A 57671-nucleotide genomic window follows, 5' to 3' on the forward strand; every position below is an offset into this window, starting at 1 on the left:
AAGAGGCTTATCTGAACTATTCCATGTACGTCATTATGGACCGAGCCCTGCCACACATTGGTGATGGACTTAAACCGGTACAGCGTCGAATTATCTATGCGATGAGTGAGTTAGGTTTATCGGCTCAATCTAAGCATAAAAAGTCGGCCCGTACGGTTGGTGACGTATTAGGTAAATACCATCCTCACGGCGATAGTGCCTGTTATGAGGCTATGGTATTGATGGCGCAGCCATTTTCATATCGCTACCCGTTAGTCGATGGCCAAGGTAACTGGGGTGCCCCCGATGATCCTAAGTCATTTGCGGCTATGCGTTATACCGAAGCACGTCTCTCTAAATTCTCTGAAGTGTTACTCAGTGAACTGGGACAAGGTACGGTTGAATGGGGTGCTAACTTCGATGGCACTTTGAAGGAACCTAAAGTACTGCCTGCACGTTTACCGCATATCTTACTCAATGGTATTACTGGTATTGCCGTAGGTATGGCGACGGATATTCCGCCGCATAACGTGAGAGAATTAGTCTCCGCCTGCGTAGCATTGCTCGATGATCCTAAGCTTGAACTCGAGCAATTGATGGCCTTTGTACCAGGCCCTGATTATCCAACTGAAGCCGAGATTATTACCCCGTCTGCCGATATTGCAAAAATTTATGAGTCGGGCCGTGGGTCATTAAGAGCACGTGCGGTTTACACTGTCGATGGCGGTGAAATCATTATAACGGCGCTGCCGCATCAAGCCAGTAGCGGTAAAATCTTAGAGCAAATCGCCGGTCAAATGCAGGCGAAGAAATTGCCTATGGTGGCCGATTTACGCGATGAGTCGGATCATGAAAACCCAGTGCGTCTTGTGGTGGTGCCGCGCTCCAATCGCGTCGATTGCGATCAACTGATGGCGCATTTGTTTGCCACCACAGATTTAGAAAAGAGCTTTAGAGTTAACTTAAATGTGCTAGGTCTCGATGGGCGTCCGCGAGTTAAAGGGTTGAAAACCTTATTAACTGAGTGGTTAGAGTTCCGCGTTGATACGGTTAAACGTCGTTTAGAATATCGTTTAGACAAGGTGGTATCGCGGTTACATATACTCGAAGCCCTAATGATCGCTTTCCTCAACATTGATGAAGTGATCGAGATTATTCGTTTTCACGATGATCCTAAAGCCGAGTTGATGGCCCGTTTTTCACTCAGTGATAAACAAGCCGAATCGATCCTCGAGTTAAAGTTACGGCATTTAGCTAAGTTAGAAGAATTTAAGATCACGGCCGAACAAAATGAGCTTGAAGCCGAACGCGAAAAACTGGAGCAGTTATTGGGCTCAGAGCGTCGCTTGAAGACGTTGATCAAGAAAGAATTAATTCAAGATGCGGAAACCTATGGCGATAATCGTCGCTCGCCAATCGTATTGCGTAATGAGTCCAAAGCATTAACTGAACAAGAGTTAACGCCGACAGAAGCCGTGACTGTTGTCTTATCTGAAAAAGGTTGGGTGCGTTGTGCTAAGGGCCACGATATCGATCCTTTGTCGCTCTCCTATAAGTCTGGCGACCAATATCTATGTAGCGCGATGGGACGTAGCAATCAGGCTGCAGTGTTTATTGATTCGTCTGGGCGGGCTTTTGCGACTGATAGCCATACTCTGCCATCGGCTCGCAGCCAAGGTGAGCCTATTACTACTCGCTTCAATATGGCACCTGGCGAAACCATGCAGCATGTGTTGATGGGTGAGGAAGACCAATGTTACTTGTTAGCAACGGATGCGGGTTACGGTTTTATTTGTTCATACAACGATATGGTGTCGCGCAATAAAGCGGGTAAAGCCTTGCTGAGTCTACCAACAAACGCTAAATCATTAACGCCTAAGTTGATCGACCGCACTAAAGAAATGTCACTGCTAGCGATCACAAACGAAGGGCGGATGTTACTGTTTTCGCTAGAAGCGTTACCGCAATTATCCAAGGGTAAAGGTAATAAAATTATTGGCATACCAACCGAAAGGGCCAAGAGTCGCGATGAACTTATGACACATTTACAATTAGTGCCGAGTGATACGCCGGTTACCTTGTGGGCAGGTAAGCGCAAACTCACACTGAAGCCAAGCGATCTTGAGCATTATCGAGGTGAACGTGGTCGTCGTGGTGCAAAATTGCCTAGAGGATTACAACGTGTCGATAGCGTTGAATTAGGTGACGGTGGTGATGCTTTAGCGAGCATCTAATGCTTTGTAATGGCTTCAATGCTATAAAGAATTAAATGGGTTAACTAAAACCACCTCAGTTTGGCTTAGGTGGTTTTTTATTTTTGGCGCTTTTGGATTAGATTTGAGACATAAAAAAACCTACTGTATTACTACAGTAGGTTTCTATTATCTCTTAGGTAAGAGATTAGAAGTCGTAACGTACGCCTACAGAGAATACGTTGTCATCTTGTAGATCAACTTTGTTACCTGCAACAATATGGTCACCGCGGTACATAGCGTATTGGCCGTATACCATAGTTGATTTAGCTAAACGATAGTCAGCACCCACGTTGAAGTTTTGTACGTTGATGTCAGTACCTGTAGCAATAATAGCTTTACCATTAGCATCTTTGCCTATGGTGTTTACGTTTTTGTAGTAATTACCAAAGCCAGCTTCGTCAACACCATACTCTGCTTTAAGGTTCACACCATTCAAGTCATAAGAAACGTTAACAAAGTAAGTATTACCTTCGATGTCATTGTTCACAACATCTTCAGAGTTTTGGAATAAACCGCCGACTTTGAATTGACCGAATTTTGCTTGGCCCACTAAACGGTATGCATCAACACCCGCGATGCCTTTGTTATAGGCTACAGCAGCATAGTAATTCTGTTCTTTAAACTTGCTGTCACCTAGAGTTGCGCTTAATGCATATAGGCTTTCAGAAGTCTTAGCTGTAGTGTCGTTATCATCAAATTGATAGTTAGCGTTTAATGTTACTAAGCCTGCGATTTTTGGAGAGTAGTACCAAACACCATCAGCGCTTCGTGTTTGAGCACTAATTAAACGGTCGATATCGGCGTTAGTGTTACCGAAAATATCCACAGCGCCTTCGGCTTGTTTAAATACGGTATCATTACGGCCGACTAACACAGTACCTGCGTTAGTTTTTAAACCTAAGAAAGTGTTACGTGCTTTGAAAACATCACCAGTAGTAGATGTATTTTCAACTTGGAATTCCATTTGATAGATAGCTTCAAAGCCATCAGCGATTTTTTCTGAACCTTTAACACCTAATAGAGAGAAGTTGTTTTCTAAATAAGTACCTGCGTTATTTTCATCGGCATAGTTTGCATTTAAGCCGTTAGTACCTGATTGTAGAGTGGCACCTGTGTCAGTATGGGTTAGAGCAAGCTCTAAACGACCATAGAAGCTTGGGCCTTCGGCTAGCGCACCGAATGAAGCCAATGCCAATACTGATGCAACTGATGCAGAGATGAATGTCTTTTTCATGTTTTGTGCTCCCTCGAACCTAAGTTCTTATCCATTTTTCATGGTTTTTGTGTGGTTTAACGCATTTGCTACCTGAGTCGGTAACAAAGTTGCCGCCGATTTTTACAGTTTTACGACTCGCAGGCTGTGGCGCAGATCATGTTTTTGGCTCTCCTTGCCTATATTCGGGCCATTTCTGGGATCTTTCCTTATATCTTGACTGCAAATTTACCTGAAAGGGGTAAAACTCTATTTTTCACTTACTACTTAAGTGGTAGGTAAGGCGGATTGCCTTAGATAGTGCGTCGGCGAGGGTAACTGTAGCATATACTAATGCTGTAGCAAGTCTGTCATATTGGTTATAGATTTGTGTTTGGGGGCGATATCTAAGCAGAAAAAGCGGCCGAAGCCGCTTTTTTATCAATAAATAACCTTGGGGTTAGTTGATTAATCTATTTAAAAATCAACGCGTAAACCGACAGTAAAGATGTTGTCATTCAGGTCTTGCTTTACATCGGCCAACATAAGATCGCCATCGAAGCGTGTGTAGTGACCATAGACCATAGTCTTAGTGCTCAGGCGGTAATCAGCTCCCGCACTGAACTGTTGCAGGTCAACATCACGGACCAGTTCTAGGCCACTGTTGTCTTGGTCACCAACATAACGGCTCACGTACTTGCCTAGACCTGAGTCATCTTTGCCGTACATCATCTTTAGTTTTAAGTCGCCAATTAAGTAGGCTGCGTTGACAAAATAGGTATCGCCTGAGAGATTGGCAAACTTATCATCCACATGCTCACTGTGTTGATATAAGGCACCTAAGATTACGTCACCGAATTTAGCTTGGGCCACACCACGATAGGCTTCAATGTTATCAATACCATCACTATAGGCGGCAGCGACATAGTAGTTTTGTGCTTTAAAGGCTTTATCCCCTAAGGTGGCGCTCAGAGCATACATTTGATCTTTGCTATACACGTCGTTGCCATTGCTATCCACTTGGTCATAGTTATCACTCATCAGATAAGTGGCATTAAGCGTCACGAGATCGGCAATTTTAGGTGAATAGTAAGAAATGCCATCGGCGGAGCGTGTTTGGCCTGCAACCAGTAAGTCGATATCAGCATTGGTATTACCGAAAAGATCGAAGCTACCTTCAGCTGCTTTAAATACGGTATCGTTACGACCCACTAAGGCCGTACCTGCGGCACTTCTGATACCTAGGAATGTATTACGGGCATTGAAGGTTTTATTTGAGTTATCAAAGTTTTCGACACCAAATTCCATTTGATAAATGATGTCAAAGTAAGGGCTTACAGCTTCAGAACCTTTTACGCCTAACCAAGAGAAGTTGTTTTCAAGAACAGTGCCCTCCTTTTGGTTTTGAGTTGCATAACCTGTGTCTGAATTGGTAATGGCAAGATCAGCATGACCATAGAATTCAGGGCCATCGGCGAGTGCTGTGAATGAATAGAGTGTGAGGCTAGAAATAATAGCCGTCGTCAGTAGATTCTTTTTCATCTTCATTTTCCTGTGCTTATCGCTGTTATATGCATTGATAACTTCAGTATCTATGCATGCTGTTGAGCTTTTATGCGGCAAAGTCTGCACAGACTTGAAATGATAAAGTGTGATCTTGATCAAGTTTCATATAAAGGATGGCTTATTCAACATATTGTTTTACAAGTGAAATACATGTTTTTATTAAGTCGATTACCAAATGACTCGGTGGTAAATGATGGGCCTTTGCTTTTATTACACTCATTTAGTATTCGTATCCCTTTGCATCTAGTGTTTGGTGGCTGAGGATCTGATTTCGGTTTATGTCGATATCGTTTAGAATCCACGGCACATTTCTGGTGTTGCTTTTAAGCTGTCCCAGCTGGTATCTACTGGATGCTAGTGCAAGCGCTCCTGCTGTTATTGGGTAATATAAGGTAAGTATTTATGACTGAGGCCTATCAAAATCGATTTGGCGGAATTGGCCGTTTGTATGGACAAAAGGCGTTGGCTAAATTTGCCACATCCCATGTGATGGTAATTGGTATTGGTGGCGTCGGTACTTGGGCGGCTGAAGCCTTAGCGCGGAGCGGCATAGGGCAGATAAGCTTGATAGATTTAGATGATATCTGTGTCACTAATACTAACCGACAAATACATGCTCTTAGCTCCACCATCGGCGGTTCTAAAGTTGCTGTGATGGCGCAACGGATACGTGAAATTAATCCTGATTGCCAAGTGAATGAAATTGAAGATTTTATTACATTGGATAATCTAGGCGAGTATTTACTTGGAGCTAAAGAGGGCGGCAATATTGATTATGTTATTGATTGTATTGATGCCGTTAAGCAGAAGGCTGCGCTAATTGCTTGGTGTAAACGTCAAAAAATTAAGATAGTGACAGTGGGTGGTGCGGGTGGACAGACAGATCCGACGCAAATTCAGTTAACTGATCTCGCTAAAACCTACCAAGATCCTTTGCTAGCCAAAGTGCGTAATATTTTGCGCCGCGAGTATAACTTCTCTAAAAACGTGCAACGCCGGTTTGCTATCGATGCTGTTTTTTCCAGTGAGCAGTTAGTGTATCCCCAAGCCGATGGCTCAGTGTGCGGTACTAAAGCGGCGGCTGATGGCAGCATGAGGATGGATTGTGCTTCTGGTTTTGGGGCTGTGACTATGGTCACTGGGACATTTGGTTTTGTGGCGGCAAGTCGCGTATTAGCGCGATTGGCACAGCAGGCTCAAGAGGCGGTTTAAACTCTTAACCTAGATTCAGCCAAGATATCACCGCTTTCAAGGGCGGTGATACCCCTTCAATATTATGTAATTTCATTAGGTTATAGTTAGATATAAAAATCTTGTTGATTATTGACTGGTTCACATTGAGTGTATGGAAATTTAATATCAAATTGTGGGCCGCCTAGTTTTGAGTCTGCGCGATAACTCATAGTGCCTTTCAACAGTGTTGCGGCATTAAAGGCCGCTGATAATCCTAAGCCAGTACCACCTTTATTACGATTTGTAGTAAAGAAGGGTTCGAACATGTGCTCAGCAACATCTGCTGGAATGGCTAAGCCATTATTTTGAATGCTGATTTGAATTGATTCTTCATCCAAAGTCGCATTAATGTGGATAAGATTGTCTTCATGTCCTTGGAATGCATGGGTAAAGGCGTTCGAGAGAATATTACTAACAATTTGATTTAACAAACTGATATTGGTTTTGATATTGAGTGTAGGCTCCACGTTGATCTCCGTTGAGGCGTTAACATTGGGATGCATAATTAATGTCGACTCTAGGATTTCATGTAGCTGCTGGTTTAGATTACAGCATTGGTGTTCTTCATGACTGCGATCGATGGCGATCGTTTTAAATTTTTGAATTAAGCTACTGGCTTTAGTGATATTACGGACAATGAGTTCACAGCTTTCTTGGTACTCATTAAGTATTTCATTTATCTCATCTAATGTAGCTTGATCGCTGTGGATCAGGTCGATCAGTTCTTCAATATGGCTGAGCTGCGCACTCGCCGCCGTCAAACAAATGCCAATTGGGGTGTTTATCTCATGGGCAACCCCTGACACGAGTCCACCTAAGGCCGCCATTTTTTCTTGCTCAACTAAAACCTGTTGTGCTCGTTTTAGTGCGCTAAGGGATTGTTCTAACTCTAGTGTTCTTTCTTTAACTTGTCTTGCTAGCTCTTCTTTATAGCTACGTTCGAGCTTGAGTAGCCGCTCTCTATCTTCTAAGGCTATTTGCAGTTCCGTCTTAGAATTCTTTAAGGCGCTAAATGAGCTTCTAAGTTGTACTTGCATGCTATTGATGGAATCGGCGACTTGTTTGAATTCATCAATTTTTTCATGACGGTCAAATTGTAGTGGCTCATATTCATGGTCTATGTCGATATTTTTGCAGTATTGGCTGAGTTTATCTAAGTGTTTAGTAATGTTGAACCACACTAAAAATAGAATAAAGCCAGCCACTAAGAAGGTTTTAATGCCATTAGAAAGCAGAATGATAATGGCCTTATCATACAAGCGTTGATAGATAGCATCGACATCGACTTGTATTTCGAGTGTGCCGACATTGATGTTTTCAGTCGGTGATTTATAGACTAAAGGAAAGGTTTTATCTAAGGAGTGTTCTTGTTTCTGCTCGCCTGCATTCCATGCTTGGCCGCTGTCATCTTTAATCGAAATATAGTTAATATCGGGCAGCTGAATTAGCCCATTGAGCTGAGTGTTAATGAGCCGCTCGTCAATAACCCAAATACTGGCGGCGAGCACATCTAAGTTCACCTTTTCCATGTTGGAAAATACTCTATCGATACGTACTACATCATTGCGATAATCACTGATCAACTGATATGCAGTGGTGATTAAGGTGATAACAGAACTAAAAAGTACAATAGACAGGGTAAGGTGCCTGCCTATGGGGCTTTTGATAAGTTGGCTAAAGAATGTCAGCATCTTAAATTTTCTTTATGCAATAGCGGCTTGAGATGCTTATAAGCATAGACCTACAGATCCAGAAAGTGCATTTTCTCGCAGATAAAATCAACGAAATATGTCTTCATTTGTGGCATTGAATTTGCTTGTTAGCCGATAAGTTCAATTTTTTGTCACTGGGATAGCACTATGTTTAAACTCAAGCTGGATTCAGTTAAGTTTTTTAGCCCGAAGAAAATGATGTTTAGAGTCATGTTGTGGCTTATGGTGAGTTGTTCTGTCTTACTTCTTATTCCCCCTAATGTGCTGGCAGTGCTGGCGCTCGATAAATTTGTGCCAGAACATGCACAGTTTGTTGGATTAGGTCTAATCGTTTCTATCGCTTACTTTTTGAGTCAATTAATTAACTTAGGCTTAGATGAGTCTATCCGTCATTTAAGTGATAAGCGCGTTATTGAGACGATTGAAGCTAAAGTGAATCTACTTGATCCCGCTGAGCGAGCTTTAGTGAGGGAATTCTTTCTTCAAGGCGCCACGATTTTGACTCTGCCGCAAAATGAACCCGCTGTAAAAAGTTTAGTGAATGCCTGTATCTTAGAGAAGCTCGGTAACGAGCGCCATTATGCAATTCAGGGACCGACCGCTGACTATAAGATTGCCATGAAAGCGCGTATGTACCTTAACCGTGATGTGCTGCGTTTGCCAGCAGGTGAGCCGAGCCAAGAAGAAATGCAGTCGTTGATTAAGGCGCGCCCGCAATTTTTGAATGGATTAGTACAAAACAGAAAACACGCAGCATAGGCGTGTTCAGCCTCACTCGGATGAGTGCTAGCTATGTTTTAGTTAGCATTTTTAACATGCGAGACAACAAAAAATGGGGGTGATAAAACCCCCTAGATTTTGCATTTATACAAGAAACATGAAGAACAACTGGAGCAAAAACTATGGTTTCGGTGCCGACTTCACAATGAACATCCAAGTGATATAAGACACTATCCCTATTGTGCTAAAGATAACGATCATTGAAAGTAAGCCTATGGGGTTACCAAACATCAGATCTAACCAAAATGCCATGACTGAAATCCTCTTTCCTGTGAAGTCCTCGCTAAATTAGCGGTATTCGATAGCTAAAATACTGATCTCGATCAATAAAAAATCGACATAGGAATACAAAGTCATAACCCTTAGTTAACTCTGTGATCTTGGTCAAATTTAAGGGTATGCTTAACAGCGGCGAGTTCAAATAATTTAGTTTTGTTTCTTCTTCCGTTAGCGTCTAGGATTAACCTATTCAACTCGATCGATATTCAGTTAACGCGCTATTCCATTTATTCGTTCTTGTTTTTATATGAAGGCGCGATATCAGTTTTTTAAAGGAGTAAAAAATGGATTCTAAAAAAAGTCACAAGGATTCAATGGGATATAATTCTATCTTTGCGCCACTATTGTTGCTGATTTATCCCCTCTATTGTTTGGTGATCACAGGGCACTTTGTTGCCATTTTGTGTTTAAGCGCGCTCGCCGCCATTTTAATGTTCAACATCAATAAATTAATCCGTAATTTGAGACAACTTGAGCGTGCAGCACACCACTTAGGCGAGGGAGATTTGAGTTATCAATTGGAAGAGAAAGATGCGGGTGTGTTCATTAAGGTAGTACATAACATTAATCGCATGGGTGAGGATGTCAGCCGTACGATTTTGTCTTTATCTGATACCTGTGAAGGGATGAAAAAAGTCGCCTCGGATATCAAGGTTATCAGTGAACAGGCAAAGCAAGGCGTGTTAGAGCAAGAGCATCAAACTGAACTGGCAGCCAGTGCGATGACGCAGATGGTTTCAAGCGTACAAGCTGTATCGCAAAATGCGGTGAGTGCTGCGCAGGCAGCTGATATTGCCCAAAGTTCTGCTAAGCGCGGTGATCAAATCATGAATGGCATAGTCACTAAAATTGGCGCTATGTCGCAACAGATCCATGATACTCGAACCGTGATCGAGCACTTGGCCGCCGACAGCAACAATATCAGTAGTATTATTGAAACCATTTCGCAGGTGGCCGAACAAACCAATTTACTCGCTTTAAATGCTGCCATTGAAAGTGCGAGAGCGGGTGAACATGGTCGCGGTTTTGCTGTAGTCGCCGATGAAGTACGTAATCTTGCTAAACGAACATCCGAAGCCACGGTTGAGATCCAGCAGCAAATCGCCGCATTACAAAAAGGCGCACAACATGGTGTTGAAGTCATGTTGAAAAACGTGGCGATTGCCGACGAAACGGCTGATATGGTTGATCAAGCTCACAGTGCACTCGGGCAGATTGTCGCTCAGGTGGAGACCATTACCGATATGTCCCATCAAATCGCCACGGCATCGGGACAGCAACATACAGTAGCAGAGGAAATTAATAAAAATATCAGTGTGATGGCTGAGCTAGCCCTGAGTAATGCCTCCCACACCAACAACACTAACTTATCGAGTTTGAAAGTGTATAACATGTCGCAGGAAATAGGCTCCTTGCTGCATAGATTCCATGTGAATGCGGCATTTTTTAATTCGAGTCAGGCGCAAAATAAACTCTTTGTAAAATGGGGGCCTGAGTTAGACATAGGAATGCCTGAGATCAATCGTCAACATCAACGCTTAGTCTCATTGATCAATGAATTACACCGCACATTAAATGAAGAGTATGGACTTGAAGCCATCAAACGTATCGTACAAGGGTTAGTGGATTACACCGCCAATCACTTTGCCTATGAAGAGGAACTCTTTGCGCGTTTTGGTTACCCTCAAACTGACAGCCACAAGGAAAAACACGGCAAGTTAGTTGGGCAAGTACTTGATTTTCAAAAGCGGGTTGTTAGAGGTGAAGATGTTGCCGACGAATTAATGGCTTTCTTGAAAGCTTGGTTGGTAAACCATATTCAAAAAAGTGATAAAGAATATACCGCTTTTTTATTATCCCATGGCGCAGAATAACCCCAAGAGCATGATTTTTGAGCGGTTAAATGCAATTTGTATTAAAGTCGCGGCAAAAGACTTGCCATTGTCATAAGCAAAGGTATAATTCCCAGCACTTAGAGACAGACAGTTGTTTTGATTGTTTCTAAGTGCATATTTGATATGCCAGTGTGGTGAAATCGGTAGACACAGGGGATTCAAAAGTCACAGTGTTTACAGCTTAATTTTCACTAAGCTGATGATGTAAAAAGTTAATTTGTAAAAATTAACGTGCAAAATCCTTGCAAAGATTTGCAAAGTTTTTGAGATTGAAGATAATGCCAGTGTGGTGAAATTGGTAGACACACGGGATTCAAAATCCCGCGCCCTTAAAAGCGTGCCGGTTCGACTCCGGCCACTGGTACCACTTCAAAGCCGACCTTAGCGTCGGTTTTTTTGTATCTAAAATTCAGTCATGTTAGATACTTACCAACTCGCTACTTTGCTAGAGTTCATCATTCACCTTCCAGCAAAGCACCACACTGGGCATGCTTGCCTAGGTCAAATCTTTGATGGTGGTTGTTTTTCCATTTTCCATCACCGACTTAATCCCGTTATCTCTTGCAGCTGTGCTCGAATACATTTGGCTGGTGCCTATGATTTGATGGTTGGCTGCTTTGAGGTTGAAATACGGCTTCTCGTTTTTAGCCACTTCTTTGGCATATCGGGCTTCGATTGGGGAGTTGGTTTGCACGGATTCAATACCGTTCAACGCACCACTCTTACCTGTGTAAAGCTCGCTGGAGAGAATGACTTCTCCATTTCCCGCCTTTAATACAAACTTAAATTGCTCATTACTGCTTTTACTTAATTCATACCATCCTGACATGGGGTTGCTCCTTATTCTTTAAGACCGTGCATAGCGCAAGCAAGGAAGACATTTCCTGCTTGAGCATCAGTGTAGTCGACTTTAGCGTGTTTAATAGATGACTTTTGCGGCGGTTTTGAGTGTTTTGAGTGTTTTGAGGGTTAATCTGGCGACACAATGACATTAAAAACGTCTAACTCTTGCCAGTAGCACAGGAAGTTTTGCTCCCATATCGGGTAAAACTCTACTGCCGCTTCAATGACGAGTAGGCCACTGATGCTCTGAAATACGCCGCTGCTAAAGTCAAAGTCCAGTTCTTTAACCAACTCCCATTGCCCCATTTGGCCGACATAGCAAAAGTCGGTGATGTAGCATAACTGCCATTGTTCGGCGTGTTTCTCTAGCCTTATCTCCACAGGATGAAAGCCACCCCGTTGTGGGCTGTAATCTGGATCACGAAAGTTAATCGTCACGGCATTGTCGGCTTGGTTACTGATAAATGGGGTTAATGCCAATAGCAGTCTGTCAGAGACAGGCAAGGCCAACTCTTGATTAATGGTATTCATTGTGTGTCCTTAGTTGGTGTTAGAACAAATCGCTGTGGGTTTCGCGAAGGCTGGTAAAGCGGTTAAGGCCAATAATCACATGGTCGAGGACATTGATATCCAGCACTTTGGCGCACTCAATGACTTTACGGGTGAATTGAATATCGCTAGTGCTTGGTGTTGGATCGCCTGAAGGGTGGTTATGAACAAGGATAACGCTGGGCATATTGAGAATAACGGCCGTGCGTAACACTTCGACGGGTCGCATACTGATGCCATTCACTGAACCTGTCGCCACGACTTCCACGCAATTAATGGTGTGCTGGGTTGTCAGGTTTGCCACGATAAACATTTCTTTGGTTTCATGCTTAAGGTAGTCAAATACCTGCGCGGTATCTTCAGGCCGTGTGATGGCTTGCTCGGCCAAGGCGCACTGGGTTTCTTTGAACTGATATTTGACATTGATTTCTCGGATAATCGCCATGGTCTATCCCTATTGGTGCTAAAGACTTCAGGAGAGAAGAGACTTCCTTCTGCTCCTGATAGTGTGTGCATTACTTGGTGGTTTTGGCTGAGGTATCGCTTTTAGCCTCACTCTTTGGTTCTTTACTGGCCTCAGCACTAGCCTTAGCCTTCTTGGTCGGGAACTTGGCGGCCTTGAGGATGAACTCATCTAGCTCACCTTTCTCTACGGCATCGATAATCAGCTTGATGGTGTCAGGTAGCAGGGCTTTATCACCGACATCAATGGCGGGTTTATCCTTTACCAGCTCGATAGGCTTAATCCCGATACGGACTTCGAAGTAATAGTGACCTTCACTGTCGTAGTACCATGGGCGCACTGTGATACGGCGGCGCACCTTCTTACGCTCTCCTGTCTCTGGGTCTTTCACACTTTTCTCGCGGTAGGCTTCAAACTCGCTGCCTTGGATAAAGCATTCGGCCATGTCCAATTGCTGCTTCAGCTTGTCAACCAAGCGGGTTCTTTTGCCGATGATAGGCGGCTTAACGGCGATTTCAGGGCGAGCGATAACCTTGAGCGAACTCAATAATGTTGTCATGGGGTGTTCCTTTTCGTGGTTTAGTGGGTTGTATTGCTGGGGTTAGTTGATAAAGCCAATGCGGCGCGTGGCTTGTTTACGGTTGTTTTCTTGGGTTAACAGAGCAATCGCGGTGGCTCTGTGGTTGTGGTTAGGTTGAAATAACATACGCCTTGCTACGATAGCGAAGTCGCCGGGCGTTAATTGTTGTAGTGCGTGAAGTTGGTCAACCTCTATTACTGTGAGTTTGTTAATCCCTAGCACCTGTCGATACAAGGTCTGGCGCTGGCTTTCAGTCAGATAGTCACAGGTCAGTTTAAAGTCAAAGCGGCGCATCACTGCGCTATCGATTGCGCTGAGTGCATTAGTTGCTGCAAACACGGGCATTGTGTTGCATTCAAGCTGTGACAGCAGTTCGTTGATGAGCTGCACTTCATACTGCGCTTGAGCGCTCTCACGCTGACTGAGCAAGCTATCGACTTCATCAAAGAGCATCAGCTTCTTTGTTCTGTGCGCTTCTCTAAACAGCGCTGCAATGTTCTGCTCGCTCTCACCGACATACTTGCTCAGTACATCAGAGCACTTGATGTGCATGATATCCATGCCGTGGGTTTCAGCTAAGTGATGTACCCAGCCTGTTTTACCTGTACCTGGGGGGCCATTGAGTAGCACCCTAACAGGGAGGCTGTTGGCTATCGCGGTATCGATATCACTGATAATGGACTGTGTATCTTGTCCGTCGATGGCGTTAAGGTTTAAGCAACTCGGGTCAAAGCTTAGCTGGCCTTGATATTTAGCCGCTGGCGGCTCTTCACCACAGGCTTCAAGGGTGGCATCAATAACATCCAATACCACGATTTCAGCCTCATCCCCCGTTAAGGCTAAGGTACTCGCCACATGGGCGGCGTTCGCAATATATGCCGGAGCGGCATTAGATTTACTGGCTAACACCAAGCGAAATGCATCCGACACCTTAAGTGATTTCAGCATGGTTTTACTCATGGCAAAGCTAAAGGCTTCATCGGGTACAGGGATTTCCATTACTAACTTAAAGCGGCGTATGTAGCTTGGTTCAAGTTGCGATACATGGTTGGTAATCCAAATAGCAGGTACAGGATTGGTTTCCAGTAAGCGCATTAAGCCTTCTTTGGAGTAATGCTCATCGGCATGCTTAAACACGCTTTCGCATTCATCAACCAATAACAGGCTTTCATCTGAGCCATCGAGCAAGCTTTGCAGTAGATTAAGGTAGGTTAAGCGTTGGCTAGTGGGTTCTTTACTCAAGAACTCATCAGTCACTTTACCATCCTCAAACTGCACACTTTGCACCTCCACTAAGCTGCGCCGCAGTGCCTTTGCTAAGGTGCGGGATAGTTCGGTTTTACCTGTTCCCGCAGCCCCATAGAGTAAAATGTTAACGCCTTTCAGCCGCTGAGCCATGGCAGCTCTTAGATAGCGATACACTAAATCGGCATTCACATGCTCAAATTGCTTAAGCTTGAACTGTGCTGTGGGGCTGTGCTTGATAATCGGCGCGAGCATGGCTTCACGGCGAGTGAGCTTTTCAGTCACCAGCAATACCCTAAACGGCTCAGGTATTCTCAACAAATGCGGTAGGAGTAATGCTGCTCCCTCAATAAAGCGATTACGGGCTAAAGGTTCTAGCTGCCCATGAATATCATCACTGCTGAGTCCTGTTTCTTGCTCTAACCAATGAATGAGGATATCCGCATCATGGTCAGCTAACAGATTAAGCAACTCTTTGAGCCCTGCATTGGCATTGAGCACGATGATGAGCACCATCATGGGTTTCATCGCGGCATCAAGCTTAAACAGTTCACACAGAAACCGCGCATTGTGCTGCACCGTTTCTGCCATGACAGGGTAATTATCCTTAAGCGGAAACAGCGCGAGGGTGCTGTCGATATCATGGTTAATGCCATGTTGTAGCTTGATACCCACGAGCGAGTTAATCGCATAGGACGGCATATACTCAAAGCCATAATTGACGGCTGACAGTAATAAGTCTTCGGCGATTTGAGTTGCAAGGTAATAACAATGCTTAGCGTGTTTAGCGATGGGTTTGACGTTTATCATCGATTGCCGCGCCCCCGTTTAGTGGGTTTATCCGGCGGGATGTAATCCAGCATCGCAGCGGCTTGCTTCATAAACGCATGGTCACGTTTATCGTAAATGGTGGTAGTACTGATATCGGCGTGTCCTGCCATTTGGCGCACGGTATTGATATCCACGTTCTGTTCAAGCAAGCGAGTAATAAAGGTTCGGCGTAAATCATGGGGTGATACGTTATCTACCCCTAGCTCATACAAGGTATCTTTAACTAACCGATATAAAGCCGTTGGGGTGGTTGGCTCGGTAAGTTTAAGCTTGCCAGTTAGCGTCGATTTGCACACTAAATACCCCTGCTGGCGCTGACGTAACTTAAGCCATGCCAGAAGATTTTGCTCTACCCACTCAGGCAAGAACAAGGTGCGACTCTTGTTACCTTTACCCGCAGCCACTGTCAGGGTATGCAAGTTGGCATCATAGTCGTGCAGCATCAACGCCGATAACTCACTGCGGCGCAATCCAGTACCCAAGAACAGGCTGAATATCACCAGATTACGGGTAGCGAAGGTGCCTTTTTGCGTTTTACAGTAATCCAATACTGCGGTCACTTGCTCTGTGCTTAACGGCGTACCTTGATGCTCACCGTGCTTCACTTGATTAATGGTCTGCAAGTTTGCGACCTGCGATAAATCGGCTTTGTTCATCAAGGCCGCCACTTTGACGATATTCTTAATCGCTATCATGGCGCGGTTGATGGAACGCGCTGACCACTGCGCATGAGTCATCACTGCGCGTATTTGCAGCGCTTGTTGATAGTCTATCTGACATAGCTTGTCATCGAGACCGTCTTCTTGCCACTGCATGAGTCGCGCAATACTGCGCATTTGTGAGCTGATAGAGCGCTGACTATTAATAGACAGGCGGCTCAAATACAGCGCATAAGGGGTCGCTGTAGTCATAGAGAACTCCAGTAAGTGTATTAAGTTGAATTGTGTTTAGAGGGTTGAACGAGAAGGGAAAAGTGATACTAGAAACACGTTCATAATATCACTTTTAAGCCTAAATTTCAGCCACTGTTTTTGACACGGTTAGCGAGGCTCAGCCTTGGAGGGCAATATTATGCAGTCTTGTAATATCTGTAGCACCTCATCTTGCATCGACTTAAACGCTTTGCGATTGATAAACATCGCGTGGCGCTGAAGCATGTCAATTCGCGCCTTAAAGGCGGCTTTATCAAGCTTCTTTTTGAAGTACACCATCAGTCCATCTCTAAGTGCTAATTTGCGCTCTGCCTCATCTAAGTTGCCGAGTATGTCAGGGCGATAGATTTCGACAGACTTAAACAGGAGACTCATCTTGTGCAGGTTTTGTAGTAACAGAGCGCCACCTGACTGTTGAGTACGGTAAACATTTTCGAAACGTGTTACCGCTAACGGATTACCATCTTCATTAATGAGCATAGGAAGCCGATCCTTTGCCTTTTTAGAACTCATCTCTAATAACTTCTCAGGTTTGCTGTAAACGGTGATATGGCTTTTTTTCTGCTGGCAAATATACATTGTTTGGACAAAGCGCATGTTCTTGAGCGCATGATCTTTGTGGTTACTAAAATGCTTGACCTTTGGCTTATCGACAATCACCAATGGCGTAGGAATGCACAATAAGTCAATGGCAACATCGCAACGTGTGACGTTTGCCTTTTTCATGCATTTTTCGTAGTTATTAATACACTTCGAGCGCTTAATCAAACGGAAGAATGCTTTTATCTGTTCAGGCGTAAACCGCGCAGGAATAAACTCAATTCTTAGCTTGTTGTGCTTGGTTGTACGATCTTTAGCGTAATCACCAAAGAACATGCGTATCTGCGCTGTCTTATCAGTCTTTAATGAGAATGTCAGTACATCTCTATAGAATTGGCCTTTCTGGCGCTTGGGCTTTGTCTTAGAGCACTTAAATTGGCTATTTTCAAAGATAGACGGAGATTGACTGTATAAATCATCAATCTCATCTTTAGCCACATCCACAGTAATATGCAGCTTATCGATGATGGGATAACACGCCCATGCCTGTGGGTTGGCTAATTGAGATTCAAGCAAACGGCCCTGAAGATGCAGACCTTTAATGCTATCAGTGACAGCACCTACAGTGGCACGTTGCAATGCGTATTTGAGCGCTTTAGTGTCCATCACGTTTAGCGCTGTATGCTCGGCTAGACGCTGATGTATAGCCTTAGATACAAACTTGTTATGACTAACACGATACTGAATGACAGCTTCTAAATAGTTATCTATTGTAATGTGAATATCATTGTTACTGTTATCTAAGTACTTATAAATATTAAACATAGTACTATTAATAGTTGGTGTAGATAATTCGTTTTTCATAATAATTCTCTCTGTAAACGGTATTAGATGCAGGGGAGGTCATCCTCCCCATCAGGAGCTCGATTAATCGACGATTTTGACGATTAACTGCCATTTTTCAGATGGACGTCCGGTCTTCTTGTTATCATTTACAGATTTAATAACCCCTTCATCGACGAGTATTTGAAGCGCCGCTTTTGCTTTATCATTTTCCTTGTTTATACCAGCCCAATTGCGTTGGGTGATATCACGAGTGGTGAAGCACTTATTTTTATCTAACAGTGATTTGATGTTCTCTAAAATCTTGAGCGCATTTTCTTTCTTAGCGCTTTTGGATCCCCACAGCTTTTTCAGGTGTTTAAAGTAGTATTGCGTCCATTTACTCGCCATTTTAAGGTCAGTGCTTTTGAGTGTTTTGAGTGTAAAAATTGACGAAGGGTCCTTTTCAAACGTACGAAGCACAGCAATAACCAATGCAATACTCAGCATCATGTCGGGGTATTTCGAGAGTTTATTCTTTACATGTGGTGATATTTTCTCTGACTTTTGTAAGTTACTGAGTTTCGTTTTATAGCTTTCAAACCGTTTTTTAGCATCATCGTTTATTGTCACTTTGATAGGTGCTTTTGAGCTTTTATAAAGCAACTTTACAAGTGCCATTAACGCCCCTATTGATTGTTCATCTACGTACTCAAGGCTGGTCGAGTGCTCCAACACATAATTGGCATTTGGAAATGTGACTAGTTGAAAGCGATCTAAATAACCATCATCGACAATTTTTTCTGCTGCAATCTTACCTACCAGTTTGTAAATTACACTTGGTTGAGTTGTACCCATCAACGAAATAATTGGGGGTTTAACCGTTTGTATTGATTTGTGAGCCGTGACATTGGTGTAGCTATTTTTTCCATCCATTGCTTCAATTAAATAGCGTCTGAAGCCACTATTTTTTGAGGAATAGACTTCTTCTAAAAAGGGAGCAAGCTCATCCTTATAAATCAACACAGGTTCAGACTGGGCTTCAGCAATTTGCAGTAACCCTTTCAGTGTAGGGTCTTGCACCACTAGCATTTTGGGTGCCTTCTTTTGTGGAATTTCTTGATACTTTTCCAGAGCATCATCAAGCTGCTTTTCGATGTCTTTGTATTCATCAGAGGTCGATGAGTAATCTACGAGCTCAACAGAAAGAGACCTTGCCTTCTTCTCGTATGCAAGATTTTTAAGCTTCTGTTTTGAAAGCTGTTTAGCATCATCTTTCGCATTTTTCATTTGCGATTTTGCATAAGCCTTTTCAAGATTAGTGAATGGCTCCGTGACCAAGCGGACGGGTGCAGATTTACGGCTTCCGGGTTCAGCGATAATCATGCCTGACAAGTTCGGAGTAATAATATATGCGGTATTGTTCTTATCTGGTTGAATGCGAAAACGGTTAGCAATAGCAAGGCTCAGCGTTGTTAGTAAGGCGGTGACCGCGAAATCGGGAACCGACTCTGTTTTTGCGGCAATGGTACACACCATTTTTAATGCCATCCGTGGTAATAGCCCGTCAAATGCAAGTGGCTGAGTGGGATCGTTTACACGTCCAGTAAAGGCTGAAATAGAGTACTCCGGCGTTTTAGCGTCTGCTTGCAGTGCCGTGGTTTCCTTTGAGTTCTGAAGAGGTTCTGTGGACATCTCCTTTGTTGTTGGTTGGTTTACTACATCCTTAGTCGTTTTTGTAGTAGGAAAAGCTTTTTTAGCCTTTTTGATAGGTTTGGTCGTCACTTTTTTCTTAGCATAAGTAGTTTGGGTTTTGGTTGTATTGAGTGTTGGTTTTGACATGGTTTAGTCTCCTTTTTGATGAAAGAAGGAGTGTGACTGATCATAAACAACAGTATTAATGATAAAAAAATTCATTTTACCTGCAATTTTGTTTATCAAGGAAATGGGGAAGAGGGATTTTGAACTGATTGTATCTATATGTTTATATTTGTTTTTTGTCTGGTTTATTGTTTTTGTATTTTGTGTGTTTTTATGTCAAGAAAAAAATTAATTTTTTTGTTTTACGCTAAATAGGTATATTCGCCACAAATAGGATACTTTTTGTGTATTCTACTTTCGCTAGTATGTGTGCATTTCAAAAATAGAATACGTTTTATGTGTCCTATACTTAAAAGTTAATGCAAGGATAATAAGTGTGATAAGAAAAGTTGGAACCAAACGTAATCCGGTTGTATTGACCCCAGAGATATCAACTTCGAACAAATCATTATACGAGTCCCGAGTTAAACTTATTGAGTATACTTCAGTGAAGTATCTATCAAATGAGCAGACTCTTCGTTCTTTAAACCTCTATAGTGAAGGCGGGAAGTTCTTGATGAATGTGATTACAAATCCCCATTTTAACTTTGCAGAAACTAGGATCGTTCTCTTTTTATATGATTATCTGAAGGGGTACACGGGAGGGTTCTTTACAGTTTCAGAAAGAAGAAAAACTATAGGGAACTTCCCTACATTAGGAAGTAAAGACAGTTTTTATAGTTGTTTTTACCACCGACAAACCACGACGGAGGAACATTCTAAAGATGACATTATATCTCTGCCAGATGTTCTGTTTGAACATCTCAATATCGTTCTTTCACCGCCTCGCTTAACCGGTATTATCAGAAAACTGCACAGTTTTTCATACATAACGGTCACGGATGTTAACTTTCATAATACGATCTTTGGTCTTGCCACTTTGCGTGAGTATGTTAAGTCTGAACTTGAATCTGTTGAGTATTGCCGAAGCTTGACCAGCGGGCGTTCAAATTTAAAGCACATAAGGATATCTGAATATATGGATAAAGTTGATATTTCCAATAAATGGATATGGGATAAATCAGGTATTCAAGAGAGTGGAAGTGGCTCAAATGAAGAATGCCCGTAGCGTGATCCATTTTATTCATTATGTTACAAGTTGAATAAATGACTTAAGGTGATCATAGCCCCCTAGAACGAACTTTAGAACTGTGAAAGGTCGGCACAAACTGCTGCATTAATACGTCTTAAAAGGCTTATTTTAGAAGCGTAAATGTGATCTTTAGACACTTTCAATGCTTGCCGTCATAGTTACAAATGATTAATGTGTAAGAGTATTTTATATAGTACCCGTTATAATAAAGTCGTAAATCATTAAAAATGGAGTTTGCATGTTACCAACCTTTTGGAAGTTATCTCAGGGAACTGAATATTTTTCTCTTATCGATATATCATCGTCAATAGAACATAGACTGGTATATGTTCATATTAATACAGCCGCGAAGGGACAATCCTCGACAACACAAGGTGAGCATTTCATTAACGCTGATGTTGGTGACTACTTTTATCTTACTCACGGAAATAATGGTATTTGCTTACTTGGTCAGTTCACTGGACCTGTAAACTTTTTTTCATCTAAAGGTGATGGTTGGGCAGATAGACCATTCAGGCTCATCAGGCTAGCGATAAGTAATGTGGGCTATGAAGGACCTAATAAGTGGTGGGCACCAAATCATCGTTCTACCTTCATTCAAGTGCCTGAAGATGAAATTGCAGAGTTTGAAGAACATATTTTAGAGCCGTTTTTTGGTATCAACCTTGAAGAATATGGTCTCTCGTATTAATCGATAAATTCTATCAGTTAGGCAAGTATGTAAGCATTCTGCCGTACATTATGTACGGCAGAATGCTTAATTAAAGAGCTGTACTGGTACAATTCAGGGAGTAATCGATGGCTCTAACACAGATGCAAATCATCCAGTCTCTAGGCGAAGCTATGTCTTGGTTTGAGCGTGAGTTACAGTGGGGTGTAGAGCCAACTGAACTTCGTCACTTGATTGGACGCATTGGTGAGCTATATGCAGCACTTATCTCTAATGGTCAGATGGCCACAGAGGTAAATCAAAAGGGTTATGATGTTGTTAGTGAAAAAGGGGAAAGGATCTCTGTAAAAACAACGGCAATGATGGGACTTGGTGGTCACATTTCATTTAATTCAAAAACTCTCAGCTTAGTAGACAGAGTCATAATTCTCCGTGTTAACACTGAAGAAATGCAAATTGAATTACTGTTAGACGTCAGTGTGACTGAGGCTTTACGGTTAATGAGTGTTAATGGCACAGGGAAAAATACTATTTCTTTATCTAAGTTGATAGACCGCCCTAAGCGGTCGACTGAGTTAAAGCATATTAAGACAGCTTCATACGGTAGTCGTGTAATTAAAGAACTTGAGAACGGTACTATTGAAGTTTATGTCGACGAAAAGCTGATGCCTATAGCAAAACCAGAATTGAGAAAACTGGCTGCTGAGCTAAATCTAAGTATTTTCAATGTGAATGGCAATCCATATAACACTCGACAACTTGGTGCTGTTGTTATGAATGCACTAGGTGCTATAAACGATTAAAACATCCCCTTTTGTGAATGAGATATGATTACTCAAGATAGAATAAAAATTTTATACGATAAATACCTAGAGTTGATTGCTCTTGAAACCCGTGAGTTCGGAGTTAAACCTACAGAGGTTAGGCATTTAATAGGTAGACTTGGTGAGTTTTTTTGTGCTTTAGAAACTAACGGTACATTAGCCCATACCGCAAATCAGCATGGGTTTGATGTGCTCTCGTCATCGGGTCGTAGGATTAGTGTTAAGACTACTGCCCAGAAGACTGGTTTTGTTCCCATATCAGCTTCAACGATAGATAGAGCTGATGATGTAATGATTCTTCAATTCATAGATGGTGCCCTAAATATTGTTTACTACGGTGTAATATTGAAAGCAGTTGAAGCTGCTAGATTCTACGAAAGTGTAGGTAAGTATGAACTTGATATTTCAAAGGCAAGGAAGTTAATATAATCACTTGGTTGCATTTTTATCTCATGTTTCCATACCATCGACATGCAGCTTCGTAGAGTGATATTTAAAATATCGGTGAAAGATAAAAAAGCGAGCTAAGCAAGTGAAATATTTGCTTAGTCTATTCGCTTTAATGGCATATTAACCTTTTATCCGAAATTGGTTGGAATATAGCATTTGGGAAAATTCCTATTTTTAGTGCTACAAGGTAACTTATGAAGTACAAGGTGATTTTGGTATTTATTCTTTTTCTACCTATAACAGCTTTAGCTCAAAATCTTGAAAGAGAAGCATACGATCAGGTTGTGGCGAATGCGAAAAAATGTTCTGAAGGGGTAATCTCAGGGCAACAGAGAATTAATTGTTGGGTAAAAGCTGCTCCTGAAAAATGTGAGAATATAGTGTTAGATATGTTTCACGACAGAATGAACAGACTAAAGCACAGAAAGAAGCTGTACTCTTGTGTTGCAACTTGCGTTGATGCTGGTTTTTTATCTAGAAAATTTGGTCAGTGCTCTACTAGTTTATAGCATGTTGGTATTGCAGCAGCTAAAGCGCGTAAGCAAGGCTCAGTCTGCAAGACTTATGTTTTTATTTGCCACAAATTCACCCCATGATGAACGCCCTGTAAACTATAAAACAGTGGTGCACTTCCCTTGTCCAACTAACTGTACGGTCGAGCTGACTAAGGCTATATGTGAAGTCGCACCCAAGCTATTTCGTGAAGGTGTACGCTATTACAAGATAGGCGTAGGTTTGATTGATTTAGCGAGTGAGAAACACAGCCAATTAGACTTGTTTAATCCTCCCACCGTAAAGCCAGCGCTAATGCTTACACTCGATCACATTAACCAACGATATGGTAGTGATACCCTGTTTATTGCTGCTCAAGGCATAGAGCATAAATGGGCAATGCGGAGGGACTTATTGACGCCCCAATACACGACTAAGTGGCGAAGTGTGCCGCGCATCAAGTGCTAAGGAGGTTTTGCTCCATTCCGTGTTTAGGCTCATTAGCTTGCGCGTTTTCCCAGCTTGAAATTAATATAGTCTATTAGAATCATGTGGATATAATTTTTACAAGTGAGTTAATATATTTGGAAAACGCGCATGCGCATTTTTCCAGATGGTGTTTCAGATAAAAAGCTGATAAGTTCTTTGCAATACATGTAGTTAACTGTGCGCGTTTTCACTGCTCTAATGGGGTAAACGCGCATGCGCACTATACAAAGGTTATGTGCTTTTCAGAATTTGAGTTAACTTTCAAGTAAGGAGGCTACATGGGTGAAGATGAGTCAAATAGAAGAATAAAGTTTGCCTATCAAATGGAACATTGGAGCTACGAAGAGGGTAATCCTGCATTACTCAAAGCTAATGCAAAGAAAATTATTCCGTCTGAATATAAAACGGATATGGATGGAAGCTTATTCTGCCCAGGTTGTTTTACTAATCTTAACCGTGTGCCAAAAGAAAAAGAGCATTTTACCAATGGGCGAGAAGCATATTTTGCTCATATTAGAACTTATAAAAACGTGAAATGCGATTTAAAGTCGATTAAACCAGAGGGTAAAAGGTACGAAAACTGGGAAGAAGCTAAGAAAGCAATTGACGATGAAAACTTGGTTATTATAAGTAGTTTTTTAAAACACAAACCTGAACCTAAAGAAGATCAACCTGCGATTTACGATGAAACTCCTGTAGAAGATCAGGCAGGGCCGACTACAGAGGTAGCAATTGGCCGCCATAATGGCGAAACATTTGCCTTGCCTAGTCGGATCAAAACTGTAGCTGGTCTCTGCCGAAATTTTGACGAAAACTTATATAAATACTTCCACCTACCTGATAAAAAATACGCCATTCGACTTATAGATCTTTTGAAAAGTGTTAAAAAAATTTCAGAAGAAACTGACGTACCGAGTTTTTATTACGGAAAAATTGTAAGCACAGCACATTTAGGTGAGCACAAAAGGCCAACTAACTTTAGAATGACTTACCTTGAAAATAATGCAGAAGGTGTATGGGATTTTTGTTTAAAGTCTCAAGATAAAGATCAAAAAGCACATGGCATTGATGACAATTCAGTTGGTCGTATATTAATCATTTACGGCACAGTAAAACAAAATGGAACAGGCTTGTGCTTTCAAAGTTTAGGTTGGGGAGAGTTTAGTTTACTTCCTGAAAAATATAACCATTTGTTGGATTAAGCACATAACGAACGCTTCAACAAAGGACGCAAAAAGCTTGGCTTGCGTCACTTCGTTCCTAATTTTAGCCAAACTTTTATGCGCCTGTTAAGCGGGCGTTATAAGTATGAGGTCATAATCAGCAGTACTATCGCTAAATCCAAAAACGAGTTTAGCTGGTTGTACGATTACATTAGTTAGTTCAAAAGGTACTGAAATGGATGATTTAATAACAATTGGTTTAATCGCTGTAGCTATTCTGGCTGTACTAGGGCTTGGAATTAAAGTTGTAATCAGCTTTAAATCTGGAAGTAAAAGCAACTTTAAAAATGTACAAGCCGGCGGTGACATTGTTGGTCGAGATAAGGTTCAAAAGTAAATGTTTAGCTGGCTCAGAAATATTACTGCAGGCGGCGATGTTATTGGACGTGACAAGATAACAAATATCTTACCAGCTCCTACACAGATGGACTTGCTGTCTAAAATGTATGTCGAAGAAAAATCAAATCAACAAGTAACTTATGTAATTATTGATGAGCTGACTCACTATAGTAATGAAAAGTACGATATTCGCGATTTGACTGAAAAGCTTGAAGATGCTGGGTTTGGTTATTTGATTGATGTCGGAGAGGAACTAAAAGAAGAAGTTAGTAAGTTAATTATTAGGAATCAGCATTACAAGTCGGCTCAGAAGATAATTACTTATTTATTGGCCGAAGTTGAGTCGATTTTTAACGCAAATATTAAGAATAAGTTACTTGATGTAAGGGAAGAAGCCGCATTGAAGCTGCTTTTCAGGACTCACCTTGAGAAAGAAATTCAAGCTCACCTAGGTGATAATGTTTTGGAGATTTTTAATCGTCAAATCAATGGGATGGTTTATTTCCTTACAGGGAATTGCCACTTGGAGTGGAAGTAATGCTTTTATACAACAAAGCGCTGGACCCAAACCATACACTGCTACGAATGACGGCATTACTAATTTATTGGAAAGCAGAAATTTTAGAAATTGATGCGCTGCGCTTATTTGACTTCTTAATCGCAAACCCTGCGCATATTCAAAAGTTGTCTGTACCAAGAAATAAATTTACCGATAAGAATGAGTTTAAAAGTTACATGAACCGATATCAGAATTTCGATCCGAAAAGCCTCTTTAATGCGATGAAAGAAATACATTTCCTTGCTATAGAACGACTAGTTGTTCTTGGGGTGTTGCAAAAAGACAACAATTCTTCGGAATATCAAGTCATCCTCGAAAATATTCCAGAAGGATTAAAGAGCTTAGCTGAATCAAAAGAAAACAGCATATCTAGCCAGGCAATTGATTTTATCGTGGAAAACCTAATATCAATTTCAATTACAGGTTCTGATGGACTAAAAAAAATAACGAGTTTAATGGATTATAGATACGATGTTAATTAAACCCACTTTGAAGGTTGAGAGGCTTCATGTAAAAAGAGGCTCTATAATCGTTTTTGATGAAGCCTTTCATGATGGCGTTAATATATTGGCAGGAAAGAATGGTTCTGGCAAAACCTCCATAATACAACTTTTAATGTATGGACTAGGTTACGAAGTCTCTAACTGGAAAGAGGAAGCGGGCCTTTGTGACAACATTTATGTGGAGTTAAAAGTCAATTGCAGTCCCGTTACCATTAGGCGTAAAAACAATGGTTCAGAGAAGCAATCAATGGACTTTTGTTTTTCAGAAATGGATACGGCATTAGCCTCCCCTCTCACAAGCTGGTTTAATTATCCGTATGCAATAGGAAGCAAACCTAGTTTTTCTCAAAAAATGTTTGACGTACTTGGCTTGCCTGAAGCAAAAGCAGATGCAAACAATAACAATGTAACTTTGCATCAAATCTATCGACTGATTTATGCAGATCAATCAAACACCTCTAGTGCCATATTTAACAATGAGCCGTTCGATTCTGCATTCAAAAGAGAATCTGTAGGTAAATACTTATTAGGCTTATATGATAATGAGCTTTATGACGCAAAGATAAAACTTGTTGAAGAAGAAAAGAATTTACAAAAGATAATTGCAAAACTTCAGGCAATTCAGTCGGTTGTTGGAAAAACTTCTTTTGGTGAGGGTCTCGAGACAATTGAAGAACAGAAGAAACATATATTAGATAAAATAGCATCTATTAATGTCGAAATTATAGAAGTTAAAGAAAAATCTTTAATTTCATACAGTTCTGATAAAAAAGAAACAGAATCCTCAGCAAAAGATAGCGTAGTAATTCGGAACAAGTTGCTAGAAGTAGAAACTGAAATTCAGCAATTGAATTACAACATACTTGACTCTGAAGAGTTTGTATCTGAGCTTATTGACAAGCAGTGTGCATTATCAGACTCAATTAAAGTTGGAAGTTTGATTGATGGATTCGAATTCTCATCGTGCCCAAGTTGTCATAAATCACTCAAAGAAAAAGTCAAGGACTGCTGTGGCTTATGTGGTGAACCGATAGAATCAACAGATAGTTCGAATAGTCTCCTAAGAATGAAGAATGAAATAGAGATCCAGCTTCGTGAATCTGAAAGGTTGTTGGAAAAGAAAAAACAAAAACTAGCTGAGCTTATAACTAGGCGAAAGGAATTAAGAGTCTCATTCAGAAAGCAAGTTAGCAGAGTTACTGCAACTATGAGTTCTGTTGATGCAAGCAAAGAAAAGCAGCTATTTGATCTTTATCGACTAACAGGCGAGCTCGAAGAAAAACTGCAAACATTAGATAAAATTGCTGAGCTTCATCGGTCTTTAATCGAATTGCGAGGTGAAAGAGACATTGTTCAGTCTGAAGTTAACAGGCTTAGTGACAAAATCGAATTGATAGGGAAGCAAAGATTTACGCGTGAGCCTGAAGTTCAGGCGCTTATATCCGAGAAGCTTTGTGAGTTGCTTCGAAAAGATAATGGTTCAGAAAAAGAATTCAAAAATGCAGAGTATGCTGAGTTCGATTTTGCTGCCAATAGTGTATCCGTGAATGGAAAAAGAGCTTTTTCAGAAAGTGGAATAGTCTTGTTAAATAACGCGTTTCATGTTGCTTTGTTGATGGCAGCGCTTGAAAAAACATATATACGTCTCCCCAGATTCTTGGTTCTCGATGGCATAGAAAATGGCGGGATGGAAGATGACCGATCGAAGAACTTTCAAAAGGTGGTAGTTGAGGCTCTATCTCGTTACAAAACAGATTTTCAAATTGTTTTTGCGACAAAAAACATTGATGAAAGTTTAAAGTCAAAGAATTATATAGTTGGTGAGGTATATAGTGAGTCAATTAAAAGCCTAAAATCTTTTAATTAACGTTTCTATATAGACTGCAGAGGAGAGGCGACTTATAACAAGTTGCTGCACTCGGAAAAATTACTGCTGCGCTCCCAATTTTCCGGTGAGCAAAGCGTTACACATCAATGGATATATCGAATGACATCAAATAGATTCTGTGTTTTTTGTGGAAACCCACCAGAAAAAAAGAATCGAGAGCACATACTTCCTCAGTGGTTGCTTGAGTTAACTGGAGATCCAAAAAGAGTTGTAAATTTTGGTACCAATTTTAGAGACGGGCGAACTATTAGATTTGATTGGTTAAATTTCTGTGTTCCAGCGTGTGAGAGCTGCAATACGGAATACTCAAATCTGGAAGGTAGAGCTAAATCCTATGTTCTGACGTTACTTGATAGAGGCGCACTAACAAGCATTGAATACATAGATTTTATGGATTGGATGGATAAAGTTCGAGTAGGACTTTGGATTGCATATCATTTCATTCAAGGCAACCCCACTAATATTCAGCCCAGCTTTCATATCAAGACGAGAATAAGTCAAAAAGATCGAATGATTGCTATCTATCCGATCGAGGGTGACGGGGTTGGCTTAAATGCCTTAGGAACAGAATCACTAGTATTTCATAGTCAGCCATCTTGTATGGGATTGAGAATAAATAATATCTTAATCATTAATATGTCCAGTGATTTTTTGTTTTCCGCACGCTGTGGTTTTCCGTTTCCAAAAAGCTGTTTCACTATGCTTGATGGAGAAAACCCTTACATGATGCATACTAGTGATTTTTCGATAGCTAGAAAAATTAAGCACCCGCTTATAAGAAAACCAATAATTAAACCCTCCATACATCTTTATCAACCGATTATGGATAGGTCCGTAGATAAGAGGTTTCAATCAGGTTTCATAGGCGATTACAATAGATTTGATTCATATTTGGCTAAACATACACTTCCGCCTTATCCTTCGGGTAAGGGTATATTGTACTTTCAGCATTTGGATCGAGTCGAACCAATATATGATATTAATGAGCCGATAGAGTTTCAGAACTGTACAGGAATACATTCAAAACCAATGTATAGTCTCGTGAAACAGGTCTATGAATTTCAAAATTATATCTACAAACAAGAGAAATATTTAGCAGAAAATCGCGAGCTAGTTCTGAATCATGCAAAGAGAACGAAATTACTCTTAAAGTGGAATGACAAGGTCATTGCACATTACTCAGGCATGAAAAATGTGTAATCGGGTAGCCGGAGGTATCTAGCCCCCACACTATCCTGCTGTTCTTAGCCCTTAGAGTACGCTTTTACCAAAGTGTACTTAAGTTAACATCGTTGCTATCAGGTTTACTTTCGTCGCTTAACTCATCCACTTGGATCAGCATAGGCAAATTAAACGAAGTTCCAGTGATTATACAAGAGCCTCTTGATAGGTTCGGAATCAATGAGCGGGAAACACCATCTAATGTACTGATGGTGTTATCCAGCAAGAACAAATCACGGTCATTAACTAAACGATGAATAAAGAAATTGTGCAACTGAGACATGATTGTTGCTGAGATATCAGCTGGTCGTTGACTCGATAATGTAAGGAAAATACCGAACTTTCGACCTTCCTTAATTAATTCCTCAAACAACTCTAAACGATAGTCTTTCCAATTAGCCTGTTCACGTACTGATTGCTGAGAAAGGATGTTATGTGCTTCATCGATGATTAGGTGTAGCGTCTTTTCTGGTGGGCTTTGCTTAACTTGTTTTTTGTGAGAATTGTAATAATGTTTCGTGACAAGAAGGGGAATGATTTTCTTCACGTCTTGGTTGCAATTGCGCAGCGAAATGACAGTTAGTGCTTTATCGTCAGTCGCAACACTTGTCTCCACTTTAATTACCTTAGACAACCCTCCTAATGAGGATTCAGCACGCTTTAATAGAGGTTGTATGTGATCGAATTGAACGAAATTGTACATTAAATCATTAATTAACTTCAATTTACACAGGATTTTAAATTCCTGAAATGCATCAAGTTCATTTATATTTACCATATCAACATGACTTTTGAGGTGAAGATTATATTGGTTTTCGTTATTGAAGAATTCAAAACCTGACCCAACACGGACTTTGAAGTTACTTCCATGCCAACTAACATCTTTGAGGATATCTACGCTATCAGTGCACTTTAGAATGCTTTTGAGGAGATCAAGTACCTCTGGTTTTTGAGATGTAGAGGTGAAACAGAATTTTATCGTGTACTTTAAGTAACTTAGAGCACTCGCTTTACCTGTGCCATATTTTGAGCGCCCTTGCAGAACTCGATTAATGAAAGGTTTCTGTGTGTTGGTGGTGGCTTGAAAAAGAATTGAAAGGGTCTCTGCATTCCAGAATTCATCTTCTGCCAACGGGAATTTATCGACTACAATATTCGTATTCAGATCGATTGCGTTTTTCTTATTCAACGATACGATTTGATCTTTGATGTACTCACCATTGAAATCGAGCAATACAAATTTACTGACAGGTTTGATTTGCTCATGCTTTTCATCAAATAAGGTAGTGAATAGTTTCGTCAGAGTATTCGATTTACCGCTACCAGTGTTACCAAAAATACCTATGTGGGTATTAAACAGTTTCTGCCAAGGTAGAGATATTTCAATCCCTTCTTTTAACAATGATCCAATACAGAAATCTGATTCAGCACTAGATGAGTAAACCGTTTTTAGGGCTTGCTCAGGCAACAGGAATGCAGGGTCACGGATTAACGGTAAGAATTTTATACCTTCAAAGAACTTAGCATTTTCAATGTAGCCAATAGGGCGAACATGTACTTTTCTGACGTACTCGATTTTATCTGTGTTCTCTTGGAAACGTCTTTCATCTAAGTACTCACCCTCAACGATACATACAATGTCACGGAAACCACGCTGAATTGAAACGTACTCTCTGATAGAGATGCCTTTGTATCGCTGACCTTCATAGAAAATAGTGTCTTTGTTTGATGTCTCATCAACAGTCAAGGTAATTTGAATACCATTTACTGCTGTAACCTCACCAATAAAGATGCTCATGCCTTATCCTCATCAAGTGTTAAGACATGAGAATTGAAGTAAGTGAAATCTAAAGTTTTGCCTTCTTCATGGACAACGTACTTGATGTTATTGAAGTCAGAGAAATACTTCTGCAACTCTTGGATCATGCTCTCTCTGTAGCAACAAATGTATACCTGTAGAGTAGGGTTCGTTAGGGAGCGCTTAATCAAGTTCCTGATGTGCTCATCAGCAAAAGAGAAACCGAAGGCGATCAATACGCTATTTGGCTTTTCTAGCTCGTAACTAAGGTGGCGCAGCATTTGGTAATAGTGTTCTTCAAATACTGTTTCGTGGAACTTCCATTTTGTAGGATTCACGATAGGTAACTTTTTATATTCCCGATAGAAGTCATCTTGTTTACGTTGAAATTCCACTTCGTTTTCGTCATCTATTATCATTGAACACAATTGATCCACGGTGTGAAAGCCGCTTTCTAGCATCTCTTTAAAATCATCGTAGTACATGCTGTCGATTGAAGATTCAGAAACGATTTTATCTGCAGAAGAATAATCAATAAGAATAGAATCGTTGTGCTTTCGCCAGAAAGCAGAACCATGAAGATGAATAAGATTGATTTGTCGTTGGACTTCTTTGCTTCTATCGAATATGCCGGATTCAGTAGTCATGCAATCGAAGTTTCGGGCCTCAACAATTTTCTTATGGAAACCACGCGAACCATCATTGATGTTGAATCGAATAGATTTTTCTTCGTAAATTTCATCTGCTGCATAGGAAAGGCAGGAATCATAATTCGTAGTAAAGAAATTAACCTTTCTGTCGTAACCTCGCTTTCTACGAAGTATTTCAAGGTTCAATTTTATGAACTTTTTGTAATTATCGATGACTACTTTCTTTTCATCTTCTAAGTTAGTGAAATCAACGGAACTAACAGGCTTGATGCATTCCTCGTAATAATACATGAACAGCAAGGCTTTTAGATGTTTAGCATCAATAGCATCGAATTCGGTAGCCAAAGTTTCAATGGTTTCCCATTTACCTTCTGTTTGCATATTCAATGCAAGGGTTGGAAATAGACCTGCTGATGCACCTGCACCAATCAAATAGTTTATGTTCTTATCGTGTAGGTCGTTCAGATCGATTTTGGAAGTTGTCATAGGATCGAATGCTCAGAAGAATTGTTAAACTTGTTGATAGGCAACTGATTGATTACAGAGATTATAGGGAAATGAATTATCGGTCAATTCCTGATAAATAGTGCGGACTTAATGGTGACCTGTGTGGTCAGGTCTTGCCTTTTACCTATCGGAGATTTCCATACTTGAATTAATTTGTATTTAGCTAATTCAGCGAAATCACTGACTCACTTTTGTCCAAAAGCGAGTCGCTTACTATTCAGTCATGCTATTGCGTTTTCTTTGCTGATTAAGAGTAAAACAATAAATACAGTTAGATATATGACTATTTATGCACATTGTGCTGCATGAACTGAGTTTTTGCATAAGTTTGTCACGATAATGCGCAAAACATATCGTTTAAGCGCTATAACTCGCGAAAACTGCACTTTAACAGTTATTAAAAATGAATTTATTTGTGTATTCATTACAAATTGAAAATCAGCTATATTGTTGCGATACAAACTTATTAGGGAAATACAATGTCTGAATTTTTAGAGATCTTAACTCATGCTCGTCGTTTAAAAGCTTCTGTTAAAGAGTTATCTGTTGCTGAACTAAAAGATGTGTACGAAAAATTAGGCAAGATCGTTGCTGAAAGAGAAGAAGAAGCAAATGCTGAAGCTGAAGCAAATGCTGAGCGTATCGCTAAAATTGCAGAACTTCAGAAGATGATTGAGTCAGCTGGTTTATCACTTGATGATCTTGGCGGTGTTACTGCTAAAGTAAAAAGCGCAAGAGCACCACGTCCAGCTAAATATTCAATCGTAGTTGAAGGCGAAACTGTCACTTGGACAGGGCAAGGTAGAATGCCAACTGTATTCAAACAGCAAATTGAAAATGGCCGTTCAATCGAAGACTTCTTGATTTAAATTCCACGCTCATAACAGAACAGACTATCATCAGTCTGTTCTGCCTCCATTGTGTGTTACGACTACTTCAGCACTATAATCATAGAAGTAGATTTTGACTGAAATTTAATAATTCCAAAGAGTAGAAATAAGACCAGATAAAACCTGTAATCTAATTCCTAGATACATTGTGCATTACATTTAATTGATAATCATTTGCATTAGTGGATTAGTTTGGGATATAATTATAATAATGATATGGACTAATTCTAGTCTTCTTTAATCTATTCAAGAAATAAACTACACATCGTCATTACTGATGGTTATGGTTATCAATTCTCTTATTCTTCTCAAGAAATTATTCTTCTTAAATAAGGAGGTATTTGTATGCCTAAATAAAATACACATAAAAATATTTACCCTATTGAAAAAATGTTGAATTTTATGTTTTATAAAACCACTAGTTATACCCTTAATTTATGAGGAAAACCATGAAGAACCTATTTATTGACCACCTGTTCAGCAAGATTATCGAAGGTCGATATGAAAAAGCACTATCTACAGCAGCTGTGAAAGCAAAGTTAGATCAACTTGAAAATGTTAGTGAAAAAATTAGATCGGTGTATGGTGATGATGCTGTTCAAAATGTTCTTGGATACCGTGAAGTGAAAAGATGCTTAGAAAAATGTTTAGATTTTATTCAGAATTCAACTTCAGAAGTTGAAGATGTCGATTTTACTATTTATCTTGATTATTCGAGATTTAGGTTGGAAGAAGGTGAGCGTATTATCGATTCAGAACTTGCGGATCTCGGCTTATAGCAATTCATTAGGGATTTGAGCGGAACGTAATTTAATTACGTCTTCATAATTCAGAAATGTCCAGAGACTGTTCGACATTGCTTTGTAGCACTACAGTGCCCCATTTTTTGTTTGTAGTACTTTTACTCATTCGTATTTTTATTCATGTTTCATACCCATACAATTGCTCATGCGAGGAACAGTGTAGCAATTTCAGCATTACATTATTTATAGGAATGAATCAAAAATAATGGCCACTCTTATATTGGCACAACAGTCATAATGTCAAGCTAGGGAAATAATACATTAGAACAGAGGATTACCAGTAAAACCGCTCAAAAAGTGACTACCTAAAAAAAGTAAACTCCTATAGCATGTAGCATACTGTTAATTTGGTTTTGGTATCGGCCAAACCCAACAAAAGATTTATGCTTTGCAAACAGCAAAATGCATAAATACTAAAATGTTATATTTAAGGAGTCGTGTATGAAGTTTACAGGGAAATCCGTACGGTCATTAACCAAATTCATAAAAGTTGCAGGTTCTGCGACTAAGGTTCGACTCATTATTAATCTGTTAGAGCTTTCTACAGAACTTATACTACAATTAGGTTTTGACGACAAACCTATAGCTGGTGATTATCTAATTCCGTCAGTGTTAGGGAAGCATACACGTTTTAATGTCAATGGAGCGATTAAGGTTAGGAAGGATCTACCTTTAGAACCTGAATCAGTAATGTTTTATGGCTCATCAAGAGATTGGCATGGTGGGAGGCATTCTGGTATTAGAACACGAACGATAAAAAAATATCCTCGTGAGAATATTTCAGCACCGTCTGAAACTTTCGAGATCATAGAAATGAATGGATACTTATTTTTGTCTTCAGCTGAATTAAACCTCAACGACAGTGATGAAACAAGAAATATCCATGTTACGAATATAATGCTTGAATGCTTTTCTGAGTTTGAAATATATGATGTAGATAAAGAAAGTATAATAGGTCCAAAACTAAAACGATTACAATGGGATATTTTACCTCCTGGTGAATGTCCATGGATTAAAGCTAAGCCTATAATTTTAAAAAGAACTGAACATCTAGAAGAAAATGATAAAAAAGTTATAGAACACAGAATGAAAATCATCTCGAGAAAAAATCCTGATTTTTTAGCTACAGGTCGTGCTGGATTTAGTGGGTACTTTGTTTACGGATTTAAATATCAGAATGTGTATGTTCTAGAAAGTATGGAGTTTGATAATGCAACTTATGTATTTAATAGTGAATGGGAAAAAATATCACAATTAACAAAAAGCCAAATAATTAATAGTGATTTACCACATAAAAGAATAATTCATAATAAAAAATGGAACTTATCTGTAGTGAATGCAATTTCAGGTAAATAAATATAATCAAATAGCTGGAGGTGTCTAGCCTCCAGCCCCATACTGTATGCAACTTGCCTAAGGAAGTATGAATAATAAATTAAGTAGCGATCTCATCTTTATATTAAGTTTATGGGGAGGCTTGTTAATTGGATTTTTACTGTATCTATTTTTGATAATAAATAATGATCTAGTTTTGTGTTTTGATCTAAGTTGTTACAGTAAAACAATGGACATATTCTCTCTTCCGCTTAGTATGGTAGCTGGAGGAATGGGGCTCGCAGCGTTTAGGGCTACCATTTTCAGAAGCAATCAAACTAGAATTCAAATAAGTGAGACGATTTCACAAAATACATTTAAAAATTACATAGATCATAAAAAAGAAATGATGAATTTATTGGATATGTTTCAGTCAGCACATGATGTGAAAATCATTAACAGACCACACTTGTATAAAACCCTCTTTCCCAAAAATAGTCCAGTTTGCGTATTGTTCGACTCAAAAGAACTAGATTGCGATAGATCGTGGTTAGATTTTCAACTAGATGAATTCAATGAACTAATTGATAAGTATAATGAGATCGGAAAAATGATTTGTGTGGATGATAAATCTCTTTCAGAGACCGAGGTTGCAAGATGGTTAAGTAACTATCTTTTTCTTTTATTTAAACTTGATTTGACTTTCTCCAGCACTGTGGTTTTTTCGAATAAGTATAGGGGCTTATTCCCTAATATTGACGAGCTAAATCATATACCTTCAAGCATTGGAAGTAGTTTTTATGTTGTGTCGGAATACTTTGAGCATCTAGCATCATTTGCTTTGCCTAGTAGAACTGATGGTATAAGCATTAACGGTATAGCTAGTTTTGACATTAGATTTGATCAATGGTTGGAAGTTTTTACACGTGATAGTGCATAACAGAAGCATTAAAAACTACGCTAAATACTCCAGTTGCCTTGTATTTCCGCTTAGCTCCAAATTTAACACAAGACAACTCCTATATTCTGCTCGTTTTATGCGAGTATTTTCGATCATGCGATTGCAAAACTTTTCCTAATAAAAGTCTTATTAGTTAGAGTTTTGGAGCTATCTTGCTTCTGTCCCAAAGTGAGTCGCTTACTACTCCGTCATGCTATTGCTTTTTCTCTTCTGATTAAGAGTGCAATATTAAAGACTGATAGATATGTGACTATTTATGCACATTATGATGCATAAACTGATTTTGCATGAATCAGTTACGATAATGCACAAAACACGTCGATTAAGCGCTAAAACACGCGAAAATTGCACTTTAATACATATTAAAATGCAAAAAATGAAGCAAGAGCTCAGAATACTAAGTGTTGCGATTGCAGTGGCCAAATTGTTCAGCTATTACATATCAAGATAGCAATAAAATATGGATGAGCTAACGTACATAGAGACATTGGGCATTCATTTTATAAATAGGAAAATTAATGAGAAAAATCATTTTAGCTTTATTTATTTTAACCACTTATTCTCATGCGGCAACAATTCAGTGTGGGGGTACTGTTGAGAAGGTTGGTCTTCATGCACCAGATGGTATAATGCTGAAGTTAAGCAGCATGAATAACGCCGTATTTATATGTAATCCTAACTCAGAATGGAGTGTATCTGGTACTCCTTATATAACAAGTGCTGAAACATGTAAGTCAATGCTATCTATGCTTATGCATGCTAAGGCGACTCAAGCTGACATGGGGAGTGTGTGGTTTGATGGGGATGATGTTCCTGCGACTTGCAGCACTTGGGAGGCTTGGAAACACACAAATGTTAGATATTTTTTGTACTAAAAATTTTCACCGCTTTGAACAGGATATAAAGATGGTATCGGCGTGTAGTTGCATATTGAAGTTTGTCACCTATTAAGAAGTGTAAGACCTCACTCATGGCTATTTTGGAACCCTAGAGATTTAAAACTGCTAAGCGATATTTTGTTCAGAGTTCAGTCTGAGTTTTGCACGAGCTCATTAAGAGAATGCGCTAAACACGTCGATTTAGCGCTAAAATGCACTGTAATTATCATTAAAGTACAGATCTTTTTTCGAATCAGTAATGCGCACTGTATCATATAGCATCTATCAAACTGACCAATTCATGTTGTACACTGTCAGGCAACCGTTTTATTTTTTATCCTTACAAGGAAGTACCTGAATGAAAATTACTATGTATATCGTTTTTTTTCTAATTATGTCAGTTTGTGGTTTTGTAAATGCAGCATCTGGAGGCAGCACTGGCAAGATCACAATAATAACATGGTATGAGGGGCATACCGGAGTCCTTATAAAACAAGAGGGGATGTCAGATTTAGGTGAGTGTGGGCGATCAGATTATTATATTTTAGATGATAAACATCCATATTTTGGTGAAATATATTCACTGATTCTTTCCTCTCATATTACGTCTCAGTCACTTTCTTTACATTTGGATGGTTGCGTCCAAGGTCTTTCAAGAATAAGACACATAACTAGTAGCAAATAAAATCTTGCTTAAGTTATAAAGACTATTAACTTAAAAAAATCCAATAGAATAAAGGGCTATAGAGAATATGAATCGAAATCGTTCTGTTGCCATTATTATATGCGATAAAGCACTAATTTTATTTCTTACCTGTTAGCTATATTTTAAATAATAGAGAACTTCTATTTTAAATGCTTATTTAATCGTCAGATGACTGGAGTGAGAAGCTAATTTTTAGCATGTAATAAGAGTCGTTACGGGAATAATTGTAAATTTTTTGAATGAAAAATGTCCACAGTTCTCTTCGCTTTATACATCACTCCTAGGCTCTTGCTAATCAACTCATTTGGGATAAGCATTATTCTACGTTGCTTCATGTGTTAACTGGCTATCAGGCGAATAGACATGTCAAGTCCTATGACTTCGTTATGATAGCCTTTTTTCTAGAGCAATCAGCTTCCCTCATAAGCCAACTACTGAGCTGATGAAGCTTTTCAGTACTCGCAAGGGGACGAACTGTCCGCATAAATATTAATACAGTTTCAATTGTAGAGTCTTTGAACTGAATCTCCTTGTTCGGTGTTGTGCTTGTGGCCTATTGTCTGCTGGTCTATCCTAAAAGTCAGTATTCCTCATTTGATTAAGGTTCTGTTATATTCTGTTTAATTGTAATGTGATGCTTGAATTTGCCAATTTAGTATCGGTTTCTGTGAGCTGTTAGAAATGCTCAATTATGTAAAAAATCTAAAGTGAATAGTTCACTGCAATTCGACTAAAAATCAGGTAAAAAACTCAAAAGCGGATAACTTTCTTAGTTTTATAACGTTTAGGCTACTAGTGAATGTGCATGATAAATAATATTTGTATAAATTTTATTTATCGTTTTTGTTAGGTAAATAATTGCACCGGTGATTATTTTCTTCTTTCTATTATCTATTGCTGCTTATTGTATTAATCGACGCCTCATGTTTTAGGTATTCATGTATTAAATTATACTAATTAATAATTCATACGCATTTGCTTGAATAATATTCAATAGCTGATTTTGTTTAGTAATTGGTGTGGCATGCGGTATTTACGGCTCGCAGTAAAAAAGTATTATTTAAGTTGAAACATGGTTGATACATTTTGGTTTTTTGTGTTAAAGTCTCGCCAATTTTTTGGTGGCATTAGTTCGTTACTTCTAGGTAGTAGGCTAGGCTCAATCAAAGTCTAATGAAATGGGATGTTATGAAAAGAACTAAATTTACAATATTGAAGGGCTTTTTTCTCTTATTATTAACTTTTTATCTCAGTTTGATGGCGCCTGCATTTGGTTCGGTATCCGTGCTTGCTGGTAATTCTGAAACTAATTTTGTACAGCAAGATGATTCGAGTTTTGATACATTAATTATAGACAAGCCTGTAAAGGGAATTTCATATAATGAATTTTCAAACTTCTCAGTATTATCTAAAAAATTAGTGATTTTTAATGGTTCAGATAGCGTCAACCACTCTATAACACCCGCTAATACAATTATCATTAAATCATCGAATATCTCAATCTCAAATGAAGTAGAAATAATTGGTGCTCCAGCAAATATTTTATTTATATCGTCTTCAGCATCAGCCTGTAAAGAATGCTCATTTAATAATGTTGGGCGAGTAACTTTTGCATTAGCATCGATTGGCACTAAGCAAGCAATTCATGCTTCTGGTGTTGTAGGTAAGTTAACGACCTTGAATGCTGGGCGTATGCAGTTGTCAAATATTAAATCTCCAGGTGTCCAATCTTTAGAGTTTATTGCTGATAAAGTGCTCTTGTCTGGAGATATCGATCTTAATTTAAGGGCTGATATTCATTCTGAAGGCGGATATGTAATTCATCCGCAAGGAAGTAAAATTGTAGGTTCGGGGGGAGTAAGTTTTTACCCTGGAAAAATGGTCATTAATTACGAAAACTTGAGAGTGGATTCTGCTGAAGTTGTTAGTGATGAATTTATTTTAAGTAGTAGAATTCGCGCAGCGTCAGTAGCCATTCTTACCCCTCAGAATATTAAAATCACATCTACTGCGGATATCAGTACTATTTCTGACATACTCTCGACTAGTACATTAAATGGTCAGTTCTATGCGCCTATAGAAGGTATATTTATTCAAGGTGCAGGGAATGAAGCATTCAGCTATAAAAAGAATAATATTGTAATGTGGGGGAAGTTATCAACAGATAATAAGATTGTTATAAAGTCAATTAATCGACTAGATGTTGGTAACTCAATTGTCGCAAAAGATGTATCTTTAATATCAGGCTATGACACGTATGTTACGGGCTATATCCAGTCTGAATTGATTGAAATTGCTGCTCGAAATTTGATCAATAGTGGAAGGCTTTCGTCAAAAATAATCAATGTTGAAGCTGAACATGGTATTCATAATAGTTATGGTGGTGATATTAAAGCAAGTCAAATAGTACTTAAGGCTAATGCTGGCAATGTTACAAATGGCTCTAGAAGCGATAAAGTGCCTTACACAATAGCTACAACTTGGTTGCCTATATCTTCAGATTTAACTTCTCTTAAGCATGGGATTTTTTATGATGTCTCAGAAACTGGTACCATATCAAGTAATTTATCTGCTCACATATCAGGAAATAATATATCGATTCAAGCTAAAGCGTTTGAAAATATTAACCCATATTCAATTGTAAAATCATCATCAGATGATTGGAGTGCTGGGATTTCAATTAATAATCAACTAGCTAATCAGGTTTCTGTTCGAGCAGAGCATAAGCTTGAGATTAAAGCATCAAATTATGTTCTTAACTCATCTGCAATAATAGGCTTAAATCAGTCTGGTACTCTGGTTATAAATTCCCCTAAATTTAGTAATGAGCGTTATCGAATGCAGATGGAAAGTTACGTTTATAATCAGGCTGTTATGAGCTCAGATAAGAGCAGGCAGTATGACTCTGCAAGGATCGGCACTACAACGAAAGTTATAGCTTACTCCCCTCCTGCACGATTTTATTCTTTCGGTGAATTTAGATTCAGTGATGGCAAAGATACTGATTCTATAGACGAAGAGTTTATAAACGAGTTGTCTTATTTTGAAGTGTTTTCTGATGCACATTTTCATCAAACAGAAATTAAAACGATTGGACTAGAAGTGTCTGAAAACTACGATTTTACTGCTTTGCATGATATTCGAAATTGTTTAATGTTTCGAACTTGCGATGGTGAACATGTAACGACGCTTGCAGAGGCTGAAACTTTATTTTCGGTTAGTGGTAGTATTTATGGAGTAGATGAAAGTATAGCATCTCAATCTGATTTAGATATCGCAAACATCAATATTAGACAAGCTAAAGAAATCGATGTTATTAACCAATACTTAGCACCATTTTTTTACAAAAATAATGATTATGACTATGGAACTGTAAATAAATCAGAGGTACAAGGCGATATGCTTACAGGTGTGCGTACTCAATGTAAAATGGTGACATTTAAAGGTTGGGGACTCAATCGTGAGTATAGTAAGTGCGATAATTACAGTTTTCAGGTAAGTATTAGTTGGTTATTGAGTGAGGAAGCAAAAGACCGTGAGTTGGGAAAAACTGGCTATACGCCAGCGCAATTTGAGGCGGCAAGTAAAATATATGTCTCATCTTTGCCGAGTAAACCCGTTACTTGGCCCGCTTCTGTGAAGCAGGGATTTCAAGGTGTTACTAGCTTACTTACCTATTCTTCTTATTCAATTGATGGTTGTTATGTAGTCATTGGTTATACACAAACGAATACATTTCATGGTAGCACTTACGGGGCTGCTTATACGCATATTACTGCAGAGAAATTTAATAATAGAATACCAATAAAATTATTAATGAAGTTTTTACCAGGAGCTCCAGAAATTAATGTATGTTCATTAAATACAGTGGTTCCTAAAAATTATACGGAAAAACAGTACGATGATGCAGCTAAAGCTTATGTATCTACCCTTACTGTTGACGCGAGTTTATGGAGTTCATATTTTAGACAAGTTCATGATAAAAAAGCTAAAGTAACTGGAACAACTTCAAATGTTATCAGCTACATTTCATTCTCATTGAATGGCAATGATGTGATTGTTAATTATAGACAAACTGATCACTATACTATAAGTGCTCCATATGCAGGGACTAGGAGTTTCTCTGAATCCCATGATTTAACTAAGCGTATTTCCGTTGCTGAATTAATGAATTATTTGCCATATTAGAATTGTAGGATTACATGATGAGTATCAAAACTAAAGGAAAAGTTACCTACGTAAAACCTATTTGGCAAAGGTTTACAGCTTATCTAATGTCATGCTTAATGTTGTTGCAAATCTGTTTGCCTGCAACGGTACAAGCTGTGGAGTTAATATCTGATTCATTTATTGAATCTGATGTTAACTCAAATTCACAGTTTGAGCGTGTCTATAATAGTAATAGACAGTTTGAAAAGGCATTTTATATAGAAGATGCTATCGGTACAAATACACAAACAATAGAGTTGTTTCATCAGAAACTGTTAGCTTTCAGGAAAAGTGCACTGCATTCTCCTCAGATGATCCCGATTATCAATAATGGTATAACTATTATTATCCCTAACTACCCATTAGGGAAACGTATTGGAGATCAATATGTTCAGGCTCGTTTCGTAAGATCTCAAATATTTAACTTACTGAATAGGAATTTACTTAATGACTCTTATTCGACTGAAGTTGAACAGATAAATGATCTCTATAATCAGGCTTATCAATTCAGCGCTACTTCTTCCGCTAAGTTTGGCGATAAAATTACCCGCGCTCAAGTTAATTCATTTGGACATAATTTTATTTGGCCTGAAACTCGACTGGTAAATAATGAAGCTGTCCTTGTGCCTGTCGTTCATCTTACTGATGCTACTGTTACAGAGTTGTTAGTGAATAGCCATAGAGTCGAATTCTCGGGGGCTGAGGCCAAGTTTAATACTATTACTGTTAATGCTGGCACAATTTATACTCGTAGAGGGACTTTTATCAGTACAGCGGGTAACTTTACCGTTAATGAAGGCGCAAGTGTTGTTGCAAAGGGCGATTTAAACTTACTTGTTGGCGGTACTTTACAAAACTTATCTGGCCGTTTTTCAGCTAAAGACAATGTCAACATTATTGCTAATCAGTATCAGCAAAAAACAATGGTGCATAGATATGCCACCAAATACGAACAAGGAACACGTTTAGGACAAATTGCCAGTGTTGATGCTGTTAATGGCAACATTTCAATTCGATCCCATGGCGATCTAGTTGTTGCTGGAGGAACCATCTCCGGAAACAATATTGTATTGGCCGCTAACGGGAACATTCAGCTAACTACGCAATTCACTACTTATAATCGTAGTGAACCCGTTGGAGGTTACCACGAGACACAAAATATTATTGAGCACATCGGCAGCCGTCTAAGTGCAAAAGATAACATAATGTTGTTGGCTTCAGGTGCAATTGAAATTACAGCTTCAAAGTTGATTTCTGATTCAGGATATCTTCGCATACTTGCAGAGCAAGGTGTTTATATTGGTAATGAGTTTAACCAGTTTGAGTCATCACGTTCAGGTAAAGTACGTAAGGTTACTCTGCAGGAGCAACAATTTCAGACAATTGCAATTCGTACCGCTTTAGAAGCTGGGCGCGATGTTCTCATATCGTCCGACTTGGGAGATGTAACACTAAAAGCTACAGAAATAAAGACGGTAGATGGAACTCAACTAAACGCTAGAAACGGTAAAGTCAATTTATTACTTGCAAAAGAACAGGATAGCTATTTCTACAACTGGATTAAAAAAACAACTTGGAAAATAAAAACAGAAACGATACAAAATCAAACAGATACAGCTGTTTATAATGCAATCGTTGGTGGCATAAAAATCCAAGCTACTCATGGTGTTACTCTAGATATTGCCCAAAAAGAAGGTCAAACTCTTCAAGATGTGCTTGCCCAAATGGCCGCAACAGACGATCTCGCATGGATGAATGATCTCTATAACGACCCTGACTATGCCGAAAATATTGAGCTTATTTATCAAAAGCTAGAAGAGCTACGAATTCATAAAAAGACCAGCAACTTAAGTCCTGCCGCTATGGCTATTATAGCAATAGCGGTTGCTGTTGCTATGGGGCCAGCCGCATTTGGTCTTACGGGTACCGGCGCAGGAGCTATAGGTACAGGTACTATTGGGTCTGCGTTAACTAGCATAGGTATTCCGGCTGTGAGCCTTCAAGCTGGGGCTGTTGCATTAGCAACGCAGGCTGCAACGGCACTGGCAAGCGGAAAGGGAATTGACGGTGCAATTAAACACCTAGTAGCGGAAGATAGCCTCCGCTCACTTGCTACATCTATGGTTACCGCAGGTGTTGTTAACGATCTGATTAACGATGTAGGTGTTGATTTCTTTGGTAAAGTGAATCCAGATGCGGCGTTGCTAAGTAAGGATACACTTGTCTCTCTTGGCAACCAAGCAACTCAAGCTGTAGTCAGAGCCACAGTCACAGCGGGTCTTTCTACCGTGATTCAAGGTAGAAGCCTCGAAGATTTTGGTGATAGTTTCACTGCCAGCTTAAAATCTACAGGCATTAATACGCTTGGCGAGTACATGGCATCATCGATAGGTAAGGCATACAGAGCTGGAGATATCAATAATGTTATGCGTTATCTCGCTCACGCAGGTAGTGGATGTGTGCTTGGTTTAGCCTCAAGTTCAGCAGGAACAACCAATGGTAATGCACAAGAAAGCTGTATTACGGGTGCTGGTGGTGCAGTTGCTGGTGAAGCTACGGCAGATATTTACAAAGCCCAAAAATTGGAGCAGTTCGGCAAAGAACAGACCCAACTTGTTGAAGGATTTAAAGCGGCTGGTTTATCAAACGCTCAGATTGAAGCTGTATTCCTGTCTGATTCAGCACAGAATTACTTCAATGCCCGTGTAGCTGAGTTTAGTGCTGCAGGCGTCGATCTTGCTAAATTATCCGGCGGTCTGTCAGCGTTAGTGGCTGGTGGTGACGTTAATTTAGCTGCATTGTCAGCAGAAAACGCGGCACAAAATAATGCATTTTTCCTGATTCCCATTGCCCTGATGTTGCTAAAAGCAATTGATTTAGCTCTAACAGCAAATGAATTGCATGATATTTATACGGAACTGCAAAATAATCCGGAAAATGGGCAAAAGCTGCTGCAGGAATGGCTGCTGGACCAAGCTGGTGGGGCAATCATTGGAAAGGTTATACCTGGCTTTAAGTCTATGGAGGAAATGCTCGATTGGCTTAAACGTAATGATGTATTGACTGCTGATACTGTCTCTAAAATTACCTCGCAAGTTCATCATTCCGGTGGTTCAACAACCACCAATAACCGGATTGATGTATATGATGCAACGCATAATAAGCTGGACCTAAAGGATGTAACCAATAAAGAGTTCATCACTTCGATGGAGATTGGTCATTGGACGCCAAATGGAAAAAACGATGGTTTTTTGGGTGAATATATTGCCTTGGATGTCATGAACAATGCTACTGGCTTGCAATTTACTGATATTGTACGCAACGGTTCCAATAATGGACCGGATTTATTGGCGATTGACCATGTGAATAAAACCGTATGGTTGGTAGAAGCCAAATCCAGTATAAGGGACAAATTCCCTAATCCCAATTCGCTTAACTTATCTATTCGTGGTCAACAATGGTTACAAGAAGTCAAAAACAATGGGACAATTTCCGGTAAAAGCGTCACGCCTGCTGCACGAGAAATGGTACGAGAAACTTTAAAAACTGGCTACCCAATAAAACCGTTTTTGGCCACGGTCAAGGTGCCACTGGTAGGCACGTCTGGTACTGTTACGGTAAACTTGACGCCAGCCAAGTAAGAGGATGCACATGATGTTAGACAAATTTCTCAATAAGCGCAGTCGCAGTCGTAAACATATGCGCGATTATGCCAAAAACGTCTTTGAATATGACCAGTATTTACTGACCGATTATATCGACAGTGGGATGACAGATGGTTTCGAGAGAGTGAAACAATATCGTGAGTTTGATGAGGATTTTCGCCAGTGGGAATTATTTGGAGCTGAGTTTGGTGTACCCGAGTGTCATTGGGGCTATGTAGCCCAGCTTACCTATATTGAATCGGGCTTGCTTGAGCCTAAGCCGCTTATGTGCTCGCTTGCTTACGGCTATTTTAATACCGCGATCGACTACTATCGATACTACACAGCGGTTGAGAAAACAGGTGAGATAGCCAATGCCGGATGGATGACAACCAGTGCTTTTCGGCTTGTGCTTATGCTGTTTTCTGGACTGAAGACTGAGACTGACGAACTGTATCACGCCTTGGCGACCGCCTGGCGTTCGGGCTGGGTCATTCGCTCCCACGGCTTTATCGGCGATTTTTTGGTGCTGCTGTATGGGCGCTATTTGGGCGTTATTGAGCCGCCTTTTGCCACGGAAGTGCAAGTGACACTGCGAAAAACGTCTCCTTTCCCCTATGCGCCATTTTTAGATAACTGGGATACACAGGATATCGAATTCATCAGCACTATGCTGCAAACCCTCTGCGATGATCAGGTAGAACAAGCGGTCATCGGGGATAAAAAGTGCTTTTTTGAGTTCAATGGTGGGCCGCACACATATTTACCTTTGACAGCGTTAATGCTGCTGAAACTGCGATCCCTTAGGGGTTTGCCTAACCCGCAGTTCAGTCACCCAGCTTTTGGCGATATCATAGCTTTGTTTGAACAAGTCTCCACATCATTTAGTGATTATGTTGCAACGTTAGGGATACAGCGGATTGAAGATGCTGCCGATGAGGTGTTAACCAAAACGCTTGCACGGATGCAAACCCAAGATTTTGACGCTCATGCTATTTTCGCTAAGCGGCCTTAATATATACAATTTTGCTAAGTTGGATTACATGCCATGGCAATGGTTAAGGGGTATCATTTTAGGCAATCGGAGTCTACTAATCTCACGAGATTACGGCTGGCAAAAAGCCTAAAAATAAGGTTGTGGTGCCTACTATTCATTATTCCGCTGTTGACCGCTTGTGCAAGCCGAGATTATCAATGTTATCAGTTGATAGGTGGTGGGTATAAAGAGCAAGTACTGGAGGCTAATCGATACAGAGTTTCATATTTTGGGACTGGAAGTATGACTCTTGAAATAGTTAGGGACTATGCCATGTTGCGTTGTGCTGCGCTGGCGCATTTACAGCAGTTTGCTGCATTTGAATTGGTTAGTGAAAGAATTCAGTTTCGAAGAGAATCCATCCTAACTTCAACGGTACCACTTTATTTTCCAGAAGCTGAAATTGAATGTAGGTTTGTTAGTGATAGCAAAATAAGTCAATCACCCTTGGTAAGGAGAACTGACTTTCTAATTGTTACTATGCAACATAAATATGGTCTTACTGATAGCGCGGTGTATGGAAATCATCATTATTAGCTGGGCGATTAATTATGAGAAAGTATAGGAAGTACTTTATGACTAGAATATTCATGTTTGGGTTTATGTTAATTATTTTTACTACATCATCCAGTTACGCCGACTATCACTGCGAAGTGGATGTGCATCGAGTTTTAGTATATGGAAATGGTTCTGTAAATGTGCTCCACACTGGACGTGGCGATTTCACGGTAATCTGTAATACCAAAGGAACTTGGAAGGATATAGATACTGTAACCTGCTCACTTTGGGTCGCCACTTTACAGTCGACTCAAAATAATAACAAAAAAGCAATTTTTTATTATTCAGGTGAAGGTAGTTGTGCAATATTGCCAACTTATGGAAATACACCTGCCCCAGTTTATATAGGTTCAATAAAGTGATATGAATATAAAATATAAATTGTACATTATGGTCTTTGTCATGCTGTGTTCTGTGTTTATCTCTGGGGCTGCATTTGCTAGCAATATTTGGTGTGCTGGAAAAGTAACTAACGCCTATATTGATAGCAACAAAAATGTAATCCTGAAAGGGAGTTGGCGAAATGAATATACACGGATTTGCAGTACTGATGGTAGTAATGGTGTCGATACTATCACTTGTAGCCTATGGTTTTCGATTATAACAACCTCTATGGTGCATGATAAAGAAGTTATCCTGATGTATTCAGATCAAAATGGCACTTTGAATTGCTCTAATATCCCTACTTACTCTAGTTCACCTCGCCCAGGATATGTTATGTTGACGAAATGAATTATTAGTCATTTTTTCTCGGTCATTATTTTAATCAATATGGTTTTAAGGTGTGGGTTATGAACTCCAGATTAATATGTTTTTTATTTTTAATTGTAACATTATGTTTGTTATTATCAAACGCAGAAGCTAATAGATACTGGCCCTCAAAAACATTAATCGAATGGTCTTTAAGCTTGAATAATGGTGTCGCTTATATTTCATCTCCACAGTTTGCCGAACATTGCCTTTATGGTCGTGGACAAATAAATATGGATGGAACGGAATTTAATAAGTCTATGTATGCTTACGCGATGTCTGCTAAGGCAAGAGGATTGAAACTAAGGTATGTTGTAGATAACTCTCAAAGTATCTGTATCATCACAGGACTTGAAGAAGTGAGTTGATACCATTTTAATATGCAACTTAATTAAGTTGGTTAGCGATTTAAGTATTTTAATGTTGACTAGTTTACGGAGTGGACTATGAATAGTCATTTGTTTTTAAATTCGTTCAGATTTCTCGTGTTTTCTTTAACGCTCTTACCCTTTAGCACTATTGCATGGGATGGAATGGTTTATGGTAAAGTTAAAGCAATCCATGTAACAGGTCATAATAATTATGATTTTAGAATTGAGCTGGAAGACTCGCCAAAGCTTTGCGGAAATGAACATCAATGGGCCTATGTAAATCAATCTGATAGTAATTATCAAACTTATTCTTCTGTTTTGATAGCTGCTAATCTAGCCGGTAAGAACATTACTATTTATACAAATCAAGAAAAGGTTTCAGGTAATAATTATTGTCATATTGGCTATGTAGTGCTTAGTTAAGGGTTCTATGAAATATTTATTTGTACTCTGTTTGTGTATGTTTGCTGGACATGCTTGTGCTGCATGGGTTAATACAACAGGCAAGATAACTAGTATTGTCAATTATGCCCATCGGGATACCATTTTAGTCGCATTGAGTGATAATGGTATGGCTGTTTCACAATGTAGTGATAGAACTACTTTTGCTGTGGGTGATAAATACACTCCAGAACGTCGCGCAAGAATGTATGCAATGCTGCTCGCCGCTCAAGCATCTGAGCGTAGTATTACTATATCCTATAACGATGTTGGAAATTGCGAGCCCTGGGATAGCAATCCAGATGTTTTCCGACTTATCACTCGTTTAACATTAAAAAATTAATAATGTTAAAAATGGATTTTTATATAATGAAATATACTTTTCTTTTAATTTTTTGTTTCTCACCTTGTTGTTGGGCTAATAGCTCGTTTACAGCCGACTCAATCAATAGACTTGTTGTTCATGACTGGGGGGGGCATATTTTGGTTTATTTTTCCAGTGATGTGGCAAATGCTGAGCAATGCGCAAGTAACAATGGCGTTGCCTTAAAAAAAGAACATCCACTTTTTAATGAAATGTATGCAGCATTACTATCTACTTTTCATGGGAATGGACGATTATCTGGTTGGGTTAATGGTTGTGAACCTATCTTTAATACGCCGATATTGACTCGGGTAGATCTAACTAAGTGATCAAATCTCTATTGGTGTAAGAGTCAAACTTCAATCGTATAATTTAATTGCTTTATGAGGTTGTAATGAAAAAGATTTTGTTTCTATTTCAAATGTGCATTTTAGTTGGAGTTTGAAGTGAGGTATTTGCAAGAACAGATTGTCAGGTTGCAAAAATTTTGAACATTCAGCTAGAATTTGAAAAAATCATGTATTTTCAAGAGGGTGCTCCATGGCGTACGCTTAGGTATGTGAATAAAAATGACGGTACAAAGGAAAGGTATGCTGCACTTCTTACCGCACAAATGGCCGGGGAAAAAGTCGTCGTAGGATATAAAGAAAATGGATATGACTGTAATGTGACTAATTACGGTGTGTCAGCTTTTATTGTGAGAACATTTAATGAATAATCTTCTAAAAGTATTTTTATTAGGCTTAGCTTGTATTCCTTATGCTGTTAAAGGTGAGGAAGTGTGGAGTTCGGAAACAAAGATTAAGATATTGTACCCCACGTCAGGGTCGTTGATTTTCATGACTGACTATCGCCATAATTTAAGTCAATGTGATAATGGCACAAGATTTATGCTCGACACTACTGCTGCGGATTATTCTGTACTTGCTTCAATATTAATTGCCGCATTTATGGCCGATAAACCTATTAGGTTTAATTTCAATCTTTCGCAGAATCCTACTTGCAGTCCAATAGTCAATAGATTTATGGTTTTTAAATAAATTTAGGTGTTCAATATGCGCACATTTTTTACGCTTACTCTTGCTTACTTCTTATGTTTTAATTGTACCGCAGCAGGGGTTACACCTGCTGTTGTTCCTAAAAATTTGCATATCTATGATGTTCAAGGTTCTACTTATGTTGATATGGTTGCACATGATTGTTCTGGTTCTAGATATCATTTAAACCCTAACCATCCTAAATATGATGCGATATTTTCCATATTATTATCAGCTCAGTTAGCAGAGAGAAAAGTGATGGTAAAGTTTGGTGATTGCATTAATGGAAGTAATCCTCAGGGAGAAATCGTTGGAGTTTACTTACCCTAGGTTGTTGAATTATTTTCTGAAAAGTGGTGCCGTTATGAAATTGTTAGTAACATTTTTTATGTTGTTTAGTTTCAATGTTTATTCAGCTGAGTATGCTTCGAAAGTTGCTCAGATCAACTTGTACAGCAGTAATTGGACTCATGATACATGGAAAGGGTCATTGATTTTTAAATTACAGACCATGCCATCTGGTGTGTCCCATTTTACGGTGAAGAGAGATGATATTGCATTATCTAGCTTTTTATCATTGTTACTGGCAGCGAAAAAAACCGATACTACTGTTAATGTTGTTTATGACGCAGCTGTAGATGCCAATGGCTTTGCAACTACTTTAGCGATATTTGAACCTTAGCTGATAAAATGATTATTTGGTTGTGCTCAAAAACAGACTTTTATAGTTTTCGATGTAATTTAAATGTATGTAGATAAAGAGGGCGTTATATGAAAATAATCATGTCTATCGTGCTATTTATGTGTTCCGTGTCTTGGGCGTTTGCAGGTGGGCAAACTGGTCTTATTACACAAATCAATGTCAGAACGGATGGATTACATTGGGTTGTTTTATCCGGGGAACGTGGGGAAATGCCAGCTTGTACTCAAGGTCACTATAAGTATTGGATGATAAAAGACGAAAACGCTACCTACGGGAAAAGCCAATTTAGTATGTTATTAGCAGCTTATCTCTCAGGCAAACCGGTGACAATTATTGGTACTGGCAACTGCAGTCGATGGGGAGATGGTGAAGATATAGGCACACTGCTACTATAGAGTTGAGTTGTTATATCTGACATTGTTAGCTTCATTTGCTTAACTTTACGGTTTAAATTTAAATGGAAGATGTTGATATTGTTGGTTTTTTATAAGGTCGAGAATGCTATTAGCGTATGCTATGGCATATATTTGTGGGGAACCAGTTTGTTAGGGAATACTGAGATAAGATATTTATCATGTTTATTGAGTTGCATTGTTATAATATTGAGTATGTATGAAATTTAATAAAAGGTTACTACTAAGTTTTCTACCCCTATTTGCTAGCAATGTTTGGGCCGGTGGTTTCACCGCATTTGCTATTCCTACTCGCATTGACATCGATCGCGGAAATGGGCTGATGGTATTCGGGGCGTTTGGTAATCCTGGAGGATGCACAGTTGGTGATAGAATATACATTAATATTAATCATCCTCAGTATCAGCAGATTTATGCTGCTATATTGGCTGCCTTTGCCAGCGGCAAAAAAATTCAAGCCTATTCACACGAATGTAAACCTGCTTCGTGGTATTCTGTTCAAGCTGTGACATATAACCATGTAGAACCTTATTCTGCAGTGAATTTGATGAATTAACTCTAAACTAATTCTGGATGTTATATTCATTTTTAGCAATGTTGCCCCAAAAGTCTTTGCAAGTGGATAGCATCAAACTCTTAGTTATCATAGGATTTGTCTTAAGTTGGTTTAAGTTAGCGGTTTCCCCCAACGCTCTTTGGCCATGTTCAAAGGTTTTATCCTGTCCATTTTGATTCAGACTACCTGAAATAGTGGCAAAGAAACCGTTATCTCTTGGCACTATTGCATAGCTTTCTATTGTTACTCGACTGATATTCGTCTTGGATTTGGTTAGTGATTCTTGTTTCATGCATGTGAGTAGAAGTGTTTGGCTATTTTCACCGGTAGATATCAGCCCCTCTTCAAGTTCTTTCGCGATGCCTTCATCTATAGCTACTCCTATTGCAATGCCTGTAATCCCTATGGTTGACATCATCGCAGCACTGTTCCCCTTATACAAAAGGCGCGCTTCTTTAGATATTTCAACTTTAGCTGGTGCAACTTGTTCTTGGCTTGCACAACCATTCAAGGTTGCGGCAAAAAATACAGTAACAATGATTGGTTTACATGGAATAAGCTTGAACATTTATTTCCTCTTTGGTTTGTATGGCTTCGAGTAGGATAATACTTTTTCAAGCTATTTTTATAGTTTTTTACAAAGTTACATTTTCTAATTATGTTCTTCATTAATCATAGCTATAATAATTCAACTGGCTGCCTAAGTGTCACTCATTTTTAATTTTTATTATTAGCCCTGAAAATGTATGAAGATGTTCACTACATTCTTTCTGTAGAGGTGGAAGATAGGAGGGTTTTAGTTTCTGGTTGATGTGAATCTAGGCTTAGACTAAAGTGCAGTTGTTATAAAATTAGGTATATTAAAAGCGTGGAGGTTGATAAAGTCGATGGAAGTATAATATTTTTTATGCTTTCAAGATGGGTTTCTCGTATAGTGTAATAGGTTAGGTCGTCAATTTATAATAATCGAGAGCACTCGTTGGAGTTCTTATCATTCGTTAGCGGCTCGTCTTTAATTACAGTTTTTTAATGAAAATTCAGTCTCTGTTCATACATGCTTGCTCAAGGGTTGATTAATAATCACATAGTACGTTTCTTATGCTTTAATTAGAAAAATTACATATATGAAAATTTATAGAAAAGTAATTCTTTGTTTGATGTTCGCTCTTGCTTGCAGTTACGCCACTGCTAATGAGCCAAGTGTTGAGACCATAATTACAGAAATACACTCATATCCTGAATATGGGAATGGTGACGTAATTTTTAAAGTGGCTCATCAGGGAGATATCTGTAAGGGCTATTGGTTGGCACCATCTACTCCCGGCTTTGCTGCAAATTTGAGCTTGCTGCTTTCTGCTTTTCACTCTGAATCTAAAGTAAGAATATGGGGACAAACACAAAGTGATAAGAAGTGGGATGGTTCTGGTACTCATTTTTGCAAGCTCTATAATATAAGTCTAATCAAATAGCCTTCTCAACTTAATCTGATTTGAGTACATTCTGTCTCTAATTTACAGGAGGTTTTAGTCATAGCGGTAGGCATTACTGGTAAAGAGTTGTAATACCTACCCAATGGTGAGAGCCGTTACTTTTGTTTTCCTCTCACCATCCTGACGTATAGATAAAGGACTGGTCCATTCCAGCGGCCATGGCCATCATAGAATTGGATAAGCCACTTACCACCAAACTGGCTATTATCGCTGGCAGTAGATGTCCAATACCCTGCATAGTCAGGTGTCTGCGGAAATGCTGCTTGCGCTAATGTCGGGCTTTTATAGTTACCTTCACACACATTATCATTTGGTTTCCAATAAGTTGGTTTACCTGATGAACAATAAATCAGTGAACTTAATTCCTCTTTTGCGGGTAAGCGCCAGTCGGTGTGGTTACCATCAGAGATAGACATTCCCATGGCATATGGCCAGATAAAAGTATTAGGACTGCCTTTACAGCTACCGTCTTGCCATGTCTGTCCTACGCTACAGCGCATCCACATGAGCTTGGTTTGCGTGTCGGTGATGGTGCCATTGCCGTTATCAATATACCGCTCTGCAAGTGTACCATCTCCAATTTTGGTAAACGTGGCATTGATTTGGCAATCTGATGTCACTGTGCCTGTGGTGTACTCATTGTTATTGAGCGTACCGTTACAGCCTGTGACGGATTCAATTTGATAGCCGATGTTCGTTGAGATAGTAAAGCTGGTATTGGTGTTGTAACTGACATCAATACTCTCGGGACTGATTTTGCCTCCGGTTGTTGCTTGCGTGGTGATTTTGTACGTGCTGAGTTTGAAAGATACGGTGACTGCACACTGGGCATTTATGACCGCCGTTTTATAGCTGTTTTGGGTTAATGCGCCGCCGCAACCACTGATATCATCGATTTGATAGCCGGTATCGGGTGTCACAGTGAAAGTCGTTGCATGACCCGATTCAACCATGTTGATTGCTGGGCTGATTTTTCCGCCAAGGCTTGCCGTTGCTGGAATGCTGTAGACCGTTGGGGTGACTTGTCCGTTGTCATCGCTGCTGTCACCTTCCGAGCCGCCACAGCCAGCGAGTAATGTTGCTGCGACTATGCTCAAAAGCAGTGTATTTGCCTTTGATGGCGGTGTCTTTATTGACGTTATGGCGAGTTTGATGCTTGCGTGAATGCACTTATTCATAGGTGTTCCCTGTTATGTGGTCCTGATTAAAGCAGGCGGTTGGTTGTGATGATTACTTCGTTACTTGATTGAGGAGGATGTTTTCTGGTGTGAATATTTCGCCGATAGCCTTGTTGAGTGAGTTACTGTAGATGTCATCTAGGGCATTGTTGGCGGTGATATACGGGGTGTACTCTTTACCTTCTCCCAATGACAGTTGCCACCTTGCGGTATTCACTTCAAAGGTATCGTCGAGATTGATGAGAAACTGAATCGTCAATGATGCGCGTGTGACCTGAGAGATAAAGGCTTCATCGACTTTTCCTGTTACCGCTTCAGAGGCTTTTTGACCCACTTGCTTGAAGTGTTTCAGCTTCATATTGCAGGTATAGACAACAGTGGTAATGCCATTGCTGGCTTCTTGCTCTACCCAAGCCGTGTTGGCGCAAGGCGACCATTTATCAAACGCCTGACCTATGTTGGTTTGCTTGTAGTCTTCGAGGAAACCCTCTTTTACATAGATAATATTTAATGGTTCACCGAAACGAATGCCGAGAATGATTAAGACGATAAGGAACGCAACAAACGTAACAACCGCAGAGGATATGATACCTAACCAACCCGTCATCCACTTTGGCATCCAAGGCCATATAGTTTCACCGAGCTTGTAATAGCGGTAATAGTCATAATTAGCCGTAAGACTAAAGACAATAGAATTGATGATAAAAGGAAGCTTGCTCAGGTTCTTGTCAGTAATGAGTGATGCAACTGCTATGATTATCAGGTTCAGCAGCATTAGCATGAGAAACAGATAAATGCCTTTCTTCCACATGCCCTTAGCGAAGTAGTACCCCGAGCCAAACACAAAAGCGAGCGCATTCATGTTAACCACATTCTGCCCCTTTAATTGCTCCTTTTTAGGCCTTGAGGTATGTGCAGGACTTTTTGCTGAAGCAAAATAGCCCAACTTGTCAGCTTGTCTAAGGTCAAATTCAGCAAACACCTTTTGCCAGCCTTTACTTAAATCATCATAGGACTTCACGGTAGGCTTGGTGGCCGTAGACGGCTTAGCTTCAATCGATGGCTTCGCTACTTGTTGTGGTGTTACAGGTGTTGTGGCTACAGGGGCCGCAGTTGTGGCTTGAGTTGTCACGGGCTTGATGTGGGTAATGATACCCACACCGTTCAACTTGGCTTTTAGTGCGTTAGCTTCACTTTCGCTCAGAGCTTTCTTAATGCATATCGGATTACCCGAGAACAACAGATGTGCTTTTTCCTCGGGGACTTTTAGAAACTTTGCCAGTGCCTGACTCAGCTTATGGCGGTCTTTTCCTTCTGCTATCTCACCTTTAAAAATGACGTTGTAGGAGTTCATTACCTTTCCTTGTAATACGGGTTGAGCTATAGGCTTTACTAGGTCAAGTAGACCTATGTTTGCTCAAGGGGTTAAATGAGGATTATACGCACTAAATGCGGATTATAATCCGTGGTTAGTTGGTAAGCAAATTCCCATAGTGGTTGCCTTGTGACGAAGGAGACACTATGAAAACATTAGCGACTGAATTTGGTCATGCGATGCGCAAAATGAGAAAGCACAAAGGCTTATCTCAGGATGAATTGGCGTTACGTGCAGAGATTGACCGCAGTTATATCGGCCGTATAGAACGAGCTGAGGCGAACATCACGCTCGATATGTTGTACAAGATTGCAGAGGTGCTCGACTGTGAGCCACATGAGTTGCTACCGAGTCGAACATCACTAAAAAGTTAGGGATTGTCTAAGGCTTAAATACAGCCTCGCTGTTTGTAGTTGAGGTGCCACTCTTTAAAGAGTGCCGAACGCTTGGTGTCAATTATTCTCTTCCGAGTGATGCTTTTCTCTTTTGCTACGGGGCCACCCTTACCAAGGTCAACACCCGACAGCTCTTTGCTGTACATCTTTGGTGTCACATGGCTGTAGTGCTGTTCAATCATGGCAATGCTGGTGCCACATTGTTTAGCCAACACTTCCATGCTGACGTTGCCTGACATCAGTTGCCACGTAATGTAGGTATGGCGTAATGAGTAAAGTGTTCTAACGCCATGCGGAGATGACTTTAAACCTGCTTCGGATATGGCTTTTTCAAAAGCTTTACCCAATTCATTGGTGGTTGAACCATCAGCTAAGCGAAACAGCTTGTCAGAAGGCTTTCTGTTCGGGAATCGGTCACGTAATGCATTAACACTGGAAAAGATTTCATCGCGACATATCACCTCCCTTGTGCCTGTGTGCTTAACCGTTTTACCTTTGGTAACCGTAATAGAAAAAACAACATCGTGTTCCTTGGACTCCATTTGAATATCACCCCACGTAAGATGTTCCATCTCAGTCCCAGGTCGAATACCTGTATAGACCGCAAACTCCATGTAATCGATGAGCAGCTCACGAATTTGGCGGGTTTTCTCCTTACGGCTATTTTGCTCAAGTGCTAATACGGCATCGAATGCCTTTTCATATTCTTCATGTGAAAAATGTGCTCGACGCTGTGACTCTGCCCCTTTGGTCGATAAAGAGGGCACTTGAGCCGCTAACATCCATTTATGGTCAACCGCTTCTTTAAACACTAGTTGCATAGCGGCATTGTGGTTTAACAGTGTCGATTTGGCTGGGACTCTATCAAATTGTTCAATACGCCATTTATCAAATTCACGCAGCTTCTCACTATCAATTGAGGTAATGTAAGTGCGGTCGAAAAAGGGGATATGGTACTTACGTAATACCTGAATATAGGTTTTGTAGTTAAGTGGTGCCGTCTCGTTATCGAGCGCTTCTTCCATAGCGCTAATGGCTTTTTCAGCCACATCACGAAAGCGTTTGGAACTCACCAGCAGATTACGGTCTGCCATGAACTGGAATTCCATTTGAATCCGATAGGCCATGCCAATGGCTTTCTCTTTTTCTTTCTGCTTGGTGGCTCTGGCGTGCCACTTACCCGCGACTTTAGTGCGAGCATACCAACGTTCGCTATTGTCTTGCAGGTAGATGTATAATTCGTCGGAAATATCGTGTCGTTCGACCTGTTTGCTCATAGTCAATTTCTGATGTTGTTTTGCAAAGAATTTGCAAAGTGGTGCATTAGTTAAATCTAA

The 57671-nt window shown here is 39.7% G+C and carries 55 protein-coding genes, 1 tRNA gene and 1 pseudogene (1 of these 57 running past the window's edge); 39 read left to right on the plus strand and 18 right to left on the minus strand.

The window, feature by feature from the left end; translation table 11 throughout:
* Positions 1 to 2213, plus strand: the 3' portion of a protein-coding gene (parC, locus tag HGO26_RS16950) for a DNA topoisomerase IV subunit A (protein ID WP_105251475.1). It extends 64 nt beyond the left edge of the window; the window shows 2213 of its 2277 coding nt (coding positions 65-2277); its start codon lies beyond the left edge, outside the window; the stop codon is at positions 2211 to 2213.
* A 166-nt stretch (positions 2214 to 2379) separates the two neighbouring features.
* Here the strand turns inward: parC and HGO26_RS16955 are convergent, their stop codons facing one another.
* Positions 2380 to 3468, minus strand: a complete 1089-nt coding sequence (locus HGO26_RS16955; protein WP_168826663.1) for a porin — start codon at positions 3466 to 3468, stop codon at positions 2380 to 2382.
* A 435-nt stretch (positions 3469 to 3903) separates the two neighbouring features.
* Positions 3904 to 4968, minus strand: coding sequence for a porin (locus HGO26_RS16960; protein ID WP_168826665.1), 1065 nt, complete (start codon positions 4966 to 4968; stop codon positions 3904 to 3906).
* A gap of 426 nt (positions 4969 to 5394) precedes the next feature.
* On the opposite strand from HGO26_RS16960, the gene tcdA reads away from it, so the two are divergent.
* Entirely contained in the window at positions 5395 to 6204 is an 810-nt protein-coding gene (tcdA, locus tag HGO26_RS16965) for a tRNA cyclic N6-threonylcarbamoyladenosine(37) synthase TcdA (RefSeq protein WP_131524107.1), read from the plus strand.
* Positions 6205 to 6290: 86 nt separating this feature from the next.
* Here the strand turns inward: tcdA and HGO26_RS16970 are convergent, their stop codons facing one another.
* Positions 6291 to 7916, minus strand: a complete 1626-nt coding sequence (locus tag HGO26_RS16970; protein ID WP_168826667.1) for a sensor histidine kinase — start codon at positions 7914 to 7916, stop codon at positions 6291 to 6293.
* A gap of 168 nt (positions 7917 to 8084) precedes the next feature.
* Between HGO26_RS16970 and HGO26_RS16975 the strand changes: the two genes are divergently transcribed.
* A complete protein-coding gene (locus HGO26_RS16975) occupies positions 8085 to 8696 on the plus strand; it encodes a superinfection exclusion B family protein (RefSeq protein ID WP_105251480.1) in 612 nt (203 codons plus the stop codon).
* A 141-nt stretch (positions 8697 to 8837) separates the two neighbouring features.
* Here the strand turns inward: HGO26_RS16975 and HGO26_RS16980 are convergent, their stop codons facing one another.
* On the minus strand, positions 8838 to 8969 hold the full coding sequence (locus tag HGO26_RS16980; RefSeq protein WP_105251481.1) for a DUF3149 domain-containing protein: 132 nt from the start codon (positions 8967 to 8969) through the stop codon (positions 8838 to 8840).
* Positions 8970 to 9280: 311 nt separating this feature from the next.
* Here HGO26_RS16980 and HGO26_RS16985 point away from each other — a divergent pair, with 311 nt between their 5' ends.
* Together HGO26_RS16985 and HGO26_RS16990 are read left to right on the plus strand one after the other, a co-directional pair.
* Positions 9281 to 10870 carry a bacteriohemerythrin gene (locus HGO26_RS16985; RefSeq protein ID WP_105251482.1) on the plus strand — a complete coding sequence of 530 codons (1590 nt, stop codon included), beginning with the start codon at positions 9281 to 9283 and terminating at the stop codon, positions 10868 to 10870.
* 301 nt (positions 10871 to 11171) lie between these two features.
* A tRNA-Leu gene (locus tag HGO26_RS16990) sits at positions 11172 to 11258 on the plus strand.
* 129 nt (positions 11259 to 11387) lie between these two features.
* On the opposite strand, the gene HGO26_RS16995 is transcribed toward HGO26_RS16990, so the two are convergent.
* The 8 genes and pseudogenes from HGO26_RS16995 to HGO26_RS17030 all read right to left on the minus strand — a co-directional run bounded on the left by HGO26_RS16995 (position 11388) and on the right by HGO26_RS17030 (position 19538).
* Positions 11388 to 11720 carry a YegP family protein gene (locus tag HGO26_RS16995; protein WP_168826669.1) on the minus strand — a complete coding sequence of 111 codons (333 nt, stop codon included), beginning with the start codon at positions 11718 to 11720 and terminating at the stop codon, positions 11388 to 11390.
* A gap of 140 nt (positions 11721 to 11860) precedes the next feature.
* The gene (locus tag HGO26_RS17000) at positions 11861 to 12265 is read right to left on the minus strand and encodes a DUF2787 family protein (RefSeq protein WP_168826671.1); all 405 of its coding nucleotides are present in this window, start codon (positions 12263 to 12265) and stop codon (positions 11861 to 11863) included.
* Positions 12266 to 12284: 19 nt separating this feature from the next.
* Positions 12285 to 12728: a JAB domain-containing protein gene (locus HGO26_RS17005; protein WP_115335485.1), complete on the minus strand. Its 444-nt coding sequence runs from the start codon at positions 12726 to 12728 to the stop codon at positions 12285 to 12287.
* Between the two features lie 70 nt (positions 12729 to 12798).
* Positions 12799 to 13329, minus strand: a pseudogene (locus HGO26_RS17010) (hypothetical protein); the annotation flags it as partial.
* 18 nt (positions 13330 to 13347) lie between these two features.
* Positions 13348 to 15381, minus strand: a complete 2034-nt coding sequence (locus HGO26_RS17015) for an AAA family ATPase (protein ID WP_168826675.1) — start codon at positions 15379 to 15381, stop codon at positions 13348 to 13350.
* Positions 15378 to 16313 (minus strand): tyrosine-type recombinase/integrase, encoded by a 936-nt coding sequence (locus HGO26_RS17020; RefSeq protein ID WP_168826677.1) that lies wholly within the window; start codon positions 16311 to 16313, stop codon positions 15378 to 15380. Before HGO26_RS17020 ends, HGO26_RS17015 begins: the two co-directional genes overlap by 4 nt.
* 129 nt (positions 16314 to 16442) lie before the next feature.
* Positions 16443 to 17738 carry a hypothetical protein gene (locus tag HGO26_RS17025; RefSeq protein WP_168826679.1) on the minus strand — a complete coding sequence of 432 codons (1296 nt, stop codon included), beginning with the start codon at positions 17736 to 17738 and terminating at the stop codon, positions 16443 to 16445.
* Between the two features lie 63 nt (positions 17739 to 17801).
* Positions 17802 to 19538 carry a DUF3987 domain-containing protein gene (locus HGO26_RS17030; protein ID WP_168826681.1) on the minus strand — a complete coding sequence of 579 codons (1737 nt, stop codon included), beginning with the start codon at positions 19536 to 19538 and terminating at the stop codon, positions 17802 to 17804.
* Between the two features lie 535 nt (positions 19539 to 20073).
* On the opposite strand from HGO26_RS17030, the gene HGO26_RS17035 reads away from it, so the two are divergent.
* From HGO26_RS17035 to HGO26_RS17090, 12 genes are all read left to right on the plus strand, one after another.
* A complete protein-coding gene (locus HGO26_RS17035) occupies positions 20074 to 20625 on the plus strand; it encodes a hypothetical protein (protein ID WP_168826683.1) in 552 nt (183 codons plus the stop codon).
* Between the two features lie 262 nt (positions 20626 to 20887).
* Positions 20888 to 21340 (plus strand): hypothetical protein, encoded by a 453-nt coding sequence (locus HGO26_RS17040; protein WP_168826685.1) that lies wholly within the window; start codon positions 20888 to 20890, stop codon positions 21338 to 21340.
* Between the two features lie 107 nt (positions 21341 to 21447).
* Positions 21448 to 22122, plus strand: coding sequence for a DUF6998 domain-containing protein (locus HGO26_RS17045; protein ID WP_168826687.1), 675 nt, complete (start codon positions 21448 to 21450; stop codon positions 22120 to 22122).
* Between the two features lie 24 nt (positions 22123 to 22146).
* On the plus strand, positions 22147 to 22572 hold the full coding sequence (locus tag HGO26_RS17050) for a DUF6998 domain-containing protein (RefSeq protein WP_168826689.1): 426 nt from the start codon (positions 22147 to 22149) through the stop codon (positions 22570 to 22572).
* 215 nt (positions 22573 to 22787) lie between these two features.
* Entirely contained in the window at positions 22788 to 23102 is a 315-nt protein-coding gene (locus HGO26_RS17055; protein ID WP_168826691.1) for a hypothetical protein, read from the plus strand.
* A 1-nt stretch (position 23103) separates the two neighbouring features.
* Entirely contained in the window at positions 23104 to 23553 is a 450-nt protein-coding gene (locus HGO26_RS17060; protein ID WP_345719259.1) for a DUF4113 domain-containing protein, read from the plus strand.
* 299 nt (positions 23554 to 23852) lie between these two features.
* Positions 23853 to 24776 carry a hypothetical protein gene (locus HGO26_RS17065; RefSeq protein ID WP_168826692.1) on the plus strand — a complete coding sequence of 308 codons (924 nt, stop codon included), beginning with the start codon at positions 23853 to 23855 and terminating at the stop codon, positions 24774 to 24776.
* A gap of 196 nt (positions 24777 to 24972) precedes the next feature.
* The gene (locus HGO26_RS17070) at positions 24973 to 25134 is read left to right on the plus strand and encodes a hypothetical protein (RefSeq protein ID WP_168826693.1); all 162 of its coding nucleotides are present in this window, start codon (positions 24973 to 24975) and stop codon (positions 25132 to 25134) included.
* Entirely contained in the window at positions 25135 to 25674 is a 540-nt protein-coding gene (locus HGO26_RS17075) for an ABC-three component system protein (RefSeq protein ID WP_168826694.1), read from the plus strand. It abuts the gene before it with no gap.
* Positions 25674 to 26177, plus strand: a complete 504-nt coding sequence (locus HGO26_RS17080; protein ID WP_211085945.1) for an ABC-three component system middle component 5 — start codon at positions 25674 to 25676, stop codon at positions 26175 to 26177. Before HGO26_RS17075 ends, HGO26_RS17080 begins: the two co-directional genes overlap by 1 nt.
* A complete protein-coding gene (locus tag HGO26_RS17085) occupies positions 26167 to 28065 on the plus strand; it encodes an AAA family ATPase (RefSeq protein ID WP_168826696.1) in 1899 nt (632 codons plus the stop codon). The genes HGO26_RS17080 and HGO26_RS17085 overlap by 11 nt, the downstream gene beginning before the upstream one ends.
* A gap of 120 nt (positions 28066 to 28185) precedes the next feature.
* Complete coding sequence (locus HGO26_RS17090) at positions 28186 to 29286, plus strand: hypothetical protein (protein ID WP_168826697.1); 1101 nt, start codon at positions 28186 to 28188, stop codon at positions 29284 to 29286.
* Between the two features lie 64 nt (positions 29287 to 29350).
* Here the strand turns inward: HGO26_RS17090 and HGO26_RS17095 are convergent, their stop codons facing one another.
* Together HGO26_RS17095 and HGO26_RS17100 are read right to left on the minus strand one after the other, a co-directional pair.
* A complete protein-coding gene (locus HGO26_RS17095; RefSeq protein ID WP_168826698.1) occupies positions 29351 to 31105 on the minus strand; it encodes an ATP-binding protein in 1755 nt (584 codons plus the stop codon).
* A complete protein-coding gene (locus HGO26_RS17100; protein ID WP_168826699.1) occupies positions 31102 to 32241 on the minus strand; it encodes an SIR2 family protein in 1140 nt (379 codons plus the stop codon). Before HGO26_RS17100 ends, HGO26_RS17095 begins: the two co-directional genes overlap by 4 nt.
* A 500-nt stretch (positions 32242 to 32741) precedes the next feature.
* Here HGO26_RS17100 and HGO26_RS17105 point away from each other — a divergent pair, with 500 nt between their 5' ends.
* The 20 genes from HGO26_RS17105 to HGO26_RS17200 all read left to right on the plus strand — a co-directional run bounded on the left by HGO26_RS17105 (position 32742) and on the right by HGO26_RS17200 (position 51896).
* The gene (locus HGO26_RS17105) at positions 32742 to 33131 is read left to right on the plus strand and encodes an H-NS histone family protein (protein ID WP_168826700.1); all 390 of its coding nucleotides are present in this window, start codon (positions 32742 to 32744) and stop codon (positions 33129 to 33131) included.
* Between the two features lie 470 nt (positions 33132 to 33601).
* Entirely contained in the window at positions 33602 to 33931 is a 330-nt protein-coding gene (locus tag HGO26_RS17110; RefSeq protein WP_168826702.1) for a hypothetical protein, read from the plus strand.
* A 465-nt stretch (positions 33932 to 34396) separates the two neighbouring features.
* The gene (locus tag HGO26_RS17115; RefSeq protein WP_168826704.1) at positions 34397 to 35311 is read left to right on the plus strand and encodes a hypothetical protein; all 915 of its coding nucleotides are present in this window, start codon (positions 34397 to 34399) and stop codon (positions 35309 to 35311) included.
* A 67-nt stretch (positions 35312 to 35378) separates the two neighbouring features.
* Entirely contained in the window at positions 35379 to 36209 is an 831-nt protein-coding gene (locus tag HGO26_RS17120; RefSeq protein ID WP_168826706.1) for a hypothetical protein, read from the plus strand.
* 539 nt (positions 36210 to 36748) lie between these two features.
* On the plus strand, positions 36749 to 37105 hold the full coding sequence (locus HGO26_RS17125) for a hypothetical protein (protein WP_168826708.1): 357 nt from the start codon (positions 36749 to 36751) through the stop codon (positions 37103 to 37105).
* A gap of 361 nt (positions 37106 to 37466) precedes the next feature.
* On the plus strand, positions 37467 to 37793 hold the full coding sequence (locus HGO26_RS17130) for a hypothetical protein (RefSeq protein WP_168826710.1): 327 nt from the start codon (positions 37467 to 37469) through the stop codon (positions 37791 to 37793).
* Positions 37794 to 39002: 1209 nt separating this feature from the next.
* Positions 39003 to 42002 carry a hypothetical protein gene (locus HGO26_RS17135; RefSeq protein ID WP_168826712.1) on the plus strand — a complete coding sequence of 1000 codons (3000 nt, stop codon included), beginning with the start codon at positions 39003 to 39005 and terminating at the stop codon, positions 42000 to 42002.
* Positions 42003 to 42019: 17 nt separating this feature from the next.
* A complete protein-coding gene (locus tag HGO26_RS17140) occupies positions 42020 to 45664 on the plus strand; it encodes a DUF637 domain-containing protein (RefSeq protein ID WP_168826714.1) in 3645 nt (1214 codons plus the stop codon).
* 10 nt (positions 45665 to 45674) lie between these two features.
* On the plus strand, positions 45675 to 46682 hold the full coding sequence (locus HGO26_RS17145) for a hypothetical protein (RefSeq protein ID WP_247651578.1): 1008 nt from the start codon (positions 45675 to 45677) through the stop codon (positions 46680 to 46682).
* Between the two features lie 33 nt (positions 46683 to 46715).
* Complete coding sequence (locus HGO26_RS17150; protein ID WP_168826716.1) at positions 46716 to 47240, plus strand: CC0125/CC1285 family lipoprotein; 525 nt, start codon at positions 46716 to 46718, stop codon at positions 47238 to 47240.
* 812 nt (positions 47241 to 48052) lie between these two features.
* On the plus strand, positions 48053 to 48379 hold the full coding sequence (locus HGO26_RS17155; protein ID WP_168826718.1) for a hypothetical protein: 327 nt from the start codon (positions 48053 to 48055) through the stop codon (positions 48377 to 48379).
* 78 nt (positions 48380 to 48457) lie between these two features.
* Complete coding sequence (locus tag HGO26_RS17160; protein WP_168826720.1) at positions 48458 to 48805, plus strand: hypothetical protein; 348 nt, start codon at positions 48458 to 48460, stop codon at positions 48803 to 48805.
* 7 nt (positions 48806 to 48812) lie between these two features.
* Positions 48813 to 49166: a hypothetical protein gene (locus HGO26_RS17165; protein ID WP_168826721.1), complete on the plus strand. Its 354-nt coding sequence runs from the start codon at positions 48813 to 48815 to the stop codon at positions 49164 to 49166.
* 26 nt (positions 49167 to 49192) lie between these two features.
* Positions 49193 to 49516, plus strand: coding sequence for a hypothetical protein (locus HGO26_RS17170; RefSeq protein ID WP_211085946.1), 324 nt, complete (start codon positions 49193 to 49195; stop codon positions 49514 to 49516).
* Positions 49517 to 49674: 158 nt separating this feature from the next.
* Entirely contained in the window at positions 49675 to 49905 is a 231-nt protein-coding gene (locus HGO26_RS17175) for a hypothetical protein (protein WP_168826723.1), read from the plus strand.
* Positions 49898 to 50227, plus strand: coding sequence for a hypothetical protein (locus HGO26_RS17180; RefSeq protein WP_168826725.1), 330 nt, complete (start codon positions 49898 to 49900; stop codon positions 50225 to 50227). Before HGO26_RS17175 ends, HGO26_RS17180 begins: the two co-directional genes overlap by 8 nt.
* A gap of 15 nt (positions 50228 to 50242) precedes the next feature.
* Positions 50243 to 50554 (plus strand): hypothetical protein, encoded by a 312-nt coding sequence (locus HGO26_RS17185; RefSeq protein ID WP_168826727.1) that lies wholly within the window; start codon positions 50243 to 50245, stop codon positions 50552 to 50554.
* A gap of 34 nt (positions 50555 to 50588) precedes the next feature.
* Complete coding sequence (locus HGO26_RS17190; RefSeq protein ID WP_168826729.1) at positions 50589 to 50906, plus strand: hypothetical protein; 318 nt, start codon at positions 50589 to 50591, stop codon at positions 50904 to 50906.
* Positions 50907 to 50995: 89 nt separating this feature from the next.
* A complete protein-coding gene (locus HGO26_RS17195) occupies positions 50996 to 51322 on the plus strand; it encodes a hypothetical protein (RefSeq protein WP_168826731.1) in 327 nt (108 codons plus the stop codon).
* 217 nt (positions 51323 to 51539) lie between these two features.
* On the plus strand, positions 51540 to 51896 hold the full coding sequence (locus HGO26_RS17200; protein WP_168826733.1) for a hypothetical protein: 357 nt from the start codon (positions 51540 to 51542) through the stop codon (positions 51894 to 51896).
* Positions 51897 to 51903: 7 nt separating this feature from the next.
* On the opposite strand, the gene HGO26_RS17205 is transcribed toward HGO26_RS17200, so the two are convergent.
* Positions 51904 to 52464, minus strand: coding sequence for a hypothetical protein (locus HGO26_RS17205; RefSeq protein ID WP_168826735.1), 561 nt, complete (start codon positions 52462 to 52464; stop codon positions 51904 to 51906).
* Between the two features lie 556 nt (positions 52465 to 53020).
* On the opposite strand from HGO26_RS17205, the gene HGO26_RS17210 reads away from it, so the two are divergent.
* Complete coding sequence (locus HGO26_RS17210) at positions 53021 to 53365, plus strand: hypothetical protein (RefSeq protein WP_168826737.1); 345 nt, start codon at positions 53021 to 53023, stop codon at positions 53363 to 53365.
* Positions 53366 to 53481: 116 nt separating this feature from the next.
* Here the strand turns inward: HGO26_RS17210 and HGO26_RS17215 are convergent, their stop codons facing one another.
* Together HGO26_RS17215 and HGO26_RS17220 are read right to left on the minus strand one after the other, a co-directional pair.
* The gene (locus HGO26_RS17215) at positions 53482 to 54564 is read right to left on the minus strand and encodes an Lcl C-terminal domain-containing protein (protein ID WP_168826738.1); all 1083 of its coding nucleotides are present in this window, start codon (positions 54562 to 54564) and stop codon (positions 53482 to 53484) included.
* 52 nt (positions 54565 to 54616) lie between these two features.
* Positions 54617 to 55918 carry a DUF2628 domain-containing protein gene (locus HGO26_RS17220; RefSeq protein ID WP_168826740.1) on the minus strand — a complete coding sequence of 434 codons (1302 nt, stop codon included), beginning with the start codon at positions 55916 to 55918 and terminating at the stop codon, positions 54617 to 54619.
* A gap of 167 nt (positions 55919 to 56085) precedes the next feature.
* On the opposite strand from HGO26_RS17220, the gene HGO26_RS17225 reads away from it, so the two are divergent.
* The gene (locus tag HGO26_RS17225) at positions 56086 to 56313 is read left to right on the plus strand and encodes a helix-turn-helix domain-containing protein (RefSeq protein WP_168826742.1); all 228 of its coding nucleotides are present in this window, start codon (positions 56086 to 56088) and stop codon (positions 56311 to 56313) included.
* 14 nt (positions 56314 to 56327) lie between these two features.
* Here the strand turns inward: HGO26_RS17225 and HGO26_RS17230 are convergent, their stop codons facing one another.
* The gene (locus HGO26_RS17230) at positions 56328 to 57611 is read right to left on the minus strand and encodes a tyrosine-type recombinase/integrase (protein WP_211085947.1); all 1284 of its coding nucleotides are present in this window, start codon (positions 57609 to 57611) and stop codon (positions 56328 to 56330) included.
* Positions 57612 to 57671: the final 60 nt, after the last annotated feature.

Source organism: Shewanella oncorhynchi (genome assembly GCF_012584455.1).
GTDB lineage: Bacteria > Pseudomonadota > Gammaproteobacteria > Enterobacterales > Shewanellaceae > Shewanella > Shewanella oncorhynchi.

Coding starts and splice junctions, on each gene's coding strand:
- HGO26_RS16955 (WP_168826663.1), bottom strand. CDS start 3,468: ATGAAAAAGACATTCATCTCTGCATCAGTTGCATCAGTATTGGCATTG.
- HGO26_RS16960 (WP_168826665.1), bottom strand. CDS start 4,968: ATGAAAAAGAATCTACTGACGACGGCTATTATTTCTAGCCTCACACTC.
- tcdA (WP_131524107.1), top strand. CDS start 5,395: ATGACTGAGGCCTATCAAAATCGATTTGGCGGAATTGGCCGTTTGTAT.
- HGO26_RS16970 (WP_168826667.1), bottom strand. CDS start 7,916: ATGCTGACATTCTTTAGCCAACTTATCAAAAGCCCCATAGGCAGGCAC.
- HGO26_RS16975 (WP_105251480.1), top strand. CDS start 8,085: ATGTTTAAACTCAAGCTGGATTCAGTTAAGTTTTTTAGCCCGAAGAAA.
- HGO26_RS16980 (WP_105251481.1), bottom strand. CDS start 8,969: ATGGCATTTTGGTTAGATCTGATGTTTGGTAACCCCATAGGCTTACTT.
- HGO26_RS16985 (WP_105251482.1), top strand. CDS start 9,281: ATGGATTCTAAAAAAAGTCACAAGGATTCAATGGGATATAATTCTATC.
- HGO26_RS16995 (WP_168826669.1), bottom strand. CDS start 11,720: ATGTCAGGATGGTATGAATTAAGTAAAAGCAGTAATGAGCAATTTAAG.
- HGO26_RS17000 (WP_168826671.1), bottom strand. CDS start 12,265: ATGAATACCATTAATCAAGAGTTGGCCTTGCCTGTCTCTGACAGACTG.
- HGO26_RS17005 (WP_115335485.1), bottom strand. CDS start 12,728: ATGGCGATTATCCGAGAAATCAATGTCAAATATCAGTTCAAAGAAACC.
- HGO26_RS17015 (WP_168826675.1), bottom strand. CDS start 15,381: ATGATAAACGTCAAACCCATCGCTAAACACGCTAAGCATTGTTATTAC.
- HGO26_RS17020 (WP_168826677.1), bottom strand. CDS start 16,313: ATGACTACAGCGACCCCTTATGCGCTGTATTTGAGCCGCCTGTCTATT.
- HGO26_RS17025 (WP_168826679.1), bottom strand. CDS start 17,738: ATGAAAAACGAATTATCTACACCAACTATTAATAGTACTATGTTTAAT.
- HGO26_RS17030 (WP_168826681.1), bottom strand. CDS start 19,538: ATGTCAAAACCAACACTCAATACAACCAAAACCCAAACTACTTATGCT.
- HGO26_RS17035 (WP_168826683.1), top strand. CDS start 20,074: ATGAATGTGATTACAAATCCCCATTTTAACTTTGCAGAAACTAGGATC.
- HGO26_RS17040 (WP_168826685.1), top strand. CDS start 20,888: ATGTTACCAACCTTTTGGAAGTTATCTCAGGGAACTGAATATTTTTCT.
- HGO26_RS17045 (WP_168826687.1), top strand. CDS start 21,448: ATGGCTCTAACACAGATGCAAATCATCCAGTCTCTAGGCGAAGCTATG.
- HGO26_RS17050 (WP_168826689.1), top strand. CDS start 22,147: ATGATTACTCAAGATAGAATAAAAATTTTATACGATAAATACCTAGAG.
- HGO26_RS17055 (WP_168826691.1), top strand. CDS start 22,788: ATGAAGTACAAGGTGATTTTGGTATTTATTCTTTTTCTACCTATAACA.
- HGO26_RS17060 (WP_345719259.1), top strand. CDS start 23,104: ATGTTGGTATTGCAGCAGCTAAAGCGCGTAAGCAAGGCTCAGTCTGCA.
- HGO26_RS17065 (WP_168826692.1), top strand. CDS start 23,853: ATGGGTGAAGATGAGTCAAATAGAAGAATAAAGTTTGCCTATCAAATG.
- HGO26_RS17070 (WP_168826693.1), top strand. CDS start 24,973: ATGGATGATTTAATAACAATTGGTTTAATCGCTGTAGCTATTCTGGCT.
- HGO26_RS17075 (WP_168826694.1), top strand. CDS start 25,135: ATGTTTAGCTGGCTCAGAAATATTACTGCAGGCGGCGATGTTATTGGA.
- HGO26_RS17080 (WP_211085945.1), top strand. CDS start 25,674: ATGCTTTTATACAACAAAGCGCTGGACCCAAACCATACACTGCTACGA.
- HGO26_RS17085 (WP_168826696.1), top strand. CDS start 26,167: ATGTTAATTAAACCCACTTTGAAGGTTGAGAGGCTTCATGTAAAAAGA.
- HGO26_RS17090 (WP_168826697.1), top strand. CDS start 28,186: ATGACATCAAATAGATTCTGTGTTTTTTGTGGAAACCCACCAGAAAAA.
- HGO26_RS17095 (WP_168826698.1), bottom strand. CDS start 31,105: ATGAGCATCTTTATTGGTGAGGTTACAGCAGTAAATGGTATTCAAATT.
- HGO26_RS17100 (WP_168826699.1), bottom strand. CDS start 32,241: ATGACAACTTCCAAAATCGATCTGAACGACCTACACGATAAGAACATA.
- HGO26_RS17105 (WP_168826700.1), top strand. CDS start 32,742: ATGTCTGAATTTTTAGAGATCTTAACTCATGCTCGTCGTTTAAAAGCT.
- HGO26_RS17110 (WP_168826702.1), top strand. CDS start 33,602: ATGAAGAACCTATTTATTGACCACCTGTTCAGCAAGATTATCGAAGGT.
- HGO26_RS17115 (WP_168826704.1), top strand. CDS start 34,397: ATGAAGTTTACAGGGAAATCCGTACGGTCATTAACCAAATTCATAAAA.
- HGO26_RS17120 (WP_168826706.1), top strand. CDS start 35,379: ATGAATAATAAATTAAGTAGCGATCTCATCTTTATATTAAGTTTATGG.
- HGO26_RS17125 (WP_168826708.1), top strand. CDS start 36,749: ATGAGAAAAATCATTTTAGCTTTATTTATTTTAACCACTTATTCTCAT.
- HGO26_RS17130 (WP_168826710.1), top strand. CDS start 37,467: ATGAAAATTACTATGTATATCGTTTTTTTTCTAATTATGTCAGTTTGT.
- HGO26_RS17135 (WP_168826712.1), top strand. CDS start 39,003: ATGAAAAGAACTAAATTTACAATATTGAAGGGCTTTTTTCTCTTATTA.
- HGO26_RS17140 (WP_168826714.1), top strand. CDS start 42,020: ATGAGTATCAAAACTAAAGGAAAAGTTACCTACGTAAAACCTATTTGG.
- HGO26_RS17145 (WP_247651578.1), top strand. CDS start 45,675: ATGATGTTAGACAAATTTCTCAATAAGCGCAGTCGCAGTCGTAAACAT.
- HGO26_RS17150 (WP_168826716.1), top strand. CDS start 46,716: ATGGCAATGGTTAAGGGGTATCATTTTAGGCAATCGGAGTCTACTAAT.
- HGO26_RS17155 (WP_168826718.1), top strand. CDS start 48,053: ATGAACTCCAGATTAATATGTTTTTTATTTTTAATTGTAACATTATGT.
- HGO26_RS17160 (WP_168826720.1), top strand. CDS start 48,458: ATGAATAGTCATTTGTTTTTAAATTCGTTCAGATTTCTCGTGTTTTCT.
- HGO26_RS17165 (WP_168826721.1), top strand. CDS start 48,813: ATGAAATATTTATTTGTACTCTGTTTGTGTATGTTTGCTGGACATGCT.
- HGO26_RS17170 (WP_211085946.1), top strand. CDS start 49,193: ATGAAATATACTTTTCTTTTAATTTTTTGTTTCTCACCTTGTTGTTGG.
- HGO26_RS17180 (WP_168826725.1), top strand. CDS start 49,898: ATGAATAATCTTCTAAAAGTATTTTTATTAGGCTTAGCTTGTATTCCT.
- HGO26_RS17185 (WP_168826727.1), top strand. CDS start 50,243: ATGCGCACATTTTTTACGCTTACTCTTGCTTACTTCTTATGTTTTAAT.
- HGO26_RS17190 (WP_168826729.1), top strand. CDS start 50,589: ATGAAATTGTTAGTAACATTTTTTATGTTGTTTAGTTTCAATGTTTAT.
- HGO26_RS17195 (WP_168826731.1), top strand. CDS start 50,996: ATGAAAATAATCATGTCTATCGTGCTATTTATGTGTTCCGTGTCTTGG.
- HGO26_RS17200 (WP_168826733.1), top strand. CDS start 51,540: ATGAAATTTAATAAAAGGTTACTACTAAGTTTTCTACCCCTATTTGCT.
- HGO26_RS17205 (WP_168826735.1), bottom strand. CDS start 52,464: ATGTTCAAGCTTATTCCATGTAAACCAATCATTGTTACTGTATTTTTT.
- HGO26_RS17210 (WP_168826737.1), top strand. CDS start 53,021: ATGAAAATTTATAGAAAAGTAATTCTTTGTTTGATGTTCGCTCTTGCT.
- HGO26_RS17215 (WP_168826738.1), bottom strand. CDS start 54,564: ATGAATAAGTGCATTCACGCAAGCATCAAACTCGCCATAACGTCAATA.
- HGO26_RS17220 (WP_168826740.1), bottom strand. CDS start 55,918: ATGAACTCCTACAACGTCATTTTTAAAGGTGAGATAGCAGAAGGAAAA.
- HGO26_RS17225 (WP_168826742.1), top strand. CDS start 56,086: ATGAAAACATTAGCGACTGAATTTGGTCATGCGATGCGCAAAATGAGA.
- HGO26_RS17230 (WP_211085947.1), bottom strand. CDS start 57,611: ATGAGCAAACAGGTCGAACGACACGATATTTCCGACGAATTATACATC.